We start from the raw sequence: 55,756 nt of genomic DNA, 5'->3' as shown, positions 1-55,756 counted from the left end.
ACGCTGGGGCGGCCGTTCAGCCTGTCCAGCGAAACGTAGGTGAGAAAGCAGACGTTGGTGATGCGCCGGCGCCCCGTCTCGATCTGCTCGGCCTCCACCGTCACCATCACCTCCATGGACGTGCGGCCCACGTACACCAGCCGGCCGTGCGCCTCTACGTAGTCGCTGGCGTAGATGGGCTCGCGGAACTCTACCCGGTCCACCATCACGGTGACCACCGGCGTCCGCGCGTGCCGCCGGGCCACCACGCCGCCGCATTTGTCCACCAGCGCCAGGATCTCGCCGCCGAACACGTTGCCGTGATGGTTCAGCTGGTCCGGCATCATGCTCTCGGAGAGCGTAGAGGCCGACTCGCGCGGCGTTTTTCCCTGCGGCGCTTCGGTGTCGCTCATGGGGCGGAGACGGGGGCGTGGGATGAAGGGGGCGATCTGCCGCATCCAACCTAGCCGGGTGCCCCGAGGCGAGACAATCCAGCCGCTCCGAATGAGTCTGCCGTGGCACTGGTCACCCCGCTCACTTTCATGTAATACACGCGCACTACAGGCCAGCTGCGGCACCCGTTTACTCTGTCCACTGGCGGGGTTGCGACGGTGTGTATATCGTGTGTTTTCCGCCTAACCATGACACACCTTCCATGCGCGGGAGAACGTCGATGAGGAAGCCCCACCCGGACACCAGGCGCCGCATTTCACGGCCGTGGGTTGTGCCTCCCGGGCTGCTGCTGCTGAACGAGCCGTTCGAGGGTTTCAACGTCCTGGACGAGTGCCGAAGCGAGCTGGGCGTGCTGCTCTGGCAGTCGCTGCGCGACGTGGATCTGTGGTCGCTGGCGCGGCCCGAGGCGCGTTCCGGGCTGTTCTCACCAGGTTCGCTGCGCAAACGCTCGGAGCGCATCGAAAGCGAAATCGAATCCACCCACCCCGCGCGCCCGCTGCTGGAGGCGATGACGCGGCTGCTGGCGGCGCCGGACCGGGTGTCGGAGATGGAGGTCTCGGAGGTGTGCGAGGACATCTCCCGGTGGGCCAGCGACGCGGGGCTGCCGCGCACGGCGCTGGCCTTTGCCCAGCGCGCCGCCCTGGCCGCGCCCGACGAGGCGGGGCCGGCGTACCTGGTGGGCCTCGTCTCCCGCCGGGCCGCGGACTACCGGCGCGCGGAAACGTGGCTGCGGCGCACGCTGGCCCTCAGCCGGCTGAACCGCGACTGGCGGTACTACGGGCTGGCGCACCTGGCGCTGGCCAACCTGCACATGCAGCGCGGCGACGCGCCCCGCGCCCGCGTGCGGCTGCTGCGTGCGCTGCGGGCGTCGCGGCGTTACGGGCTGTGGTCGGTGCGGTCGATGGTGCTGCACGACCTGTTCTGCATCACCGCCACGGGCGAGCACGCGGAGCATGCGGAGATGTACGCGCGCGCGGCCTTCCGCAGCTACGGACGGCGCCACCCCCGGCTCCCCGTGCTGGCGCACGACGTGGCGCGGTACTGGATGGCGCGCGGGCACCACGCGCGGGCGTTCGACACCTTTCGCGCGGTGCTGCCCCACCTTACGCGCGCCTCGGACCGGCTGGTGGCGTGGGCCAACCTGGCGCAGGCCGCGGGCGGCGCGGGGGATACGGCGGCGTTCGACGAGGCGTGGTCGCGGGTGTGGCGGATGGTGGACAGCGGCAGCGACCTGGAGCGCGTGGCCGAGGCGCTGATCAACGTGGCGGTGGGGGCGGCGGCGCTGGGGCACTGGGTGCGGCAGGAGATGGCGGCCAGCTACGCGCTGCAGGTGGCCCGGCGCCGCAGCGAGGCGCAGCAGCGGCTCAAGGCCGAGGAACTGCTGGAGTCCGCCCGCAAGGCCGGGATGGGGCGGCGCGCGCCGGAGCCCCCGGACCCCGTGCCGGAGTTCTCCGAGGCCTCCGGCCAGCTGGCGCAGGAGCTGGTGGCGGCGCTTTCGGAAGCGTGGGAGGGTTGAAGGCCGCACCGGGGGCGGACGGTCCGCCCCCGGTGCCCCGGCTCATCCGCCGCTGCCGATGAACCCGCCCCAGCGGCCGCCGCTGCCGGTGTCCGACTGCGCCGCGCCGCCGGCGGGGTCCTGCGGCGGGGGCGCGCCTTCGTTCATCCGCGGGCCCGCGGCGTCCGCGCCCGTGATCTCGCCCGAGCGCGCGCAGGCGCCGGCCACCGCGCACGCAAACGCCGCAAGCAGCAGTCCCTTCATCCATCCACGCATACCGTTTCTCCTGTCCCTGGGTGGAGTGCCGGCGGCGCAGGTGCCGCCGGTCCCCTCCAAGGTAGGGCAGGTTGTTTACTTCGTATACTTGGCGTCGTGAAAATGGGGATTTCCTCCCGGTCGTGCGGATGGGCGGCGGCGGCGGATACCGGGTGGTGAAGCGCTCTTTCGTGTAAGTGGAGCGGGACTGATGCGCTTTGTCGCGGATTTGCGAACGTGCGATGGCCGCTTTGTCCACACGCTGATTTTTCTGGAAACTTCGCTGGGGTGGGCATCGATGGAACCGGCATCCGGTGAGGCGAGATCCGCATTCCGCCCCCGCCGCGGGCCCGGTGCTTGGCCGATCCTCCGGTGCAGCGGACGGAAGCTGGCGCGGCGCTTGCCGCTGGCGGAGTGCGGCGTGCACCGGGCCCGCCGCATCGCATCCAGTGGAACCGACCGAATGAGGCTGCTCGCTCCCATATGCGCGGCGCTCCTGGCACTGGGGGCCGCCGCGCCCGCGCACGCCCAGCGCGACACCATCCGCTTTGGCCCGCGCGACACCCTGCGCGTGCCGTCCGTCCCGTTCGATACGCTGGCGCCGGTGGCGTTCGACACGCCGGCGGCGGACAGCGTGTTCGACGCGCCGGACACGCGTGCGCTGGTGACGCGGGTGATGCAGAGCGGCAGCAGCATCCCCGCGGGGCTGTCCGACTACCGCGCCGACATGGGCGCCACCATCTACCTTTCCCTGCGCGCGGACACGGCGCAGGGCGGCGAGCTGCCGGTGACGGTGGACGAGTTCGCGGGCGAGGTGCGCTGGGAGCGCGGCGGCGACGTGCAGCAGCTGGTGCAGGGGCACCGCGTGCGGATGCTGGCCCCCGCGCCGTACACCATCGGCTCCATGATCGAGGCGCCCTGGGTGGTGCCGCACCTGTACGGCAACACCATCACCGTCTTTTCCCTGAGCGCCAGCCCCACGGCGCGGGCCCAGATCGCCCGCGCGGTGCATCCGTTCTCGTTCCGGGGGATCGACTTTTACCACTACCGCGCCGGCAACCCGGTCCGCGTCTCCACGTCGGAGGGGGTGGTCTCGCTGCTGCCCATCGTCGTCCGGCCCCGTCCGGGAAAGCTGGAAGAGGCGAACGAGCAGCGGCTGGTGGCGGGGACGTTCTGGGTGGACGTGGACCGCGCCGCCATCGCCCGCGCCCGCTTTGGCTTCGTGGAGCGCGGCGGGCGGTTCGTGGTGACGGAGACGGGGCTGTTCTTTGAGCTGGAGAGCGCGCTGGTGGGCGGGCAGTACTGGATCCCCCATCGCCAGCGCCGCGAGATGCAGGTGTCGTCGCCGCTGCTGGGTGGCACGGTGGCGGTGCGCGCGGTGACCACGCTCTCTGGCTTTGAGCTCAACACGGGGTGGGATGCGCCGCAGCCCGGCGTGCGGCTGGTGCGGCGGCTGGAGGACGGCGCGTTTGACCGGCTTCCGCCCGTGGCTGAGGAGCAGGCGCCGGACATCGGCGACTTTGCGGACCTGGTCGGCGTGGTGCGGCCGCCGGAGCGCACGGGAGGGATGCAGGCGTCGCTGCGCTACGAGCGCGGCGACCACCTGTTCCGCTTCAACCGGGTGGAGGGCGCGTTCGTGGGCCTGGCCATGCGGTTTGAGCCGGCGAACCCCGAGCGGCGCGACTGGGACGTCTACACGCACCTGGGCTGGGCCTTCGCCGAATCCACCGCCCGCGGCGAGCTGGCGTACCGCTGGCACCCGGGAAACGCGAACGATCCCGGCCCGCGGTGGGGCGCCACGGTGGGCGGTTACCGCCGGCTGCGCGACATGACGTCGTTCCGCCCGCCGATCCAGTGGGAGCTGGGATACGCGCTGGGCGCCGCGCTGGGCGGCTACGACGTGCGCGACTACTACGACGCCACCGGCGCCGAGGCGTTCGCCACCCGCCGCAGCGGCGCCTGGACGGCGCGCCTGGGGGCGCGGGCAGAGGTGCACGACTCGGTGAGCCGCAACACGGACAGCTACCTGTTCGGCAACGCGCAGGACTTTCCCGACGTGGCGCCGGCGGAGCCGGGGACGCACGCGGCGGTGGAGGGGACGCTGCGCTACGCCCGCGGCACCGGCGCGTTTGGCGTGGGCGGCGGGGTGATCGCGCAGCTTTCGGCGGACCAGGGTTTCGGCGAGTTTGGGGTGACGCGCGCGACGGCGCTGCTGTCGACGCGGTTCCCCTCGAAGTACGTGACGCTGATCGCGCGCGGCGACGCGGGGACGGTGCTGGGCCAGGCGCCGCCGCAGTTTCTTTTCCGCTTTGGCGGCATCGAGGGGCTGCGCGGGTACGCGCGCAACGAGTTTGGCGGCAGCACGGCTGTGCTGGGCCGGGCGCGGCTCCTGCTGCACCTGCCGCCCTACGGGCAGGAGCCGCTGTTCCGTGCCGGCTTTTTCCTCTTCCCCCCGCTGCGGCCCGCGCTCGCGCTTTCCGGCGACGCCGGCTGGGCTGGGGTGAGCAGCGACTCGCGCGCCTCGCTCGCGCGGCTGGGCGCGGTGGAGACGGACGGCGTGCGCTCTTCGTACGGCGTGGGGCTTAGCCTGTTCGAGGACGCGGTGTCGGTGGAGTACGTGTGGCCCGGCGACGGCGGCGAGGGACGGTGGTACGCCGGCTTCGTCACCTACTTCTGAACACGATGGCCCTTGCCGCGCGCGCCCGCGGGTGAGAGGATGCAGGCGCGCGATCGAACCAACCACAACGACCGGACCGGAGCGGACATGTCTTCCATCAACCGACCCCTCGCGGGACCCGTGCTGGCCTTTGACCTGGCGGAGCAGATCGCCGCGTTGCGCTCGGAAGAGCCGTATCAGCGCAGTGGCCGCGCCGGGCGCACGCTGGCCAAGAGCGGCCGCTTTCGCCTGGTGCTCACGGCCATGTCCACCGGCAACGAGATCGGCACGCACCAGGCCGACAGCCCCATGACGCTGCAGGTGGTGCAGGGCGCGCTCACCTTTCGCAGCAGCGGGCAGGAGTACACGATGACGGCGGGCCAGGTGCTGTTCTTTGGCCCCGGCGAGGCGCACGACATCCGCGCCACGGAAGACAGCGCGCTGCTGCTCACACTCTCCGCCGTGGGCGACGACTACCGGCCCGAGGAGTCGGCGAACTCGTAGGGAGTGCGGGAGTGCGGGAGCGGGATCGGCTGATTCGGACGGGCCGCCGTGCCGATCGGCCGATGATCACTCCGTGCGATTGTGGGGCTTGACGGCGGGGTGGGACGGGACTAGATTATAGTCCACAAGGCAGTGTTTTTGGTATATGCGGCTGACGACAAGAGCCCCTGGGCTCTGCCAACCTTCGGGTTGGCTAGTCAGCCGCACTGCTTTGCCCCCTGGTATCCTTCTCAGTAGTACATCGTCGTTCCGGACCGGAAGACGTCGAACTCGCTTCTGACCTTGTCCTGGATCAGCGCGTACGATCGGTCGTCTCCCTTCTCCCACTTTCGGCTCAACGCCCAGCAGCAGTAGTCCGCCACCTGAAGGCAGGGCTCGCTGTGCGCGTTCCACGAAGCGGTGCGAAAGCTCGTCGTCGGGCTCACCTGCCGGATGACGTCCTTTACGGCGTCGTGCATCAGCGCGCGCTTCTTCTTTACGCCCAGCGACGCGCCTACGACGAACAACTCGTCACGGGCGCGGACAATCCGCGGCGCCACGTGCTTCATGTGCAGCCACCAGGCGAGCTTGTAGAAGCGGTCTTCGGTGGACCGCGTGTGCGGGTTGGCCTTGGCCTTTTCCAGGATGGTGGCGTCGACGCGAAACTCGTGTGCCCGCAGCACGTCGAACACGCGGTCGCGTACGGCCTGCGTGTCCGTCGTGGCGTGGAACTCGGAATCGGTGCCCAGTCCTTCCTCCCACGCAATCTCGCGGCGTAGGCGCAGCAGCGCGTCACCCACCTGAAAGCTGGGGCAGGCGATGGTCGTCAGGATGAAGTACCGCGACGCGCCCTGCTTTCTGGAGAAGTCGAAGTTGCCGCTCTCGTCCGCAAAAACGCTGATGCGAGGCATGGGCACCAGGCAAGAAGCAGGTTGTTACGTCATCAAGGGGGCGGCCAAGTTAACGGAGAGTGCAGAGGAGTGGTAGTGCCCGAAACGCCAGAAATGACGAGCGGCGATGCCGGTGCCACATCCTGTTCGCGCGGCGTCGGCAGATGGATGTCCTCTCGTGTTTTTTCGAGAAATTCAACGAGGCAGAGGCCGGCAGCTCCGCCGTCGGACAGCATCTTCTTCGCCCACCCATCCCGCGTCGCGGCGTCCTGACGCGCAGTCGAGGGCGTTCGTCCCGTCAGAGTGGCGGCGGGTCGAGGCGTTCGATGGATTGATCGAGTTCACCCATGCCCGACTCTCATTCCGATCTCATGACTACACAGCTTTACACGCGCGCCGCGATGGTCGTGGCGCTGCTCGCCGCGACCGCGTGCGCATCCGCACCGCAGGCGGGAGCGGGGGCCGATCGAAAGGCGGCGCTGGACGGGCTTCTGGCGGCGGACCGGGCGTTCGCGTCGGCCAGCGCCTGGACGGACCTGGTGTCCGGCATCTCCGCCATGTTCGCGGCGGACGTGGTGATGCCGCTGCCCAACGGCACCTTTGCCGAGAGCGCGGAGGCCGCGACGGCCGCGATGCGCGAGAACCCCGCGAACGCCACCGCGCGCGCGGAGTGGGCGCCGGTGCGCGGCGGGATCTCGGCGGACGGGCAGCACGGATTTACCTTTGGCTACATGACGGTGCGGCAGGCGGACGGGACGTCGACCCCAGCCAAGTACCTGGCGTACTGGGTGCGGCAGCCGGCGGGTTGGCGCGTGGCCGTCTACCGCCGCGCCCGGCGGCCGGAGGGCGAGGTCTCGACCGCCCTGCTGCCGCCGGCGCTCCCGGACCGCTTGGTGCCGCCCTCCGCCAATCGCGCGGCGGTCGAGGCGCACCGCGCCAGCCTGGACGCCGCCGAGCGTGCCTTTAGCGACGAATCGCAGACCATCGGGCTGGGGGCGGCGTTCGCGAAGTGGGGAAGCGACGACGCGATGAACATCGGGCGCGGCGCCACCTTTACGCTGGGGGCGACCGCCATTGGCGCGGCGATCGGAGAAGGTTCGCCGGGGCCCAGCCAGGTGTCGTGGGCGCCGGACCGCGTGATTATCGCGTCCAGCGGCGACCTGGGCGTGACGATCGGCCGCATCCGCCAGAACACACCGCCCGCGGATGCTTCCGCGCCGTCGTCGTTCCCCTTCTTCACCATCTGGCGCCGTCCCACGCCCACCTCACCCTGGCGCTACGTCGCGGAGTAATCCGCATCGTGAGACCGAGGGGGTGTCGCGAGTCAGGGCCAGTTCCACGTAAGGTCGACGCCCTCGTACTCGAACGCGGCCTGGTGCAGGGCATCATCCACCGATTCGTGCCAGGTGTCGGTGACGGTATTCCAGTCCGCGTCGCAGCCAAAGAGGTAGAACCCGCCGTCCGAGCCGCGGCAGATGGCGAGGCCCGCCGCCGTCCCCACCAGCTCGCCGTCCACGATGTGGCGGCAGTTGCCGGTGGGGCGATGGCGCTCGTCGATGCGCGTGTGTGCCACGACGGGCATGCCTTCGAGGAACAGCGGGACGGCGGTGGGCGACGTCATCCGCCAGCCGCGGAGGGCGGGATGCCGATCAGGTAGGTGACGGGGACTGGGCTGCGGCCTTTTGCCTCGCCGATCTCCCACGTGTATCCCGTGGCGTCGAGCGAATCGGCCATGGCGCGCAGCTCGCGCGGCGTGTAGGTGCGCAGGCAGGAGACGATCCCATCGAACAGCACGAGCAGGGGGACCAGCGGGATCAGATACGTGAAGAGCAGGCGCGACCAGCGGAACGGGCGGATGAACGGCGTGACGAGCAGCACCAGCACGGGTGAAAAGGCGGTCGCCAGGATGGAGGGCGCGGTGCGCTGCGTTGCCTCGAACACGCCGATCCCCTGTCCCCCGCGAACGGCGTCGGCCCGGATGGCGCGCGCGGTCTCTGGCCGAAAGTGGTGAAAGGCGGTGAACAGGGTGCGAAAGCCGGTAAGCTCGGCGGGGAGGGCGGTGGCGTCCACGGGATGTGGATGAAACGCCAGGCGGCCGCCGGTGCGCTCGCGGGCGGCTTCGAACGCTTCAAGGTTGGGATAGCGGTCGGTAAGGCGCACGTCTACCGGCGCCTGCGGCGTGTCGAGGCGCGAAAGCAGGCCCGGCCACGGCCCGCCGCCGCCGGAGCACAGGTCCACCACCTGGCGCGTGCCCGTGCGCTCCAGCGCGGACTGCAGGTGTGGGACGGCCGGAAGGTAAGTGTCGGTCGCGACGATCATGAGCTGGAGAAAGTCCGTGGCGGCGTCGCGCAGGACGGCCGGGCACCACGGCTGGTCCTCGATCTCCAGGAGATGCAGTCGGCGCATGGCGGATCGGCGGCGGGTCCGGGTGGGTTTGCTGCTGCGGAGCGGGAAGGATGGGAACCAGGCGCGGCCGGCGCCACCGACGGGAAGGGTACCGCGTCAGCAGGGCTGGGAGATGCGCTCCAGCGCGTCGTCGGCGGGGGAGCGGGCGAGGCGGGTATAGCGCGCAAAGAAGGCGGCGGCTTCGTCGATGTGCTGCGCGGCGAAGAAGCCGGGAAGCGCGGCGGCGCCGGCGAGCGCCAGCTCAGCCAGCTCGTGTGCGACGGAGGCGATGCCGATGTCGGAAAGGGCGTCGCGGCCGGCGGCGTGCAGCAGCGACGGGTCCGGCGGGCCCAGCAGCGCCGCGGCGGCGCGCAGGGTGGGCGGATGGTACACGATGCCGCCCAGCAGCACCAGCGGCGCGGCGTACCACTCCGGCGCCACGGCGTCCGCGGCGCGCACCTCGGCGTAGCCCTTGGGGCGCACCTCGGGAAAGAGCGTGGTCAGGTGCGTACGCCAGTCGTCCAGGCTGGCGCAGCCGTGCGCGTTCCACTCGGCAAAGGGGCGGAATCGCTCATCATCCCCCAGCAGGATGGCGGGGGCGGCTAGGGCAAAGTCCAGGTATTCGTTGACCGGATCGTCGCAGGCAAAGCTGCCGGTGCGGCCGCCGTCCAGCTGGCGCCAGATGCGCGCGCGGTAGCTGCGGTGGCCCGTGGGCTCGCCGCGGTAGACGGGGGAGTTGGCGAAGATGGCGGTGACGTACGGCGCCATGGCGTTCAGCACGCGCCACGCGGCCAGCGGCTCCGCGCCAAAGTCCAGGCTCACCTGCATGGCGGCGGTCTGCCGCATCATCCGCGTGCCGCCGGTGCCAAACACCTCCATGAAGCGCGTCTGCCGCACGTAACGCCGCCCCGGCAGCTGCATCGGCACGTCCTCGATCGCGCCGCGCGGCTCCACGCCTACAGATAGCAGCTCGATTCCCTCGTCCCGCGCGGCGTCCATTAGCGGAAGCACGGTTCCGCGCAGGCTGGCGATCAGTGAGGTGGCGGAGGGGAACGCGGCGGCGCTCAGCTCGATCTGTCCGCCGGGCTCGTAGCTGATGGTGCCGCCGTCGGGAAGCGCGAACTGCGGCACGCCGTACGGCGACGCCTGCTCCGTCCACCCGTGCCGCGCGCCAAAGCGCCGCAGCAGCGGCAGCGTCGACACGCCGTCCTCGGAGACGATCGTCACCTGCGCGCCGGTGTCCGCGGCGACGGGGATCAGCTCCACCTCCGCGCCGATGCGAAGCGGGCCGGGCGTACGCCCCAGCGCGAACGCGTGCGTCCGCAGGTCGTCGAGCAGATCTGCGCGGGCCAGCATGGCGGTCAACGCGGCGCGGCGAGGGTGATGGCGTACAGGCCGTCGTCGTCCGTCATCCACCGCTCGATGGCGAGGCCGGCGGCGGCGAACATGGCCTCCACGCTGGCGCGATCATGCTTGGCGCTGATCTCGGTGCGGATGGTTTCACCCGCGGCAAAGTGGAAGACGCCGGCGCCGGGGATGGAGACCGAGTGGTCGCGCGGCGAAACCAGGTGCATCTCGATCCAGTGCGCCTCGCGGTTGTAGAACGCGCGGTGCTCCCAGGCGTCCACGTGAAAGTCCGCGCCCGTCATCGCGTTCAGCGCGCGCAGCATGTTGCGGTTGAACTCCGCGGTCACACCCTGCGCGTCGTTGTACGCGGCTTCGATACGCGCGGGGTCCTTGCGCAGGTCCACGCCCATCAGGAACCGATCGGTCTCCGTCATCCGCCCCCGCACGCGGCGCAGCAGCTCCACGGCGTCATCCGGGGCGAAGTTGCCGATGGTGCTGCCCAGGAACGCGTGCAGCGTGGGGTACGGCAGCCCCGCGGGGAGCGCGAACGCGTCGGTGATGTCGGCGACAAGGGAGACGACGTCGATGGACGGGTACGCGGCGCCGATGCGGGCGGCGGTCTGGTCCAGGAACTCCGCGCTGACGTCCACCGGCACGTAGACGGCGGATTCGGTCGTCGCCGCGATGGCATCGAGCACGATGCGCGTCTTTTCCGCGCTGCCGGCGCCCAGCTCCACCAGCGCGCGCGGGGCCAGCGAGCCGATCCACTCCGGCATCCACCGTTCCAGCAGCGACCGTTCGGTCCGCGTGAGGTAGTATTCCGGAAGGCGCGTGATCTCTTCAAAGAGCTGCGATCCCCGCTCATCGTAAAAGAACTTGGGCGACAGCTCCTTTTGCGGGCGCGACAATCCTTCCGCCACCTCGCGCAGGACGGCGGCGCTGGCGATGGGGGCTCGCTCCACCACGTCAGTCATCGCGCGCGATCCGGAAGCCGCTGAAGATCTGGCGGCGGATGGGGTAGTCCCAGTTGCGGAAGGTGTTGCGGATGGCGCCCGGGCGCGTGGCCCACGATCCGCCGCGCAGCACCTTGTAGTCCGGTCCGAAGAAGATCTCGCTGTACTCCGGATACGGGAACGTCTGGTAACCGGGCCAGGGAAGAAAGTCCGACGAGGTCCACTCCCACACGTCGCCGATCATCCCGTACGCGCCCACGGGCGAGACGTTGCGCGGGTACGCCCCCACCTGCGCGGTGGTGAACGACAGCTGGTCCAGGTTGGCGTCCAGCGGCGTGGGTGCCTGGTCGCCCCAGGGGTACAGGCGCTTCGTCTGCGTCGCGGGGTCCCACGAGGCGGCGGCTTCCCACTCCTGCTCGGTGGGAAGGCGAGCGCCGGCCCAGTTGCAGTACGCCTGGGCCTCGTACCAGCAGACGTGGCAGACGGGGCGGCCGGGATCCACCGGCGTCTCGGCATCCATCGACCGCGTCCACCAGTCGCCGTCGCGCAGCTCCCAGAACTGCGGGGCGACCAGGCCGGCCTCTTCCTTGTGCTTCCACCCCGCCTCGGACCAGAGGGCGCGGTTTTCGTATCCCCCGTCGTGGATGAACTGCGCGTACTCAAAGTTGGTCACCGGCGCCGCGCCGATGCGGAACGGCTTAAGCTCCACGGCGTGACGCGGGCGCTCGTTGTCGTACGCGGCGGTGCGATCGTCCGTGCCGATCTCAACCGTGCCGCCGGGGAAGCTCACCATCCCCTCCGAATCCGCATCGACGGGGCGTCCGGCGGGGGGGACGATGGCGCGCGGGGCGCGGTAGCGGGCGCCGTTCTCGTCCTTGAGCTGCAGCGCCTGCAGGATCGTTTCGTTGTGCTGGTATTCGTGCTGCGCGACCATGCGGTACACGTAGCCGCCGTCCAGCAGCCGCGGGTCGGCGCTGCCGGTATCGCCGGTCATGATGCGGTCCAGCACCATCCGCCGCTCGCCGGCCATGTGGTGCAGCGTGTCGGCCAGGCGCGGCAGGGCCAGCTGCCCGCGGACGGCGCGCGGGTTCTCGAAGGGGTTGAAGATGCCCGGCATCTCGCCGAACTGCACCGGGCCCTCCAGGTTGCGCACCAGCCACAGCTCCTCGAAGTGGGCGATGTGGCCCATGTCCCACACCACCGGGCTCATCAGCCGGTTGTGCTGGTTCATCAGCTCGTCTTCGGGGACGGGGGAGATGAGCAGCAGCGTGCGCTCGCGGGCATCGGCCAGCAGCGCCGCGACTTCGCCGGGCGTGAGGGAACCGTCGTGGGGCTGGGCCATGCTGCCTTTGTGTAAGGGGCTGAGGTGGCGCGCGCGGAAGGGCGTGATGTAAGCTATGCGGATGCGTCTCACCGCGCCAAGAGCCGCGGGCGCTGTTACGCAAGCTGGATACCCGCAGAAGGTTTGTAGAAGATCGTGGGATTCCGTGCGCGGGTGGGTGGGGAAGGAGGCTGGGGCAGGGATTGGCAAAGGAGCGGCAAGGACTGGCGAGAGGGTGGGCAAGGCTTGGCAAGGGCGAATAAATTCGCGGCAACGACTACACGAAATCCGCCTTCGCGGATTGGCGGGTTCGTGTTAACGCACCGTGCCGTGCGCGTGGAGGGTACCGGATGTGCCTCGGCGCGATGCCGCGGGCTTGGGAGAGCGATTGAAATCGCGGCAACGAGGGCACGCTGTCCGCCTTCGCGGACATGGCGGCACGGGGGTGTGCGGTGTTCCAGGCGGTGGCGCGTCCGCAGCCGGGGCGGGATTCCGAGGTTCGTTCCTCATCAACAGGTTTGGCTGGATGCTCGCTGATCCTTCTGTGGTTCCTGATCCGGTGCTCGTGGCCGAGGGCGTGGTGAAGCGCTACGGCGGCGTGGCGGCGCTGGAGGGGGTGTCGCTGCGGGCGGCGGCGGGGGAGTGCGTGGCGCTGGTGGGGGAGAGCGGATCGGGAAAGACGACGTTGTTGCGCTGCTTCAACCGCATGACGGAGCCGGATGGGGGGCGGGTGATGGTCGAGGGGGCGGACGTGGCATCCACCGACGCGGTGGAGCTGCGGCGGCGGATTGGGTACGTGCAGCAGGACGGCGGACTGCTGCCGCACTGGACGGTGCTGCGCAATGCGTCGCTGGTCCCATGGCTGCGCGGCGACGCGGACGCGGAGGCAAAGGGCGCGGCGGCGCTCCGATGGGTGGGGCTGGACGCGGCGGAGTTCGGCGGGCGGTGGCCGCGGGAGCTTTCCGGCGGGCAGCGGCAGCGCGTGGCGATCGCGCGGGCGCTGGCGGCGCGGCCGGGGATCGTGCTGCTGGACGAGCCGTTCGGCGCGCTGGACGCCATCACCCGCGCGGAACTGCAGGACGCGTTCGGCACGCTGCGGCGGGAGCTGGGGATCACCGCCATCCTGGTCACGCACGACCTGCACGAAGCCGCACTGCTGGCGGACCGCATCGCCGTGCTGCGCCGCGGCCGCATCGAACAAATCGCATCCCCCGAAGCGCTGGTGCGCGCGCCGGAGACGGAGTACGTCGCCGGGCTCATCGCGCGGTCGCGACTGGGGGCGGGATGATGCGGTGGATTCTGGGGCTCGCGGCGCTGTTCGCCATCATCCCCTGCCGCATGCAGGCGCAGGGGGCGGATGAGCGGCCGGTGGTGATCGCGTCCAAGCCGTTCGCGGAGAGCTACCTGCTCGCGGAGATGTTCGCGCAGGTGCTGGAGGGCGCGGGGATCGCGGTGGACCGGCGGCCCGGGCTGGGGGCGACGGAGATCGCGTTCGGGGCGCTGCGGACGGGGGCGATCGACGTCTATCCGGAGTACACGGGGACGGGGCTGCTGGCGATCCTGAACGAGCCGCCGCAATCCGACCCCGCCGCCGTGTTTGGCCGCGTGTCGCGCGAGTTCGGCCGGCGGTGGGGGGTGCGCTGGCTGCCGCCGCTGGGATTCGAGAACACGTACGCCATCGCGGTGCGCAAGGAGACGGCGGACCGCTATCAGCTGCGGACGCTGACGGACCTGGCGCGCGCGGCGCCGCGGCTGCGGGCGGGGTTCACGCCGGACTTCATCGGGCGCGAGGATGGGCTGGAGGGGCTGCGCGCCACATATGGGCTGGCGCCGCGCTCCACTCGGCCGCTGGTGCAGGCGGTAAAGTACCGCGCGCTGGCCGAAGGGGCGGTGGACGTGATTGACGGATACAGCACGGACGGGCTGATCGACCGCTACGGGCTGGTGGTGCTGGAGGACGACCGCGGCTTTTTTCCGCCGTACGAGGCGGTGGCGCTGGTGAGCGCACGGCTGCAGCGCGAGCGGCCGGAGGCGGTGGCGGCGCTCACGCGGCTGAGCGGGCGGCTGGACGTGCGGACCCTGCGCGCGATGAACCGCCGCGTGGAGGTGGACGGCGAGCCGGTGGCGCGGGTGGCGGCGGACGCGTTGCGGGAGCTTGGGCTGGCCGGCGCGGTGGACCACGGGGACGCGGCGCCGGCGGCGCGCAGGGGGTCGCTGGGCGCGTACCTGTGGGAGCGGCGCGGCGCGCTGGCGGGGCTGGCCGGTCGCCACCTGCTGCTGGTCGCGCTGTCGCTGCTGGCGGCGGCGGCGGTGGCGGTGCCGCTGGGGGTGATGCTGGGGCGGGCGCGCGCCGGTGCGGCGGAGGGGACGGTGCGTGCGGTGGGCGTGCTGCAGACCATCCCCGGCATCGCGCTGCTGGCGTTCATGATCCCACTGCTGGGGATCGGGATGATGCCAGCGCTGGCGGCGCTCTTTTTGTACTCGCTGTACCCCATCGTCCGGAACACCTACACCGGTGTGCGCGACGCCAGCCCCGAGGCCACGGAGGCGGCGCGGGCGCTGGGGATGAGCGACGCGCAGGTGCTGCGGCACGTGCGGCTGCCGCTGGCGGCGCCCAGCATCATGGCCGGCGTGCGCACGTCGGCCGTCATCGCGGTGGGGACGGCGACGCTGGCGGCGTTCATCGGCGCGGGAGGGCTGGGCGATCCCATCGTGGCGGGGCTGGCGCTGAGCGACACACGGATGATCCTGTCCGGCGCCATCCCCGCCGCCCTGCTCGCGCTGCTGGTGGACGCGGCGCTGGCGCTTGCGGAGCGGCGGGTGCGGCCGCGCGGGGTGTAGCAGCCGTTGGCGCGACAATCCATCGGCGTAAGGCGGCGGGCCATCGCGGGCCCGCCCCTTTGCGCGTAACAAAAAGATTGGCCTCACACGGAGTTAACGGAGTCAACGGAGTTTGTTTTCTGCTGTTCCGCCGGCTTCTATGTGAGGTCATGTCTTTTCGCGATCGAGGGAGGGATGTTCAACACAAACGTCCCCGGATGCGTCTTGTACGAACGACTGCGGAGCGGCGGGGGCGGGGACACGGACGCGAATGGGGGCGGGATGCAGGACTGGGTGGTGGACGTGGTGCGGCAGATGGGGCCGCTTGGGGTGGCGCTGCTGATGTTCCTGGAGAACGTGTTTCCTCCGCTTCCGTCGGAGGTGATCATGCCGCTGGCGGGATACCTGTCCGCCAGCGGCCAGGCGCCGTTCTGGGTGATGGTGGCCGCAGGCAGCGTGGGGTCGCTGGCGGGGGCGGGGTTCTGGTACTGGGTTGGCCGCGCGGTCACGCACGACCGGCTGTGCGCGTGGGTCGCGGCGCACGGCATCTGGCTGGCGATGGAGCCGGGCGACGTGGAGCGCGCGACGGACTGGTTCGCGCGGCACGGGCGCTGGAGCGTGTTCTTTGGGCGGCTGGTGCCGGTGGTGCGCACGCTGATCTCCGTGCCCGCGGGGCTCACGCGGATGCCGGCGGCGCCGTTCTTTGCGCTCTCCGCGCTGGGCACCACGCTCTGGACCTTTGTGCTGGCGTACGCGGGGCGGCTGCTGGGGAGCCAGTTTCAGCAGGTGGAGCAGTGGATCGGGCCGGTAAGCTCCGGCATCGTGGTGCTGGCGGTGGTCGCGTACTTCTACCGCGTGGCGCGCATTCTCCACGGCCGCCGGCGCGCGGGCGGCGCCGGGTAGCGTCATCTCGAAAAAGACTGCGTCCGGACGATCGCTGTCATTCTGAGGAAGGCGCCCACCACGAGCCCGCGGTCACGCTCAGCAGCCTGTGCGCCGACCGAAGAATCTCTTTCGGAAACGGACGGGGCCGGCGCCAGGGCCGGGTTGTAGCCGACAGGAGGTGCGCCCATCGTAAAGATTCTTCGGTCGGCGCACAGGCAATCGTGCGGATCGGACGGTGCCGGGCGGGCGCCTTCCTCAGAATGACATCGGGCCGCTGGATTTCTAACGACACCGGCCGCCGTGCTTTTGATGAAACCGGCGCATCGCTCCGGTGATCTTTCTCCGGCTTACGTGAGGAACGCCGCCGCCAATCCGAGCGCCGCGGCGATCAGGACGGCGGAGCCGACCAGTTTCATCCGCGCATTCGACGGCGGCGCGGGTTCGTCGGACGGCCAGGTGGCGGGGGCGTGGGTGGACAGGTGGTCAGCGGCGGCGCGCATCACCCGGGCAAGACCAGGGTCGATGATCAGCCGCGGCGCGTCGTCCAGCGTGGCCCACCGCCGCTCGCGCTGGTGCGACTCGCGCCAGGACGACATCTCCTTGGTCACGCGCATCAGGTACACGGCCACCAGCGGGCCGTCGTCCGTGCCGCCGTGCCGGTATTGATCGAACGGCGTCTGCTCGATCTCCCCCCGCACGCCGCCTTCCTCGACGGCTTCCTGCGCCGCGGACCCCGGGACGCCGAGCTTTGCCTCCACCTTTCCCTTGGGGATGATCCACCCCTCGCCCCCGCGCGGCGTGACCAGCAGCACTTCAACCAGGCCGCCGTTCATGCGATAGGGCAGGGCGGCGCACTGTGCCGGGTGATTATCCATGGATCCACGATCGCTCAAACCAACACCCTTTTCATGCATGACCTCGGTGGATACTCCGCGCGTCGGGAGGGCGAGGAGCAAGCCGTGTTCGCGACGCGAAGGGTAATGTAACGAAAGCGGCGCGTCTCCGAATGGAAACGCGCCGCCGTCTTGAGCGCTGGGCCAGCCGGACAGGCGGTCCTGGATCAGAACGGCATCCCGAAGCTGGCGTACCACGTGGTTTCTTCCCCGCGCGCCACGTAGATGGCCAGCACGGCGGGGGGCGTGGCGAACCACACGCCGCCACCCGTGGCCGTGTGCCATCCACCCGGCGACTCGCCGTCGTGGATGACGCGTCCGGCGTCCGCCAGCAGCGAAACGCCCAGCCGCCCCCGCACCAGCAGCTCGGCGGGAAGCAGCGGCACGCGCAGCTCCGCGCCGCCGGCGACAGCCGCGTCGCCCGCGAAGCGGTCGTGGGCGTGGCCGCGCAGCGTGGACCAGCCGCCCAGCGTGGCGGCCTGGTGGAACGGATAGCCGCCCCACGCCGCCTGCGCCGCGGCGCGGAGGGCGAGCACCGGCGCGCCGGGCGCGGGAAGGCGCAGGTAGGTGGATGCCGATCCCGACGCCAGGCCGAACGCCCGGTCCGCGCTCCACACGGCGGGATACGCGGACGCGGAAAGCTCCGCCCGCGCGCCGGAGCGGGGAAAGAGCGTGTTGTCTCGCGTGTCCAGCACCACGCCGGCGCGCGCGCCCACCTGGCCGAACGCCTCGCTTCCCAGCGGCCGTGCGGTGGCCAGCGGCGACCCCGCGTCCACCTCGGGGTCCGTGTACCGCGCCACCGGCCCCGCGGAGAACTCGACGGCGTTCGACAGCGGCGCGTGCCACGCGGCCGACAGCTCCACCTGCCGCAGCCAGGCCAGGGACGCGCCGCTGGCGCCGCCCGGCGCGGCGTTGCCGTATCCGCCGAAGCGGGCCCGCGCCAGCGTGGTGCCCGTGGCCGCGATCTCCATCCACCGCGACGACGCTTCGGGGCGCAGCTCGCCGCGGTACGCCAGCTCCAGGCGCCCGTGCACCGGCGAGGTGGCCGCGCGCAGGGCGTGCCGCGCGGCGAAGGGGTGGCGGCGATAGCCGTAGCGCGTGAAGACCGGCCCGCCCCCCAGCAGCGCGCCCACGTCCGAGCGCCACGCCACGTACGGCGCGAACCCCGTGCGGCGGCTGCCGAAATCGCGCTCCGCGACGGGGAGCAGCCCCGGCTCCGCTTCCGGCGCGGACCACGCGCGCGTCTCCACCCGCGTGCGCGCGCCGGGGACCACGCGACGGGTGCCGGCGGTGTCGTAGAAGACCACGGCGGCGCGGGATTGGTCGACCAGCACGTCATCCCCCGCGCCGGCCAGGATGCGCAGCACGATGGGCCCGGCGCCGCCCCGCACGGTCGTGCTGTCCCCGCCGCCGTGCAGGTGCAGCCGCACCTCGCCGGTCTCGGCGGGGTGGAAGACGCGCTCGTAAGCGGGGACGTACGCGCCTGACTCCAGGCGGGAGTGAATGCGCAGCGCCAGGCGCCCGTCGGGCAGGTGCTCGGCGTCCACGCGGTCGGCGCGGTCGGTGGCGTGCACCTCCGGCGCCTGCGCCACCAGCCGATAAAAGGCGTCCGCCGCCTCGCCCAGCCGGTCGCGGCGCACGCGGAGGGTGAGGGCCAGCGCGTCCGCGTTCAGCGGGCGGTATTCGGCGGGCATGCGCAGCACGGCGTCGCCGATCACGCGGTCGGTGAGCGCGGCCCGCAGCTCTGCCGCGACGGAATCCCACGTGGCGCGCGACAGGCCGGACAGAAGCTCGCGGTCCTGCCCCAGCGAGTTGGCGGTGAGCCCTTCTACCGGCGGATAGCGCTCGCCAAAGCGCACCAGCCGCGGCAGCCGCGCGCGGGCGATGGCGGGGAGCACGCCGTCGTGGTCAACGAAGGCGTAGTCGCGGTCCTCGGGAACCGGGACCCAGCGGTGCGCGCCGGCCTGGTCGTAGCGCGCCCACCGCCACTGCCCCTCGTGGCGGTCCCAGTCGCCCAGCAGCATGTCCAGCAGCCGTGCGCGCAGGTAGCCGCGCGCGTCCAGCCGGTGCTCCGTGCCGGCGCGCAGGTCCTCCAGCAGGTCCTCGGTGTCCGACACCTTGGGCGAGCCGGCGAACAGCGGCTCGCCGTCGTCCCCCTCGTCGGCGTGCACCTCCATGGTCCCCAGCAGCCCGGCGTAGTCCGCGCGAAACTCGCCCAGCGCGGGGTCGTCGGGCATCACCACCAGGCGCGGACCGGGGTTCAGCACGCCGGCCGCGTCCATCAGCGCCGTGGCCACCAGCGGGCCGGCGGGGTGCTGGGCGCGGGTCAGGTCCTGGCGCAGGTCGTCCAGCAGCGTTTCGCGGGCGTACTCCGGCAGCGCGGGGGTGAGCTCCTTGTCGACGGAGCGGAAGTTGTACTCGCGCCCGTCCGCGCCCTTGAAGCGCAGCGCCATGGTCTGCACGTTGCCGCCGCGCCGCAGCGGGGTAAGCCCGCCCGCGAACCGGGCCAGGTCCAGCACCTCCACCCGCACGGGGGCGACCCACAGGTCGCGGTAGCGCGTCCCCATCAGCCACCCGCGCAGTCCCCCGACGGCGTACCGCTCCCCCGCGGCCACCGTCGCCGAGTCCGCCGCGGCAGGCGCCCCGACGTCTTCGATGGCGGGGGCCTGGGCCGCCGCGGGCGCCGCCGCCAGCGCGAACACAAGCGCGGCGGCCCCCGGGCACAACGCCCGCGCGCTCACGGAAAGGTGCAGCGCAGGCGGGCGAAGGTGGCGGGTGACTTCTTCTTGCCGCCCTCGCTCGTCACCACCAGCGACCCGTCCGGCGCAAAGCCGATCCCCTCGCCCTGCGCTTCGTCCAGCCCCTCCAGATCCACGGCGCGCGGGTTCAGCGCGCCGCTGCCGGTCAGCTCCGCGGCGGGGTAGATGGAGGCGGACTTCAGCGTGCGCATCACCACCCATCGCCCGTCCGCGCTGGCGTCGGCGCTGGTGATGCGCAGCGGGCGATCCACCTTGCCGGGGGAAAGCTCGCGCACGCGCTCCAGCGTGGTTTCCGCGCCGGATCCGGCGGAGGCCGGCGCCCGATAGAGGGCGATGGGGCCGGATTCGCCCTTGGTGACCACGTGGATGGCCCCGTTCAGGACGAACAGGGCTTCCGCGTCGTGCGATCCGTCGGGGTAGCGCAGGCGGATGGCCTGTGCGGCGGCGGAGGCGGTGGCGCCCGGGGCCGGCTCGGGGACGCGGTAGACGGTGATGGAGGGCCGCTCGGCGTCGTTGTCGCCGATGTCGGCCACGAACAGGCAGTCGCCGCCGGAGGGGCAGGGCGCCAGCGCGACGTCTTCCCAGTCCTCGACCGACGCGCCGGTGACGCGGACGCGCCCGGCCGTGCGCCCCTCCGCGTCCACCGCGTACAGCAGCGGGTCGCCGGAGTCGTTGTGGGTCCAGAAGATCCCCGCGTGCGCGCGGCTCACGGCGGCGCCGCTGCTCTCGTGGATCTCCTGGTCCAGGGGCCGCGGGGGACCGGCGGCGGTGCACACCTCGCCGCCGGACGGAACAGCCTCCTTTTGCGCCAGCGCCACCTGGCGCGGCGAATCGGCCGCCGCCTCGCGCGCGTCGTTGCGCATGGCCGCCACGGCGCGCCGCTCGCCCGGCGAGATGGCGTACGCCAGCGCGCCGATCCCCAGGATGGCGCCGAAGATCAGCGCCGCAAACTTGTAAAGCCCCGTCGCCCGCATCATCCCCACTCCTGCATTGGTTTCCCGCGATGGGGGGCACGAAGGCCCCCCATGTCCGATCGATCTCTCCGGCCCCCGCACGGGCGGGCCGGAGCCGTTCAGCGGCGGAAGGCCAGCGTCTGGCCGCCGTGCAGCCGCACGGTCAGCGCGCCGCCCTCCACCGTCCCCGTCGCCAGCTCGTCCACGTCGATGTCCACGGCGCCGGGGGCGTCGTCGGCGTCGGGGCGATCCGTGTCATCGGGCGTGAAGGTGACGGCGGCGCCGGCCAGGGTGTAGCGGCCGCGCTCCGACTCGCGGTCCTCCTTCGCCGCCTGCCCCTCGCACAGCTCCCGCTCCACGGTGTCCAGCGTCCACACGCCCTCCGCCAGCGTGAGCGTGGCCGACAGCAGCTCGTCGCGGCAGGCGCCGTCGGTCTCCACCACCAGCGGCAGCGCGCGCCCGTCCACCTGGGCCAGCGTGTACGCGCCCGGCACGGCCGTGCGGTCCTGCGCGCCCGACCGCTCCACGGCCAGCCCCACGGCCGCCGCGCCCATCGCCGCCACCAGCATCGTCTTGCCCTTGATCATGGTCTTTCCCCTGCGTTTATCTGGTATCCGTCCACGGGCGGACCTTCCGCCCGTCAGTCGCTCTCCGCCGGCATGCGCGCTCTGAGCTGGCGCACGCGCCGGTCGAACTCGGCGTGCCGCTCCGCCGGCAGCACCGCCCGCATCTCGCCGTAGGACTGGTCCACGACGAGCTGGATCTCCGGCACCCGGCTTTCCCAGTACGCCTCCAGCCGGTCCTCGCGGCGCTCGCGGATCTGTTCGATCCGCTCCCGCTGCGCCTCCGTCAGCTCCATCCCGGCGAACAGCCGGTCCTCGGACGGGGCCGCGTCCTCGTCCAGAAAGTCGAACCAGTCCAGCCCCATCGCTTCTTCCACGGCCATCCCGCCCAGCGCGCCCACCGAAAAGGTGGCGGCCAGCAGCAGCATGCCCACGGCGCGCGCCCGGTTCTTCACCGTGCGGCTCCCGTGCGGATGGCCCGCAGCAGCTCCGCGCCGGAGGGTGCGCGCCCCTCCTGCGCCCAGACGGTGGAAACGTCCACCAGCCCGCGCAGCGTTTCCTGGTGCGATTCGCGGCGCTCCAAGGCCACCTCCACCGGCACCAGCAGCAGCACGGTGGCGGCGGCGATGGCCAGCAGCGGGCGCCGCCACCCGGCGATCAGCGCCAGCGGGTCGGGCCGGGCGCGGTTCAGCAGCACGCCGTCCACGCGCGTCATGGTGGCCTCCATCACCGCGCGCCAGCGGCCGGGGTCGCGGGCGGGGTCCAGCGCGGACAGGTTCACACGCTCGTCGTCCATCATTCCTCGCCTTCCTCCAGTTCCGGCAGCAGGGTGCGCATCCTTCTCCGCGCGTGGTGCAGGTGAGACCGAACGGTCCCGGGCGGCAGCCCCATCCGCTCCGCGATTTCGCGGTGCGTCCATCCCTCCAGGTCGTGCAGCAGCAGCACCTCGCGCCGTTCCTCCGTCAGCTCGTCCATGGCGGCCAGCAGCCGCGTCCGCTCGTCGTCCCGCTCGGCCTCCCGCTGCGGCGAGACCGCCCCGGATTCGATCTCCATCCCTTCCAGCGAGAGCACTGGCCGGGCGCGGGCCCGCAGGTGGTCGTGGCCGCGGTTGCGGGCGATCTGCATCAGCCAGGGGCCAAACCGCTCCGGGTTGCGGCAGTCGTCGATGCGCTGGATGGCGTTGACGAAGGCGTCCTGGCACACGTCGTCGGCGTCGGCCTCGTCGCGGGTGACGGCCAGGGCCACGGCGCGGCATGCGCGCAGCCACCGCTGGGCCAGCGCCTCCGCCGCGGCGCGCTCCCCGCGCCGCACCCTCGCCACCAGCTGGGCATCGGTTTCGCCGGTCATTCTCCTTCCAGACGGAGGTGGGGGGGAAAGTGTTGAGGTGGGATGGAGGAAGTGCGAAAGTGCGTGAGTGCGTGAGTGCGTGAGTGGATCTGCTTCGGACGGTGCGGTGCCAGGGGCGCGCCCCCTCCGGGCTCGCACCACTCGCCCACCTCCCCCAAAAAAAGACTGGGGCGGGTTGGGGGATCCGGAGAGATTCTGGATCGGCGACGTGCATCGAACTGGCGCCCGACGGGGTGCCCCTCCCCCAACCCCTCCCCGTTCGTTCCTCACGGAGAGGGGAGTAGATGCCGATGGATCGGAACTCGGCGAACGGCACCGAACTGCGTCCGCTGGCGTCCCCCCTCTCCCGGCCTCTCCCCCCCGAACTGCAGGGGGGAGAGGAGAACTTCGATCGCGCTTCGGAAGCTGTCGCTACAACCAACCTCCCCCAGGGTTTTTTGGGGGAGGTGCGAGCATAAGCGAGCGGAGGGGGCGCTGCCCTCGCTCGGCACGATCGGAACCGCCCCGAAGCCCGGGCCGTGTATCCCCCCTCCCGCGCAGTTTGCGGGAGGGGGTGGCGCGCTCTCGGGCGCCGCCGGGGGAGGGTCCCGTCCCAAACGACCGTTCCCGCGAGGTCGGTGTACACGGTAGCTTCAACCATCCCTCGACACCAATCCGCCCCGCCCGGACGCGCGCATGCTGAACGCGGTTCCCGTTGACGCCCCCGAGATTGACCTGACCCAGCTGGAACGCCTGATCGGCGCGGTGGAAACCGTCTTTCGCGGCAAGCGCGAGACGGTTCGGCTGTCGCTGGCGGCGCTGCTTGCGCGCGGGCACCTGCTGTTCGAGGACATCCCCGGCGTGGGCAAGACCACGCTGGCCCGCGCGCTGACGGCCGCGCTGGGGCTGGAGTTTCGCCGCATCCAGTTCACCAGCGACCTGCTTCCGTCGGACGTGCTGGGCGTCTCGGTCTACAACCCCCGCACGCACGAGTTCGAGACGCGGCCCGGGCCCATGTTCACCAACGTGGTGCTGGCGGACGAGATCAACCGCGCGCCGCCGCGCACGCAGAGCGGGCTGCTGGAAGCCATGCAGGAGGGCCGCGTGACCATCGACGAGCGCAGCTTTGAACTGCCTCGCCCGTTCCTGGTGATGGCCACGCAGAACCCGCTGGAGCAGCACGGCACCTATCCGCTCCCCGAAAGCCAGCTCGACCGCTTCATGATGCGCCTGTCCATCGGCTACCCCGACGCGGACGAGGAGCGCAACGTAATCCTGCAGTCCGCCGGGGGAAGTGACGCCATCGACCGCATCCGTCCCGTGCTGGACCCCGCGTCCGTCCTGGTGCTGCAGGAGCGGGTGGATACGGTGCACGCGGACGCGTCCATCGTGGATTACCTGATGGCGATCATCGCGGCCACGCGCTCCGAACCGCGCTTCCGCGCGGGCGCCAGCACCCGCGGCGCCATCGCGCTGCTGCGGGCGGCGCGCGGGTATGCGCTGGTGGACGGCCGCGAGTTCCTGGTGCCCGACGACGTGCGGCGCCTGGCCGTCCCCGTGCTCGCCCACCGCCTGCTCCCCGCCGGCGCCTCCGCCGCCACTGGCGAAGCGTACGCCGAAGCCGTGTCGGTGCTGGAGGAGCTACTGGGGCGGATCGCGGTGCCGGTGTAGGGGCCCTCCCCCGGCGGGCCCTCCCCCGGCGGCGCCTGAGAGCGCGCCACCCCCTCCCGCAAACTGCGCGGGAGGGGGGATACACGGCGCGGGTGGCTGGGCGCTTCGGATGAGGTGGCGTGAGGGGCGGCGCCCCCTCCGGGCGGGCACCACCCGCCCACCTTCCCCGAAACTGCCGGGGGAGGTTGGGTGTGGGGCAGCCTGCGGTGAGCTTTGGACGGTTGGGCGCGAGAGGGTGGGCCGCCCCCCTCCCCGACCCTCCCCCGCAAACTGCGCGGGGGAGGGAGGTGCGACGCACCTTCCGAAGCGCGATCGAAGTTCTCCTCTCCCCCCTGCAGTTCGGGGGGGAGAGGCCGGGAGAGGGGGGGCGCCAGCGGACGCAGTTCGATGCCGTTCGCCGAGTTTCGATCCATCGGCATCTACTCCCCTCTCCGTGAGGAACGAACGGGGAGGGGCCGGGGGAGGGGCACCCCGTCGGGCGCCAGTTCGATGCCCTTCGACGACATCCAGATCCTGCGGCTACACCACTCTCGCACTTGCGTCCCATCCGTGAACTCCCGCACTAACGCACCCCCGCACTCACGCGCTTCGGCCGTCCGCCGCCGCGTCCGACGCTGGATGCGGCCGCCGCGACGGCTGCGGTTTTCGCGTGCGGGGTGGTTCTTCAGCGGCGGGTCGGTGCTGCTGGGCGTGGCGGCCATCGGCACGGGGAACAACCTGCTTTTTCTGATGCTGGGCGCCATGCTGGGCTTCATCACCCTCAGCGGCTGGCTGAGCGAGCAGATGCTGCGGCGGCTGGAGGTGCGGCGCCGGGCCGCGCGCGCCACGGCCGGCGCCCCGTCGCGCATCGTCTACGAGGTGCGCAACGGCAACCGGCGGCTTCCCGCGTACTCCGTAGAGGCGGGCGAGGCGCGGTCGGCGGCGCGCGGGTGGATCCCGGTCATCGAGCCGGGGCAGGGCGGGACGGCGCGCGCCGAGCAGGTGTGGGAAACGCGCGGCGTGTATCCGCTGGAGACGGTGACGCTGTCGACCTCCTTTCCCTTTGGCCTGTTCATCAAGGAGCGCGACGTGGACGTGCCGGGCGAAGTGGTCGTCTGGCCGCGCACGGACCGGCCGGTGCGCGAGCCACGCCCCGCGGGCGAACGCGCGCGCCGCACGGGCGAGGTCTTCGCCGGCTCCGCGGGGGCGCGCGGCGAGTACCGCGGCCTGCGCCCGTACCGCGCCGGCGACGACCCGCGCGACGTGCACTGGCGCACCACGGCGCGCGTGGGCCACCCGGTGGTGCGCGAGTACGAGCGCGACCGGTCGCGCGCGCTCTGGCTGTGCCTGGACCTGCGCGCGGCGGAGGACGAGATGGCGGAAACCGCGGTGGAGATTGTGGCGGGAGTGGCCGCCGCCGCCGTGCGGCGCGGGGACGCGTTCGGGCTGGCGACGCAGGACACACGGGTGCGGCCGGGCGCCGGGGCCGCGCAGCTGGAGCGGGTGCTGGACGTGCTGGCCCGCGCACGGTTCCGCCCGGACGCGCCGCGCCTGGAGCCGCCCGTGGCCCCGGGCGAGTGCGTGCTGGTGACGGCGGGCGGGCCGGGCACAGGGTGGGGCGACGTGTTCGCCGCGGCGGGAGGGGGACGATGAGCACGGCCCTGCTGCACCGCCGGCTGTCGGCGGCCATGGCGCTCAGCGCGCTGATGGCGCTGATGGCGGGCGCCGGCGCGTCCCCCGCGCTGCTGCTGACGGCGGCGGCGCTGGGGGTGGCCACCTTCCGGCTTCCGCCGCCGGAGTGGAGCGTGTGGATCGAGCGCGCGTCGCGGCTCATCATCGTGGGCCTGTGCGCGTGGATGCTGTACGTCGCATTTGCCCTGGGCGAGGACTTCATGCCCGCGGTGATGGCGATGCTCCTTTTCCTCCTCGCCGCGGAAAGCCTGCGCGCCGTGGACGCGAAGAACGACGCGCGGCTCTATCTCCTCTCCTTTGCCCTGCTGCTGGCGGCGACGGCGTACTATCCGGGGCTGGGGTTCGCGGCGTCGTTCGTCGCCTTTGTCATCCTCTCCACGCTAGCGCTGATGGTGGGATATCTGCGCCGCCAGTCGGAGCGGTTCGGGATGCCCGGGGTGCGGCTGGGGCGGCGGATGATGATGACCATCGCCGCGTTCTCGGGCGTCACGCTGCTGGTGAGCGCGTCGCTTTTCGTCCTGTTTCCCCGCCTTCCGCGCCAGTGGAACGTGCAGGGACGCCGCGGCGGGGGCGACATGATGGTGGGCTTCAGCGACCAGGTGCGGCTGGGGCAGCACGGCGGCCGCATCGTGCCCAACCCCGAGGTGGCGTTCCGGGTGGAGTTCCCCGACGGCACGCCGCCGGAGACGGGCAACCTGTACTGGCGCGGCCGCTCGTTCGACCACTTTGACGGCGAGGAGTGGACGCGCACGCGCGGCGTGGTGGCGCCGCTTCTTCCCGCGTACGCGTACGGGCGGCGCTGGGGCGGGCCGTTTCGCCGCGTGCGCATTTTTGGCGGCCCACCGGACGCCAGCGTGCTGTTTGGCAACCACCCGCTGGTGAACGTGGAGGCCCGCTCCGCCATCCGCGTGTTCCAGGACTACACCGGCGACATCCGCTTTTCGGGATCGGACGCGCCCGTCTACACCACCACCTCCGCCAGCCCGCGGCCCACGGAGAACGCGCTGCAGGCCAGCGACCGGCCCGACAACGCGCTCGCACGTCCGTATCTGCAGCTTCCGGCCGGCCTGGACCCCCGCATCCGGCGGCTGGCGGACTCGCTGACGGCGGGAAAGGAGACGCGGATCGACCGGGTGCGGGCGATCGACGCCCACTTTGACCGCGGGTTCAGCTACACGCTGGACCTGCCGCGCACGGCGCGCGACGCCACGGTGGAGGGCTTTCTATTCCGCCGCCGGGCCGGGCACTGCGAGTACTACAGCACGGCGATGGTGGTGCTGCTGCGCGCGGCCGGCATCCCCGCGCGCAACGTGACGGGGTTCCTGGGCGGGGAGTGGAACAGCTTCGGCGACTACCTGGCGGTGACGGGAAACGACGCCCACTCGTGGGTGGAGGTGTGGATGGGGCAGGTGGGATGGGTCCCGTTCGATCCCACGCCGGCGGGGCGCGCGGACCTGGTGCAGGCGGGGGCGCAGGACGGATGGCTGTGGAGCGCTACGCTGTGGTTTGACGGGATGGAATACCAGTGGTTCAAGTGGGTGCTGGACTACAACCGGGAAAAGCAGCTGGGGCTCTTCAGCCGCGTGGGCGACCTGTTTTCGCGCGACGACCGGCGCGGCGGGGCGGCGGGGGGCACGGGCGGCGCCGGGCGCGGCGTGGCGGTGGTGATTGCGCTGGCGGTGCTGGGCGGGCTGCTGGGGTCCGCCCGCCGCTGGCGCCGCGCGCCGCTGACGGAGGAAACGCGCACCTACCTGGCCGTCCGCCGCGCGTACGCCCGCGCGGGGCTGGGGGGGAGCGGAGGGCCGCTGGACTTCGCGGAGCGCCTGGCCCGCGACGGTGCGCCGGGCGCCGGGCCCGCGGCGGAGCTGGTGGGCCTGTACGTCACCGCCCGCTTTGGCCGCATCGACCTCGGCGACGTGGGCCGTACCCGCATGCGCCGCCTGCTGGACGACGCCCGCGCCGAGCTGCGCGCGGCGAAGCGAAAGCCGGTGCGGCTGGCGTAACACTGAGTCCCGATATCCCGATAAACAACATCGGAAGGTACAGAGGGACAGAGAACAGCCAGAGGAACAGAGGTGATCCGCATGCCCTCCTCCGTTCCTCTGGCTTTTGTCTGTTCCTCTGTACCCTGACCTCTGTTTTCGATCAGCCGTCGCGGGCGCCGGGGACCGGCTGCGTGGTGGAGGACGACCGTCCGCGGCCCGTGTGCGGATCGGGAAGCTGCAGCGTCTCGGCGGCCACGGCGGCCATGTCGCCCCGCACGCCGTAGGTTCCGAACGCGTAGCGGATGATGGCCAGCGCCAGCTCCCGCTCGCCGACGACCGCGCGGCCTACGCCGGTGCGCTCCAGGTGCGCCCGCTCTTCGTCGCTGTGGGTGCGCACCACCGCGTCGATGTCGGGGTTCACCTTGCGCGCGTGGTCCAGGATGAGCCGCGCCTGGAACGCGTCCGGCGCCGACACCACCAGCAGCCGCGCGCGCTCCAGGTGCGCGTGCTCCAGAATCCCCGGCCGGCTGGCGTCGCCGAACAGCGCGGGAAGCCCGCGCGCCCGCAGCGCCTCAACCTCTTCGCGGTTCTGCTCTACCACCACGTACGGAATCCCCTGCTGCTCCAGCGCGTGCGCCACCGGGGCACCCACCCGGCCGTGGCCGATCAGCACCGCGTGGTCGCGCAGCGCCTCCTCGTCCACTCCCTCCGGCAGCTCGGCCAGCACGCCCGCCGGCCGCTCCAGCCACTCCGCCAGCCGCGGGGTAGCGCGCACCCACCGCTCCAGCCCCGTGGCCGCGGCAAAGATCAGGGGGTTGGCGGTGATGGAAAGCAGCGCGCCCGCCAGGATCAGGCTGTTTCCCTCCTCCGGCAGCAGGTCCAGCGTCATCCCCAGCCCGGCCAGAATGAATGAGAACTCGCCGATCTGCGCCAGGCTGGCCGCCACGATCAGCGCCGTGCGCGCGGGATAGCGGAACGCCAGCACAATCCCCAGCGCGGCGATGGACTTGCCGACGATGATGATGAGCACCACCCCCAGCACCTGCAGCGGCTGCCGCACCAGCACCGCCGGATCGAACAGCATCCCCACGGAAACGAAGAAGAGCACCGCGAAGGCGTCCTGGAAGGGAAGCGCGTCCGCCGACGCCTGGTGGCTCAGGTCCGACTCGCTGATCACCACCCCCGCGAAGAACGCCCCCAGCGCGAACGACACGCCAAAGAGCGCGGCCGCGCCAAACGCGATCCCCATCGCCACCGCCAGCACGCTGAGCGTAAACAGCTCGCGCGAGCCCGTGCGCGCCACCCTGGCCAGCATCCACGGCACCGCCCGCCGTCCCACGACGAACATCAGCGCCAGGAACGCGATCACCTTGCCCAGCGTCAGCGCCACGGCGGCCGCCACGCTCCCGCCGCCTTCCGCCGGCGTGCCCCCCAGCGTCCCCGACAGCGCCGGCAGCAGCACCAGCGCCAGCACCATCGCCAGGTCTTCCACGATCAGCCAGCCAATGGCGATGCGCCCCTCCGCCGAATCCACCAGCCCGCGCTGCTCCAGCGCCCGCAGCAGCACCACCGTGCTGGCGACGGAAAGGGAAAGGCCAAACACCAGCCCCTGGCCCCACGTCCATCCCCAGAAGTACGACAGGCCCGCCCCCATCACCGTGGCCGCGGTGATCTGCACCACCGCGCCGGGAAGCGAGATCTTTCGCACCGCCAGCAGGTCGCCCAGCGAAAAGTGCAGCCCCACGCCAAACATCAGCAGAATCACGCCGATCTCCGCCAGCTGCGACGCCAGCGCCGGGTCGCCCACGAACCCCGGCGTGAACGGGCCCACCGCCACGCCGGCCAGCAGGTACCCCACCAGCGGCGGCAGGCGCAGCCGGTTGGCCGCAAAGCCCAGCACGAACGCCAGCCCAAACCCCATGGCGATCAGCGTGATCAGTCCCGTATCATGATGCATCCCGTACTCCCCCCCTGGTGGACCGGCCCCGCACCGGCAAATCGCCTTTCTCCCCGCACCGCGAACCCGGCCGCGAAATCGGGTGGATGATGCTACTTACGGATTCGCGCGGCCCAAGGCAACCCGCGACGCCGCGCCCCCGCGGTCGCCACGCCCCAAATCCGCCACCCGTGAACAGGAAAGATCCGCCCGGCCACCGGGCTTACCAACGGTGCCGCAATGACTTCGGCTGTTTGCCCGCGAGCGGTGCGCGGACGCCGTAATGATGCAGCTAAGTGGTTGATGTACCGAACAAATCCCGGCAGACCCCCGCAATCCGCATTGCTCCTATATATTCTTCGCGCGGGCAGTAAACAGGCGAGCACGATACTGGCATAGGCGTCCCGGCAGCGGACCCGAACGCGTCACGTTGGTAGCGCGTTTTTGGGGCCGGCAATCATGGTCACCCCCGGAGAGACGAGATGGACCAGAAGCCTTTCGAGGTGGAAATCACCTTCCGCCAAACGCTTCGCTACGCCGTGCAGGCAACCAACCGCAAGGTTGCCGAGCAGCAGGCCATGCAGCGGTGGAAAGTGGGAGACGAGGCGTACGTGGTGGGCAGCGACTGCTGCGAGGTGCTTGAGATTACGAGCAACCCCGTGCCCTGCGACGACCGGTGCGTAAAGGACGCCCACGAGGCGTACCGCTACCTGCGCGACCGCGAGCTGGTCATCGAGGCGCTGGACGAAGACGCCTTCAACCCCACCGTGCACGACGCCGTCTCGGCCGAAGAAGTGGCCATCCACGTCGGATGGAAGCGCAAAGAGAACGGAAACCCCGACGTACCCCGCGCCGCCCGCGCGCTCGATCGCCTGTGCAACGAGCGGCGGGTGGTCTGTTTTACGCGAAGCCGCGTGCGCGCCGGTGAAAAGGGCGAGATCCGGCTGTATTGCACGCCCCAGCACCTTGCCATGCTTTCGTCGCTCATCATGGACGAAGAGCTGGCCGGAACCGCGGCCTGACCGCCGATCGGCTTCCCTTTGTCTTGAACCGAGCACCACGGCGCGGGCTCGCGGGAACCATCCCGCGGGCCCGCGTCCGCATCCTCCGTCCCCATCGTTCCGCCCCATGCCCACCGCCCGCGCCGGCCGTCCGCGGTCGCTCCTTCGCCGCCTGCTGGTCTTTGCCCTGGTCGCCGCCGCGCTGATCGGCGCCGCGGCGGTCTACCTGGAGTGGAAGGGAAACGCGCCGGAAGAGATCGCCGAGCTGGTGAGCGAGGGCGGCGAAAAGGTGCTTCGCCAGCCGCTGCACCCCGCCCGCGGCGCCCCGCGCGTGATCGTCTTTGCGCTGGACGGCGTGGGCGACGGCGAACTGCACCGCGCCATCGCCAGCGGCGGGATGCCGCGCGTGGCCGCGCTGCTGGGGCGCGAAACGGAGCCGCGGCTGTACGAGCACGGCTGGGCAGCGCCGGGGGTGCTTAGCATCCTTCCCTCCACCACCTACGCGGCGTGGGCCTCCGTCTTTACGGGCCAGCCCGCCGCGCGCACCGGCGTTCCCGGCAACGAGTGGTTCGCGCGCGAGGAGATGCGCTTCTACGCCCCCGCGCCCGTCACCGTGACGGAGCACGAGCACGCGCTGGAGGTCTACAGCGACCAGCTGATGGGCCGCGTTCTGCGCGCGCCCACCGTGTACGAGCGCGCCGGCGTGCGCGCGTACGTGTCGCTGCAGGCGTACCACCGCGGCGCCGACCTGCTCACCGTGCCCATGCCCTCCGCCTACGCGCAGATGATTACGGCGGCGGCCAGGGGAGCGGTGGACGAGGAGACGGTGAGCCAGGAGGTGTACGAAGAGCTGGACGACGAAGCGGTGGAAAGCCTGGTGGAAAGCATTGGCCGCCATGGCCCGGCTGACCTGCAGACGGTCTACTTTCCCGGCGTGGACCTGTACACGCACGTGGCGCAGGACCCCATCCGCGACCAGACCCGCTACCTGCGTGATGTCATCGATCCCGCCGTGGGCGAGGTGCTGGACGCGTACCGCAAGGCGGGCGCGCTGGAGGGAACGTGGGTGATGTTCGTCGCGGACCACGGCCACACCCCCGTGCTGCCGGACGACCTGCACGCGCTGGGGACGGATGGGGACGACGAGCCGCCCGCGGTGCTGCGGCAGTCAGGCTTCCGCGTGCGCCCGTTCACGCTCGAGGTGGATCCGGAGGAGCAGGACTTTCAGGCCGCAGTGGCCTACCAGGGCGCCTTCGCCTACGTCTACCTGGCCGACCGCTCCACCTGCGCACGGGCCGGCACCCGCTGCGACTGGAACCGCGCCCCGCGTCTGGCGGAAGACGTGCTTCCCGTCGCGCGCGCCTTTTACGAAGCGTCACGCACCGGCGCCGGCGTCCCCGCGCTGCGCGGCGCCATCGACCTGGTCTTCGCGCGCCAGCCGGCCCCGCCGGGGCAGGACGCGCGGCCGTTCCAGGTGTGGGATGGGCAGCGCCTCGTCCCCGTCGCGGAGTACCTGGCCGCGCATCCGCGCCCGGAGCTGCTGGAGTTGGCGCGGCGGCTGGAGGGGCTGGGTGCCGGGCCGTACGGCCACCGCGCGGGCGACGTGCTGCTGCTGGCGCGAACGGGGACGGAGCTGCCGATCGAACAGCGCTTCTACTTTTCCAGCCGCTACCACTCCTGGCACGGCAGCCCCACCAAGCAGGACAGCGAGATCCCGCTCCTGGTCGTGCAGGCCGCGACGTCGGGCGCCGACATCCGCGCCCGCGTGCAGCGCGCCGCCGGCCCCCGCGTGGACCAGCTGAGCATCACGCCCGTCATTCTGGATCTGCTCGGTTCACGATAGCTCCCAACCGCATTTCACGCGGAGGCGCGGAGGAACTGATTGAGCCGCGGAGAACCGTCTCTTCGTTTCTCCGCGGCTTGCTTCTCTCCTCCGCGCCTCCGCGTGACATGCAGTAGAAGCCGGCTTGGGGATGATGTATGCCGATGCGGAAGAGGGGTTTGGGTTAATCCAACGTTCATCCAGCCCTCTTGAAGCGGAACGGGGTTTGCGAGATATTGATTGCGTGTGGGGAGTAGCCCGCCGGCGCGGACGGGGCAGCAATGCCCTGGGCCACCGCCGGACCGGCCAGCCGTCATGACGGGGCGCAAGCCCCCGGCGGCCGGAGGAAATACCGGGGCGAGACCACTGCGGACGCGTACGCGCGCTGCAGGGTCTCGCCTTTTTGCGTGCCCCTGCCCCGCGCGAACGGACCTTCACGGAAGGACGGCGGATGACGGTTCTGGCAATCCTGGCGGTGCTCGCGGTGATCGCGGCGGGTGGATGGCGGCTTACGCGCATGGCCCTGCGTTATGGCCACCTGCTGATGCTGCGCGCCCCCGGCGGCGCCACCACGCTGTACGAGCGCGGCTCGGACGGCCGGTACGCCTGGCTTCCCGCCGTGCAGCTTCCCGCCGCGCTGCGCCGCTTCGTGTGCGGTGTGCCGGCGGAGGAGCGGGTTCGCGCGCGCGGTCCGCGGAACGGGGAACGCTAAAGGAGAACGAGGAGGATGGGAGCGATGGGCAACATCAAGGTGTTCGCGCTGATGGCGGGGATGACGGCCCTGTTCGGCGCGGTAGGGGCGATGATCGGCGGGCAGGGCGGGATGATCATGGCGCTGGTGTTCGCCGCCCTGATGAACGTGGTGATGTACTGGGCGTCGGCGGGGATGGTGCTCAAGATGTACCGCGCGCAAAAGATCACGCGCGAGCAGGCGCCGGAGCTGTATGACATGGTGGACCGCCTGCGCCAGCGCGCGGGGTTGCCCATGCCCACGCTGGCCATTGCGCCGCACGCGCAGCCCAACGCGTTCGCCACCGGGCGCGACTACGACCACGCCGTGGTGTGCGTGACGGAGGGGCTGCTGGACCTGGTGACGCGCGACGAGCTGGAAGGCGTGATCGCGCACGAGCTGGCGCACATCAAGACCCGCGACATGCTGCTGCAGACGGTCACGGCCACGCTGGCCGGCGCCATCAGCAACCTGGCCAACTTCGGCCTGTTCTTCGGCAGCCAGGACGAGGACAGCAACCCGGCGGCGGCCATCGGCATGGCCATCCTGGCGCCGATCGCGGCGATGATCATCCAGATGGCCATCAGCCGCCAGCGCGAGTTCAAGGCCGACGCCGTGGGCGCGCAGATCAGCGGCCGCCCCATCGGCCTGGCCAACGCGCTGCGGCGGCTGGAGGCGGGCGCCCGCGCCGTGCCCATGCACGTGAGCCCCGCCGCCGCGCCGCTGGCGCAGGTGAACCCGCTGGCCGCGCACGGCGGCGGCATGCGCAAGCTGTTCAGCACCCACCCGCCCACCGAGGAGCGCGTCGCCCGCCTCGAGGCGCTGCAGAGTGAGATGCGGATGGCGGCGTAATCGATGACGGGGAGGGTGTCGCAAGGCACCCTCCCCGTTTTCGTGAATCCCGCCGCCCGCGCAGGGCTGGGCCCATGATTCGCGGCTCTGACGACGTACATACCGTACCCCGAAGAACACCAGGTGTCACGCGGAGACGCGGAGACCGCGGAGGCGCGGAGAGTTTCTTCCGTTTCTCCGCGCCTCCGCGTCTCCGCGTGAGCGCTGTTCGTTTGGAACGGAGGGTGAAGTGGGAATGGCGGCGGCGGGGAGGGCGGGCGGGCCCTTGGGTGTCGATCGATATCCATCAACCAAAACGGGAGGGATGGATGGCGTCAGCGGCGAGTGAGCACGGCGGGCGCACGGCGCTCATCACGGGCGGATCCGGCGGCATCGGGGCGGAGCTGGCGCGGCTGTTCGCGCGCGACGGATGGGACCTGGTGCTGGTGGCGCGCAGCCGCGACGGGCTGGAGAAGGTGGGGCGCGAGCTGGCGCAGAAGCACGGCATCCGCTACCATGCGCTGCCCATCGACCTGGCCGATCCCGCCGCGCCGCAGGCCATCCACGACGCGGTGCAGGCGCTGGGCATCCACGTGGACGCGCTGGTGAACAACGCCGGCTTTGGGCTGATGGGCTCCTTTGTCGATACCGGCGGCGAGGCGCCCACGGAGCTGCGGCGCGAGCTGGAGATGCTGCAGGTGAACATCGTCGCGCTCACGCACCTCTCGAAGCTCTTCCTTCCCGCGATGGTGAAGCGGGGGCGCGGCTACGTGATGAACGTGGCGTCGACGGCGGCGTTCCAGCCGGGGCCGCTGATGGCCGTGTACTACGCCAGCAAGGCGTACGTGCTCAGCTTTTCCGAGGCGCTGTCGGTGGAGCTGGCCGGTACCGGGGTCACGGTCACCGCGCTTTGCCCGGGCGCCACGCGCACCGAGTTCCAGACGGCCGCCAACATGGAGGATTCGCGGCTGTTCCGCGGCGGCCACGTGATGACGGCGGCGGAGGTGGCAAAGGCGGGATACAACGCCATGCGCGCCGGAAAGTCGTCCATCATCACCGGCACCGCGAACCGTGTGATGGCGGCGGGCACGCGCTTCATCCCGCGCGCGATGGCCGCGCGGCTGGCGAAGATGGCGCAGTCGCGGGTGTAGCGCCGAGCGCCAGATCCGCAAAAGATGGAAGGTACAGAGGATCGGAGAAGAGCCAGAGGAACAGAGGCGGTTCACGTTCCGCCCTGTTCCTCTGGTTTTTCCCCGTTCCTCTGTACCCAATGCTTGCCGTGATGCGCTCAGACGCGCGTGACGCCCTCGGTCCCCAGCCGGCGGATGATCTCGCCTTTTACGGTGGCGAAGTCCTCGTCGGACAGGACGGGGGTGAGGGCGGCGGTGGGGAGCGGCTTGTCCAGCTCGACCCACGACACGCATCCCTCGTAGCGAAGCGTGTCGGGAAGATTCACGGGCTCCGGCAGCCGGTGGGCGCGCAGGATGAGCGCGTGGACGAACGGGCGGTCGCGGTAGGCGAATCGCGCGTGCGCGGCGGGGGGCGCCAGCGGATGCATCCCCTCCAGCCGGTCCAGCACCTCCGTGTTCTCCACGCGATACACGTCGTCCACCACGGCGTAGACGCGGAACGGGACGGTGCCGCGCGGCGGCGGGGCCAGCGCGTCCAGCAGGGGGTGCAGGTGCTCCGCCAGGTCCGCCGGGTTCTGGTGCCAGCCGGTGGGAAAGATCCAGAACTCGCGGTGATCCACGCCAAAGTCGCCCTGCTTTTCGTGGATGCCGCCTTTGCGGATCAGGAGGGCAATCTGCCCGGTGGCCAGCGCCTCGTCTGCCACCGCCCACTCCTTGAGGGCGACGCGGCTATGCTCCCGCATCGCCCGTCGTGAACGGCAGGCTCACCACGCGCGCCGCCGGCCCGTCCGCCGCGCCGATCCGCACCTCTCCGCCGGGCCCGATCTCCCGCCGCACGTATCCCATCGCCACCGTCTGCCCCAGCAGCGGGCTGAACGCGGCGCTCGCCGTCCAGCCGACTTCCTTTCCCGTGTCCGGGTTCACCAGCGGCGCGCGCGTGGCGGGCGCGGGCGCATCCCCCAGCAGCAGCCCCCGCAGGTGCCGGTTCACGTGCCCGCGGTGGGCAATGCGGACGATGACCTCCTGCCCCGTGTAGCAGCCTTTGTGGAACGAGATGGCCCGCTGCATCAACCCGGACGACTCGTACGCTTCCGTCGGAATCGTCTCTTCCGTCAGCTCCCTTCCGTAGCGCGGCCGCCCCGCCTCGATGCGCAGCGTCTCCAGCACGCCGAAGCCCACCGGCCGCGCCCCCGCGGCGTGCAGCGCCGTCCACAGCTCCGCCGCGCTCTCCGCGGGGAGAAAGACGTCGAACCCTTCTTCGCCGCCCGCCTCGCGCGTGGCCGCCACCAGCACCCGCGCCCCGCCGAAGTCCGGCTCCACGAACGCGTCCTCCGCCAGCGCGGGGATCTCCGCACCCAGCGCTGCGGAAAGCAGCTCGCGCGCGCGGGGGCCGTAGACGCCCAGCTCCGCCACCTCGTCCGTGGCGTCGGCCCAGCGGGCGAACAGGGGCGGCACCATCTTCTTCAGGTGTTCGCGCGTCCCCTCCAGCGCCTCGCGCGCCACGGACACCAGCACCTCGCCGTCCGCGCGGCGAAACACGCGCACGTCGGCGATCATCCGCCCCCTGGCGGTGAGCATGGCCGCGTAGACGCCGCGTCCCGGCTCGGCCTTGAGCAGCTCGTTGGTGATCAGGCCGTGCATCATCCGCGCGGGGTCCTTGCCCCACAGGCGAAAGCGCGCCCGGTCCGCGCGCTCCGCCACGCCGGCGGACGCGCGGACGGCGCCGTACTCCGCCGCGCCGTCGCCGTAGTGGCGGGCCACCTGGTGCCCCGCCACCTCGCCAAACGCGGCGCCCGCCTGCTCCAGCAGCGGCCGCAGCGCGCCAGGCGCCGGGGCCGCCGTCGTCGTGTCGCTCATCGATCAGTCCCTCGTGACGGATGCGCGGCGGTCAGCCGCCGGCGCCCTGCCGGCACAGCTCCAGCAGGCGGGCGTCGGCGCCCTCCAGTTCCGTCACCAGGCGGCGCACCTCGGCGGTGGAGGCCGCGTTGGGCAGGTCTACCTTGACCTCCTGCCCCTCGCCGCGCGGCAGGTAGACCAGCGTCACCTTCCACCCCTCCACGCCGGTGGCCTTTCGCGCCACCAGGTCCACGCTGTACTCGGTGCCGTCGCACTCCAGCCGGTTCGCCAGCCGGTGCTCCTTCCACGAGGAGCTGCGGGATAGTGCCATGTGCCTCTGCGTCGCTGACAGCCGCTCGATCTTCATCCCATCCACAGCCCCGAAAGTAACGCTTCGGAGAGTGTGGGGCTACGGCATCCATCACCAGACTGGGCCTCACACGGAGTTAACGGAGTCAACGGAGTTCTACGAGGCGGGCGGAAACCAGGTGCCACAATCCCATCCCACGGCGTTGAGGGTTGGAAAAGGATGAGAACCACGCACGAAAGCCTCCCTCCGTTAACTCCGTTGACTCCGTGTGAGACCCTTTCTTTTTGTGAGCTGGAGGTACACGCAAAGCGGGGCGGCTCCGGTGTGGAGCCGCCCCGCCGCGCCGTCGCTCAGCCGACCCGTCTGATCAGGTTCGCGCGTTGGAGAGCGAGGTGCCGTACTTGCCGTTGATCGCGTCGGCAAAGGCGCCGGCCAGGACGCGGTGCGCCTCCGTGGACGGGTGCACGCCGTCGAACGACATCAGCGAGCCGAAGAAGTTGGGCGCCGCCGTGGCCCCGGTCACCGGGCACGAGGTGGCGATCGCCGCCTGGATCGCCGCCGGAGTGGTGGCCGTGGGCAGGTCCTGGCACTTGCGCAGCCGCTGGTGCAGCCGGACCTGCTGGCCGCCGATCGTGACCGTCGTCTCCTCGGCCAGGTACGGCTGCAGGATGGCGTTGGGGTCCACGTACAGCCAGCCGTTGGCCGCGGCCGCCGCCGCAATGGCCGCGTTGAACGCCGCCACCCGCTGCGAGACGATCACCTGCTCCTGCGTGTCCAGCAGGTACGCGCCGCGGCGCGGGTCACCCGCCGGGTACGCGTTGGGGTCGCAGTTGATCTCGGTGAAGGCCGCCTCGCCCACGATCTGGAACGACACCATGTTGGCCGCCAGCGGATTGGGCGTGCCCAGGGGCGTCAGCGGCGCGCAGTTCAGGTTCACCGGCTTGCCCTGAAAGCTGCCCCCCGTGGCCTGCGCGGCCAGGTAGAAGTACGCGCCCGGCTGCAGGATGGGCGCGGCGGCAATGGCGTTCACCACGCCCACCAGCATCACACCCTGCGGGCCGGCGGCCTTGATGGAATCCACCAGCGTGTTGAGCTGCGACTGAAAGACCGACAGCTGCGTGAGCGAGCTGTCGGCGCCCGCGGCGCGCGGGCCCAGAATGCCGCCCACCGTGGCCTCCAGCGCGTCGTTGTTGCCGATCCACACCGAAACAAAGGTGGGACGCGCCTCGATCATGGCGCGCACCTGCGTGCGCGGGCCCACCAGCAGCGTGTTGAGCGAGGCCAGCTGGCCGCTGGGAAACACGTACAGGTCGCGCAGGCGCTCGCCCGGCACGGCCACGTTGTTGGTGATGCGCGGGTTGTTGATGCGCGTGCAGCTGTCGGCCGTGCCCAGGCGGCCGGTGCTGCCCAGCGGCGCCAGGAACGGGCGCGGGCAGCCGGGGCGCGCGATCAGCGGCGACTCGAAGGGGGTGCCGGCGCGCTGCGCCAGCAGCACCGGATAGGCGCGCGTCTGCAGGCTGTCGTTGATCCCGCCGGACTGAAAGCCGGCGGTGATGGAGTTGCCCAGCGCCACGTAGCGGGTGAACAGCGTGCCGCCGTTGGGCGTGGGGTTCACGGAGAGGATTTCGTCCCCGTCACCCACGCACGCGCCGAGCAGCACCGTGGCCGCCAGCGCGGCGGCCCGCAGCGCGTTCCCCAGCGATCTCTTCTTCATGCGGTAGTTCTCCTTGTGCATTTCCGTTCAGAGCCCGTGCGGGGAACGCGTTACCGGCCCCGGCCGCCGAAGCGGTAGGCCAGCGTGAAGTTGAACACCATGCCCGTGGCCTCGTAGATGCCGGCACGCGGACCGCCGGGGATCAGGGCGCCGGCGCGGTCGGGCTGGTTGATGTACTGGAACGAGAAGTCGGTCGACAGGGCACGCGTGACGCGGTAGCCCAGGCCCAGCGTGTAGTAGTTGCGCTCGCCCTCGGGAAGGAACGGCGTGGCGCGCGGGCTGGCGGCCTCGTTGTAGCGGAAGCCGGCGCGCAGGTTGAGCGCGTCGTTGGCCGCAAAGTCGGCGGCCAGGCGGAAGGTGTTGGTGCTGCTGTACCCCAGCTCCAGCGTCTGGTCGTCCGTCGTCTCGAAGTCGACCGGGAAGGCGTCGAAGCTGCTCCAGTAGGTGCGCTGAAAGTCGCCCAGCAGGTTGAGCCGGCTGCTGGCGCGGTACGCCAGGCCCACCACCAGCTGCGCCGGAAACTCGATGGTGCTCTGCACGCCCTGGTCGGCCGGCAGGCTGGCGCCGATCAGCGCGTCCACGCCGGCGTTGCCGGTGGGCACCTGCACAAAGGCCGCGTCGCCCTCGATGTCCACCTCGGCACTGGCCAGGTAGCGCACGCCCAGCGAGGTGCGCGGGTCCAGCCGCAGCAGCGCGCCCAGGTGGTAGGTAAGGCCGTTGCCGTCACCCTCGAGCGTCACGTCGGCGATCTCGGTGTTGCCCAGTCCCAGGTTGGCCGGGCCAAACTGGCGGCGGTGCACCTCGATGCTCCCCATCACGTAGTCCACGCCCACGCCTACGCTAAAGCGGTCGGGGACCACCTGGTACGCCACGGTGGGCTGGATGTACAGGCCGCGCAGCGTGTTGTCGTAGCCGGTAAAACGGCCCTCGAAGTTGGTGTCGCCGCAGTTGGGCGTGGTGGCCTCGCACACGGGCCACTCCAGCCCCAGGCCGTACGGAGCCAGCGCGCCAATGCCCACCGCCAGCCGGTCGCTCGCGCGGTAGTTGATGAACGCCTGCGGAACGGGGATGGTCTCTTCCGGACGCTCCACCGAGGTGGTGCCGTCGGCGGGCACCATTCCCTGGTCGTAGCGGAAGGTGCTTCCGGCGCGCACGAACGCCACGCCCGCGCTTACCACGCTGGGCGACTGGGCCAGCCCCGCGGGGCTGAAGTACACGGCCGATCCGTCGTCGCACGGCATCGCCACGCCGGCTCCCACACGGCCCGCCATGCACGCGCTCTGCTGGTCCACGCTGGAACCCTGCGCGTGCAGCGGCGTGCCCGCGGCGGCGCACGCAACGGCGGCGGCGCCGGCGATTGCCAGACTTCGTCTCATGCGAGTCTCCTTTGGAGGTCGTGGTGCTGCCGGGCAGGCGCCCGGAGAATGGTCGTTGTTTTTCGGGATCGGTCGGTCGGTACGATCACACCGGGGTCCGCGACGCGTGACGATACAGTGCCGCGCGTGCACCGTCAAGCCGAAAATCCTTGCCGCGCAAAGCAAAACGTACTGAGCCGGGCTCAGTTACTTTCCCCGTGAAAGCAGCGCCACCACCAGCGTCCCCGCCGCGTTAAGCACCGCCACGGTGTTGGCCGCGATGAAGATGCCGTTGCGCAGGCGCACGCTGTACACCAGAAACAGCGTGCTGGCCAGTGCCTGCATGCCAAAGAACACCGGGTCCACGTCCCCCGCCCCCTGGGTGAGCGCGGTCACGAAGGTGTAGGTAAGCGAGGCGGCGAGCGCCATGCACGCCACCCATCCCACGATCTTGACCCAGCCCCTGTCCGCCGCGCGCCGCTTTGGTGGCATCTGCCTGCCCGGTTGAGAAAGATGTGTTTAGGGGCGGGGGACGATGCACGCCGTGGGCCGCGGCGTCGCGGTGGAGGTGACAGGGTGAGCGGGTGAACGGGTGTGATGGTGTGATGGTGTGATGGTGTGATGGTGTGATGGTGTGATGGTTCCGGAGCGTAGCTTGGCCTGCGGCGCACGAGCAGCCCCGCCGGGCGAGCTCCGCGAGCCCAGGGCGGGGCTTATGGCCGTACGAGCCGCGGGCTTTGGCCCGTGGTGCCATGCGCGATGTCGTCGATGGTTGCGCGCCGGGTGAGCACCCATCCACGCTCCCACACCCTCCGGCATCTCCCCGGCAAGCCAATCCGCGAAGGCGGATTTCGTGTAGTCGTTGCAGCGAATTCATTCGCCCTTGCCGCCCTGGCACCCCACCTGGCCCTGCTCACCTCGTCCCCCATCATCTACCGCCCCGGCCCAATCACCCGCCCACGCGGTCGAACCGCAGCCCGCGCACGCGTTCGATGCTCACGGTAAACGCCTGCACCCGCCCGTCCGCGCCGCGAATGAATCGGACCAGCGCTCCCTCCGGCGTGGTGAACGCGTCGGCGTAGACGGGCGTGAGCTCCCGGCGCGTGTCCGGGCGGCGGCGCAGCACCAGGCGGCCGTCTTCAACCGCCGTGGTGTAGTTCGCCTCCGCCTCGGTGCTGCGGTACGCGCCGGCGAGTTCCGCCAGCTGCGCGGCCGTGGGCTGCCAGTGCTCGACGGCTTCGTAGATCACCGTGTCGCCGTCGGGGAGCAGCATGCGGAGCGTCCGCGGCTCGCCGGGCATCATCTCCACCTGCCGTGGGCCGGCGCGGAACGTGTTCCGGCTGATCGGCTCCAGCCGCATCCCGCCGCCCAGCGTCAGCGCGCCTTCCGCCATGACGAGCGGCAGCGGCTCGCCCGTGCGGCGGCTGCGGAAGAGGCCGGCCTGGCGCTCCAGCTCCGCCGCCGGAAGGGTGATCGCCGGGGGCGCGGCGGGGTCGCGCAGGTGGGCGCCCAGGAACACCTCCGCGGTGCGGTGGGCCAGCAGGGTAGGGTTGGCCTCGGCCGCGTTGCACAGTACCGCGACCGAAAGCCCCTGCCGCGGGTAGCGCGCCAGGTACGCGCGGTATCCCGCCGTCGATCCGCTGTGCGACACCTCGTCCACGCCGCGGTACGGCGCCACGCGCAGCCCCAGCGCGTACTCGATCTGCCGCCCGCCCGTCAGCCGCCCCTGCGTCTGCAGCTCGTCCCGGACGCCGCCCAGCGCGCCGGAGGTCAGCGCCTCGTTCCATCGCAGCAGGTCGTCTACCGTGGTCAGCAGGCCGCCGTTGCCGTGCACGTTTTCGAACGGCATCTCCAGGTGATACGCGCCGTCGCGATGGTCGTACGCCTGCGCGCGGCCCTTCACCACACGGCTAAAGTCGTCGCGCCACTGCGTGTTCGTCATCCCCAAGGGTTGAAAGATTTCGCGATTCGAGAACCGGGCAAAGCTCGTCCCGCTCACCCGCTCCACCAGAATGGCGAGCAGGTTGTAGCCCGTGTTGCTGTACAGGTACTCGGCGCCGGGAGCAAAGTTGAGCGCGCGCTGGCGGCTCACGATGTCCAGCACGTGCGCGTGCGTGTGGATGCGTGTGCCCCGCGGCCAGCCGGCGATGTCCTGCACGCTTCCCCAGTCGCGCAGGCCGCTGGTGTGGTTCAGCAGGTGGCGGATGGTAATTGGGGTGCCATAGTCCGGCACCTCGGGGATGTAGCGCCGCACGTCGTCATCCAGCGACAGCTTGCCCTGCCGCGCCAGCAGCACCACCGCCGCGGCCGTGAACTGCTTGCTTACGGAGCCCGCCTCGAACACCGTCTCGGGCGTGTTGGGCACCTCGTGCTCCAGGTCCGCCAGCCCGTACGCCCGCCGCACCACCGGCCGCCCGTTCTCCGCCACCCCCACCGCGCACCCCGGCGCCCCCGCCGCTCGCCACGTCGCGAACACCGAGTCCACCCGCACCACCGGGTCCGTCTGTGCGCTGGCGGCGTTCGGGAGGATGATGAGCACGGCGAGCAGGCTGGTGGCGCGCATGGGCTGGGGCGGTAGAGGATAGATGGTGGGGGATTGCGTGGATCGTAGCGGATGGATGAGACTGCGGCAACGACGGGCCCTCTCCCCCGCCAGGCCTTTCGCTCGTTCCTCGCGACGGCTGGCGACCCCTCCCCCAACTTCGGGGGAGGGGTGGTTGTTGAGCGGAGAGCGATGCGTTGTGGACGGTGACGCGGGATGGTGAGCCGCCCCCCATCCTCGACCCTTCCCCCCACAAACTGCGTGAGTGACGGGAGAATCCGATCCGGTTTCCTCAGACCGCGGCCGGGTCTGTGTTACGCATCTCGCCGCGGACGTTCGGTCCGCGTCGCCCCTCTCCCGCGCAGTTTGCGGGAGAGGGGCCGGCGAGGAACGAGCCGGGGTGAGGGCCCCCGAGGGTCGCGCCGAACATCCTCCATCTGCATCCCCATCAACATCTTATCCCATCATCCCACCTTCGTCGTACATCTAAGTGAAAGAAAACCCTTGCACCTCACGTAGCGTGAGGGTTTAGCATTGTCGCCGTGGCCACGAGGACGCGGTACCAAGGAGCGAAGATGCGGACCTGGAAGGTGGGTGAGCTGGCGAAGCAGACGGGGCTGACCGTGCGCACACTGCACCACTACGACCAGATCGGGCTGCTTTCGCCGTCGCACCGGACGGCGGCGGGGCACCGGCTGTACGTAGAGGACGACGTGGCGCGGCTGCAGCAGGTGGCTTCGCTACGGAACCTGGGGTTTCCCCTGGAGGAGATCCGCGACGTGCTGAACGACAGGCGCATGTCGCCCCTGCAGGTGGTGCAGCTTCACGCCGACCGTGTGCGCCAGCAGGTGCGGTCGCAGCAGCGGCTGGTGGAGCGGCTGGACGCGCTGGCCAAAGGGCTGCAAATGGCGGAGACCGTCTCCGCCGATCAACTGATCCAGACCATCGAGGAGATCACGATGTTCGAGAAATACTACACGCCCGAGCAGATGGACTACCTTGCGCAGCGCCGTGAGCAGGTGGGCGAGGGGCGCATTGCGGAGGTGGAGGCGGAATGGCCGCGCCTGATGGACCAGGTGCGCGCCGAGATGGAGGCCGGCACCGACCCGTGCGACCCGCGCGTGCAGGAGCTGGCGCGCCGCTGGAAGGGACTGGTCGAGGAGTTTACCGGCGGCAACGAGGGCATCCGGCAGAGCCTGGGCAACCTGTACCAGAACGAGAGCACGGTGCACGGCATGGACGTGGCCGGCATGCGCCCGCTGATGGAGTACGTGGGGCGGGCGTGGGGCTGCCCGCAGGCGTGAACGGGTGAACGGGTGAACGGGTGAACGGGTGAACGGGTGAACGGGTGAACGGGTGAACGGGTGAACGGGTGAACGGGTGAACGGGTGAACGGGTAGCTCGTCTCGCCAGCGCAGCCGCCCGCGCGATTCGATCGCGCGGGCGGCTGTTGCTGCCTACATCTTTTCTCCCGCGCCGTCAGCGGGGAGGTGGTCCGTAGCTCTCGCAGCCGATTCCATCACCGTCGTCGTCCAGACGGTGCGGGTCGGGGCCAGTCACCCGCACACGATGGCGTATGTTGTCGCAGTCCACGTCCTTGTCATCCAAAGGGGGATATTCGCCCAAGCCGTCGTCGTATGTAGCCGGTCCGGACGGCGGTGCCGGCGGGGGTACATTCATCGGCGGCTCCACCGGGGGAAGCTGTGGGTTGGGAAACGGCGTAACCGGCGGCGGCATGGGTGCCGGATCAACTGGCGGCGGCATGGGTGCCGGCGGCGCGGGCGCATGAATCTCAACTTTGAACGATTCGATGCCGCGTCCCAATCCCACCAGGAACCCGAGCAGGAGGGCACCCGCGAGTGCGGCTGGAATCCACTTCTTTTTTACCATCTTCCGGTGCGCCGTGGATGTGTTCGCTTCCTCCTTCCGGGAGATGATCCGCATCTGCCCGGATAGATTCGGGGGACATGCGACCGCGGTTTTCACGGGATCCGTCGATCAGCGGTGTTCGATCGGCCATCCACAACGCAGCCGCCCGCGCGACGAAGGTGTCGCGCGGGCGGCTGTTCAGCATCCCCGATCGGGGGCTACCAGTACAGGAAGCGCTGCATCACGTCGGCGTAGGCGCCGCCGGAGCTGCCATCCATGTGCCCGTCGTAGTTGTCTTGCCATCCCAGGAACTTCTTCCAGGTCCAGTAGCACTCCTGGCGGCCGCCAAACAGGTACACCCGGCTCGGAACGCAGTCGTGGATGATGGCACCCGGGTACCAGCGCTCGGCGCCGGAGGAGTAGTCGTACCCGCGGCCGTGGTTGCCCAGGTTGGCGTTGGGAAGCACCTCTACCTCGTACGCCGCGCTGCCCTTGATGAAGACGTTGGCGTCGCAGCTGTCCGTCCACGCGGCGCCGGCGTCGCATGAAGAGCGAGAGCGGTAGTTGGCGTGCTTGTTCACCGCGACCCAGATCTTGGGACGGCCGCGGGTGGAGCCGGCGTACTCCAGGCTTGGATGCGTGATGTCGGCGCTGGAATCGGTGATCGCCCCCCAGTGCGCCGAAAGGAACGCCGAAGCCACGCCCCACTTGCCGTATCCCAGGTACTGCACGCGCAGAACGATGAACTCCGAGTCGCCCTGGTGCTTGTAGTTGGGGCCCCAATCGTAGTAGTACGAGAGGGCGTAGACGATCTGGTGATACGACGAGTACATGGTGGACGGGTACATGGCCCAGTAGGGCTCTCGCCTTCGGTCCCGGTCGGCCGGGTCGTACGTCAGGTACGGGCGCATGGCGTAGGCAACCTCGTACTCGCACTTGTCCGAAAGGCCGTCGGCGTCGGAGTCCACGTTCACGGTAAGGTCGCGACAGCTCCACCAGTCAAAGTTGCTGGGCGTGGGCTCGCCCCCCGGGTTGTACGGCGCCGACACCTGGCACCGCGAGTCGGCGGGGTTCTCGTAGCAGATGCAGCTAAGCTCGTTGGGCGGGCACGCCTGGATGCCGATTTCGCCATCTCCGCCTCCCGGCAGGCTGCCGCCGTACGTTTCTTCGCGGGTGCTGACCGTAAGGCGCGTCTTGCGCGGGGCGCGGGCTCGCGCCGCCTCGGCGTTGGCGCCGAACGCGGCGTCGGAGCGCAGCAGGGCGATCACGGGGAACCCCGGCGGCGTGTTCATGGGGATGGTGACCTCGTTCCCTTGGCCGTCAAACCCGCGCGCGTCGCCCAGGCTCACCCACGCGTCGCGGCCGCGCGCGCTGGCGGTAACCACCACGTTGGGCGTTCCCCGCCACGAGATGCGGTCCAGCCGTACGGGAAGGGTGAGCGCCAGGTCCGAAGTGCGGGCCGCCAGCGCCAGCAGCTCGCCGGGGCGCCTGCCGGCGGCCTGCGCCGCGGCGTCCAGCAGCGGCCGGCCGCGCGGCCCGGCAAGGTAGCTTGCCGCGTGGATCTGGTGGTCCGGAAAGGGGCTGTCGCGAAAGTCCTCCAGCAGCTGCCTGGAGAGCGTCTCGTCGCGCAGCGCGAGGGCCAGTGCGCGCGCGAGAGGGTCAAGGGCAAGGCTGTCCCGGGCGGGCGCGCGCGCAAGCTGCGCGTCGCCTGCGGGAGCGGGGCCCCGCGGAGCGAGGTTGTTGTCGCACGCGCCCAGCGCGAGCAGCAGCCCGGCCAGGGGCATGATGAAGCGGTTTCGGAAACGCATGGGGAAGCCTGGAGCAGGGGTTTCCGTCGCCGGGCGGCGGGGGGGAATGCCGCCCGGCAGCGCATCTCGCCCGGAGGATACAGGGGAGGAAGGGTGAGGGGCCGGTGGCCACCCGACGGCGGTTTCCGGGAATCAGATGACGGGGGAGAAGGGCTACCCAACTAACGCCTCTCGCGCGTAAAAGGTCAAGCGCTGTGCGGTATCCATACGCATGAAGTCTGAATGGGAGCGGCACATCTGGATGCAGCTCGCCCGCGCGACGAAGGCGTTGTGCGGGCGGCTGTCCTGCATAAGCGGCATGCTGTGCGCCGTGCGCGATGCGAGTTTACGGGAGATGCCGCACTGGCGCAGGACTCACAGGAAACATAGATAATGGATGAGAATCTTTTTGCTTCAGTGAGTGCAGGTGAGCATTTACAGAGACGGAGGATGAATATGCCAAGAACAATGGTCATAGCTCTCATGTTGACGCTGCTTGCGCCCGGGTTTCGTCTCGTGGCACAGGATCTCCCCTCTCCTGAGCGCATTGTTCAGGATTCGCTCGACCGTTCCGAGCCGGACGACCGCTTCGATTTGGTGAAAGCTCAATTGGAGGGCAGCTACTTCATGATCCTCAGCGGATGGGGAGAGCTTCAGCGCAACCTGTTCTTTGAGGGGAATATCGCACCTCATTTTGCCGCTGCCTGGAAAACTGGTAGTGTCGTATTTACACCAAAGCTCATCCTCCGGATGGAAAATGATTCCACTGGCTCGGCACCTGTCAGGACTCCAAGCTACATGCCTCGGCTGGCAATGTACCTCTGGGGCAGCCCCATTCCTCAAACTGAGAATAGTTTTCAGTTCGTCTCGTTTCTCATCAGCCACCACTCAAACGGACAATCAGGTCCCTTCTACGACAGCATTACCGGGTTGCACAACCTCGAGGATGGCAGCTTCTCCACAAACTTTGTCGAAGTGGGATTTCACAGTGTTGGAGATGGTACAATATTCGACCGCCTTCTCGGATTTACGAGCGGTGGAACCTCATGGGAAAAGATTGCGTTCAGAGCCCACATCCCAGTGAATGAGGATCCGGAATTACGATCTCCTGAGGGTGACGATCAATACGGGCGTTACCGGCTGATCTATTCGCAGTCCGCTCGCGCAACCCTCTTTCGCAGAATCATCCCATTCGATACGAAGAGCAACACCGAGATCTCATATGTACTGGACCGCCACTTTCGCTCGGAGCCGCTCCTTACGAGGAATCGATTGAACGTTTCCTACAGTCTTCTCCTGACTCCTAGGATGAACGAAGATTTTGGAGTTTATCTGAATTACTATCGTGGGCAGGATTATTACAATATTTGGTATGATAAGCGGATTGATGTGTTCCGGCTTGGAATTAGCACCAATTCCGTAACCACAATCTTCCGTCCGAGATGATCGACACCCTCGCCAGTGCGCGGCCCGTGGCGGCCGTACAGGAGCCGGCGGTGGCCGCGAGGCCGGAGCGGCTGCTGTCGCTGGACGTGTTTCGCGGACTGACGGTGGCGGCCATGCTCCTGGTGAACAACCCGGGAACGTGGAGCGCCGTCTACGACCCGCTGGAGCACGCGGCGTGGCACGGGTGGACGCCCACGGACCTGATCTTTCCGTTCTTTCTGTTCATCGTGGGCGTCTCGATGGCGTTCTCCATCCTGCCGCGGCTGGAGCGGGGCGAGGCGCCGGGGCGGCTGTTCGGCAGGGCGGCAAAGCGAGGGGCGATCCTGATCGGACTGGGGCTGCTGCTGGCGGCGTTTCCGTACTACAACCTGGACCTGGCGCACCTGCGCATTCCCGGCGTGCTGCAGCGGATCGGGCTGGCGTTCACGCTGGCCGCGGCCGTGGTGCTGTTCACCCGGCCGCGCGTGCAGGCGGCGGTGACGGCGGCGCTGCTGCTGGGCTACTGGGCGGCGATGATGCTGGTGCCCGTCCCCGGCGGGCGCGCGGGCGACCTGAGCAAGGACGGCAGCCTGGCGGCGTACGTGGACCGTGCCGTCCTGGGCACCAACCACCTGTGGGCGTCGGCGAAGACGTGGGACCCGGAAGGGCTGCTGAGCACGCTCCCCGCCGTGGCGACGGTGCTGCTGGGGGTGTTCGCGGGGCGGTGGATGCGGTCGGATCGATCAGCCGCCGATCGGCTGGTGGGGCTGTTCCTGGCCGGGAACGCGGCGCTGGTGGCCGGGCTGATCTGGGACGCGGCGTTCGCCATCAACAAGAACCTGTGGACCAGCTCGTACGTGATGTTTACGGCGGGGCTGGCGCTGCACACGCTGGCGGTGTGCTACTGGCTGGTGGACGTGCGCGGGCGGCGCCGCTGGGCCATGCCGTTCGCCTGGTTCGGGATGAACGCCATCTTCGCGTTCTTTCTTTCCGGCGTGATGGGGCGGCTGCTGTACCTGGTAAAGGTCGATGGGCGAGCGATCAAGGAGGTGATCTTCACCGCCGCGTTCGACTCCTGGCTCCCCACGCACGACGCGTCGCTGGCGTTTGCCCTCTGCTTTGTCGCGCTGTGGACGGCGCTCGTCTGGGCGATGCACCGGCGCGGGTGGTACTGGAAGGTGTGATATCGGGCTGGGATTCGGTGTGCACTGAAGCAGAAGATCGCACGCGGAGGCACGGAGGAAAACGGAGAGCCGCGGAGGACGCATCGAAGCGCCTCCGCGGCTCATCTGTTCCTCCGCGTCTCCGCGTGATGCTTGTCAGCGGACTCTCCCACGCACGACACGATTCGAGGTGAGGCGACGAGCTCCGGCTGGCGTCGGCAAACCTCGCGGGCACAGGTGGCGCGATCCGCGGCTACGGCTCCACGATCAGTCTGCCGCGGTGGGCTTCGGCGTGGGGGACGCAGGCGAACTCGTAGGTTCCGGGCGCCAGGTCCACGCGCAACTGCCACGACTGGCCGGGTTCTGTGAGATAGGGACTTTCCGGGGGAAGCCGGACGCCCGGCTTGTCGCGGTTGAAGGAGGCGAACGAGACGTTGTGGTGGCTGTCCCCGTCCGCCATGCTGAAGCGGAGCAGGTCGCCCCGCCGCGCGCGCACCACTGTCGGCGCGAACTGGCCGGATGCACCGTTCTCCAGCGTCCGGATCTCCACGCCGATGACGCGCTGGGTATCCGTCTCCACCACTACCTGGTTGTCGCCCGGCTCCACCCGCGACGGCTCCAGCGGCGCCGGCGGCCGCGTCCCCGGAAGCTGCGAGCCGGCGGGTACCGGCGCGGGCTGCGTCTGCGGGTACGGGCACTTCGCGCAGCCGGCGATCGAGAGCGCCAGCGCGGCGGCGGGGAACAGGCGGAGGATGGGCGCGTGTTTCATGGCGCAGGCTGCGAGTAGATCACCCCGTTCTTCATCACCAGCACGGGGCGCTCCAGTGCGTGGATGTCGCGCGTGGGGTCGCCGGGGACGGCGACGACGTCGGCCAGCAGCCCGGCGCGCAGGGCGCCGATGCGGTTCTCCCACCCCATGAGCTTCGCCGCGTTGCTGGTGCCGGCAACGATGGCTTCCATGGGCGTCATTCCGCCCCACTCCACCATCAGTCCGAACTCCTGGGCGTTGGCGCCGTGCGCGCCCACGCCTGCGTCCGTCCCCAGCGCAATGCGCACGCCCGCGCGCCGGGCAATGCGGGTGGCGTTGCGCATGGCCGCCGCCGCCTGGCGTGCCTTTTCGCCGCGCAGCCCCGTCAGCCGTCCGCTCTCCGCCGCCTGCTCCACCGCGCGCCCCGCCATGAGCGTGGGGACCAGAAAGGTGCCACGGGCCGCCATCAGCCGCGCGCCTTCCTCGTCCAGAAACGAGCCGTGCTCGATGGAGGCCACACCGGCGCGCACCGCCACCTTGATCCCCTCGGCGCCGTGCGCGTGCGCCGCCACCCGCCGCTCCAGCACGCGCGCCTCTTCCACCAGCGCGTTCATCTCCTCCGCGGAATACTGCAGCACGCCCACCGCGTCGCCCTCGGAAAGCACGCCGCCGGTCGCGCAGGTCTTGATGACGTCGGCGCCGTACTTGGACTGGTAGCGCACGGCCGCGCGAATCTGGTCTGGCCCGTCGGCGATCCCTTCGCGGTAGTCGCCGTCGAACAGTCCGGGGCGAAAGCCGTTCTCGTCGCAGTGCCCGCCCGTGGTGCCGATGCTGTTGCCCGCCGCCTGGATGCGCGGGCCCGGAACGTAGCCCTGGTCGATGGCCTGCCGCAGCGCCACGTCGTCAAAGTTGGGCGAACCCAGGTTGCGGATCGTCGTGAAGCCGGCCATCAGCGTGGCGCGCGCGTTGGCCGTCGCCAGGATGGGCCCAAAGCCGGGGTAGTCGCGCACCGCGGCCTCGTCGCTCCCCGGATCGCCCAGCGCGCGGCCGACGATGTGGGTGTGCGTGTCGATGAACCCCGGCAGCAGCGTCGCGTCGCCCAGGTCGATCACCCGCGCCCCCGCCGGCACCTGCACGCTCCCCGCCGCCCCCGCCGCCACGATGCGGTCGTCCGTGACCACCACCACGCCGTTCTGCACCACCGCCGCGCCCGTTCCGTCGATCAGCCGCGCCGCGCGCAGCACCACGGTGCCGTTCCCCGCCGTGGGGAGCGTGGGCTGCGCGGCCAGCGGCGCGGCGAAAGCGGCCAGCAGCGCGGCGGCGGCGGCCGGGTGGAGCAGCGTGCGGATCATGCGGGCGTCTCTCGGGATGCGGTGAATGCGAGTGTGTCGTGATGGGATGGCGGCCGATGCGCCAATGTTGCACCGCCGGATTCCGTGCGCCAGCCGACATCGGAAAAGAGTGGGCCTCACACGGAGTCAACGGAGTTTTCTCGTGCCTCGGCGGACGGTTCGCGTCGCGGGCATGATTGCCTGGTACGCCGTGCTGCGGATGCCTGAGTCGACAAGACCGACGTCGCGAAGGGAGGCGCGCGGACCCGCGGATGAGGTAATTCTCTCGTCATCATCCCCCACATCAACCTGAATGACTATGAGGAGCCTGAGGGAAGGCACGACAAAAACTCCGTTGACTCCGTTAACTCCGTGTGAGGCCCATCCCTGAAAGCCAGCCGGAACGCAGAAGCGGGAGTGGACGCCCCGCATCCACTCCCGCATCCCCGCACTTCGATCCTACGCCACCGCCGCCTGCTCCTCCTCGGCCTCGTCCGCCTCGTCCGCCTTCTCCGTCTCATCCGGCGCGGGTGGGGCGAGCAGGTGGTCCAGCGGCACGTGCTCCTCGCGCATTCCTTTGCGGCGCGGCTCGGCGATCCACGTGGCCACGCGCTGGATGAAGCGCCACACGCCGCCGCCCGTGGGGCGCTGGTAGCCGGGCTCGCCCGGGTCCGTGCCCATGCGCGCGAACACCTGGGTGAGCCACTCCGGCCCGTGCCCGCCCACCTCCAGCTCCGGCAGCCAGCACTCCAGCTCTCCGTAGGGCACCAGGAACACCCCGTACTCCGAGAGCGACGCCAGCAGCGTATCGGCCAGGGCGCGCGCCTCGCCGCGCAGCCGCTGAATGCCGCCGGCCTTGTAGTCGGCGTTGTTGATCTGCTGGTGCAGCCGGCGGCGCTGCTCCTCCCACGGCTCCCAGAAGACTTCGGGGACGAACGCGGAGCGTAGCAGGTCGCGAAAATCCTCGCGCCCCTTGAGCAGGTCCAGGTCCAGCACCGCCGCCGCGGGAAGCCCCATCTCGCGCAGCGGGCGGATGATGCGCCGCACCGTCTGCTTGTTCTGCGCGTTGAGAAAAACCACGCCGTCCGCGCCGCCCGCCCGGTGCGCCAGCAGCCGCTCGTTGACCTCGGCGTAGAACACGCGGTCCGCGTCCGCCTCGCACACCACCGCGCCCTCGTGAAACAGCGCGCCCAGCACGCCCGTGGAGCGCAGCAGCGGGTCGCGCATCATCGTCGACAGCTTGTGCGCCGAAAGCAGCCGCGCGCCCGCCACGTTCTTTCGCCACGTAAGCCGGACGATGTTCACCGCCTGCCCGCTGGTAATGCACCCCATCACAAAGTCGGGCGAGTGCGTGGCGGCCAGCACGTTGGCGCCGCGCTCCGCCGCCAGCTGCGTAAGGCGCTTGCCCAGCTTGCGCACCAGGGGCGGATGCAGAAACGCCTCGGGCTCATCCACCAGCATGATGCGGTAGTCGGCGCTCAGCAGCGCGGCCGTAAGCCCGGTGAACGCGCGGATGCCGTCGCTCATCTGGTCGATGTCGGCGGCGCGGCCGTGAAAGGCGCGCGAGCGGTCGGTGATGGACTGCTCTTCGTCATCGTCCATGGGCGCCCGCTCCGCCATCCGCACGCGCAGGTGCGTCCCTTCGGTGGGGTCGATGACAAAGTACAGCCCGAACGCGTCGTGCGTGATCTCGCGGATGCGCTCGCGGGCCTCGTCGTCGCGAAACAGCGCGCCCAGGTAGTTGGAGGGATGCTCCTCGGGGTCGTCCGCGGCCTGGGGATGCATGAGCGCCAGGCGCGTCTGCCCGTCCAGCCGCAGGGTGAACAGGGCCAGAAAGTCGCGGCACAGGCGGTCCAGGTCTTCGTCGGACGGATCGTCCGCGTAGGCCAGGGCCTGCAGCAGCGCGTAAAGGTCCACCACCTGCTCCACCACGGGCTCGGCCACGTCGGTGGCGCGCCGGCGCCAGTGGTCGCCGGAGTGGCGCAGGCGCAGCACGCGCACCGAGCCTTCCGTGTCGCCGTCACCCACGGCGCGGGAGAGCACCATGTCCTCCACCTCGTCGTCCGGCGGCAGCAGAAGCTCCAGCCGCCGCACGATGTGGCGCAGCGAGTCGCCGCCGGTCTCGATGAAGTCCTCGATCTCGCGAAGCGCCAGACTCTTGCCCGAGTTGTTGGGCCCCACGAACACGGTCATGGGACCGGGCGTGAAGCGCAGCGGCTCGTCGCCTTCGCCGGCGCCAAAGCCCAGGGCTACCGTCTTGAGCATCGCGTCCGGATGGTCAGGCGGGCGGTCCGGAACGGCCGCCCGCCGGGGACAGTGTGCAAGGTACGCCTATGGAACAACTTCCGCCGCCAGCCCGATTTGTACCGCCTTTTGGCAAACGCGAGAAGTGCGCCAGGGACGTGACATTTGCGTGACGTGGCGCCTCCGCTTGGATTTACGCACACGAGTGGACGGTGTGCGCGGTGTGTAAACTCCGTGGGTGGATCCGATGTACAAGCTTTGTGCGAGGGAGACGTTCGTCCCGCGTGCGGCCCTCCAGCGGCGCCCCCTCCGCTCGCCGAGGCTCGCACCTCCCCCAAAAACCCCAGCTGCACCTGGTCGTGCGCGCGGCACACGACCGGAAAGTGGAAGATGAAGAAGCCCAGTACCTGCACGCGGCCGCGCAGGCTGCTCCGGTGCTGTCAAAAACCCCTGGGGGAGGTTAACGGCGGATTGTGCTCCGCAGCAGACCCTGTGCACCGGGCGAGGGCCCCCTCCCCCCGCTCCCTGTCCCCGCTCCGCGGGGGAGGGGGAGAACTGATTCCGGAATTCGCGCGGAGGACACCGATTCCCGGACCGGGAGTCGGTAAGGGCCGCCCCCGCGCCGGAGCGAATGAAGAATTCGCCGCTGGAACTTCGCGAAGTCCGCCTGCGCGGACTGCACGGTCGCATCCCCAGTCCACCCGCGCGAGTCCGGCGCATCCTTCGGCACTCGACCGCGACGGACCCGTCGGCGAAGGCCGACATCACGTTTTCGGTGCCGCGATTTCAATCGCCGGGGGCTCGGGTCCAGCGCATCCGCCGTATCCCGGTGCGGCGACGTTTCCGCGGCGGATACGCACGCGACGAGGCCCGCCTTTCTCGCGGAAAGGCGGGCCCCGTCATCGTACCCTCGTACCCCCGCACCTTCGTACCGCGGCTCAGGTGCGGAAGCCGCTCACCAGCTCGCGCATGCGCTCGGCGGAGTGCAGCAGCTCGGCGGTGGAGGCGGACATCTCCTGCGTGGCGGCGGACTGCTCCTCGGCCGCGGCGCTCACCTCTTCGGCGCTGGCGGCGTGCGACTCGCTGGTGCCCGACACCTCGGCCAGCGACGCCTCCACACCCTCCATGGCCGCCGCGTTGCGGGCGGCGGCCTCTTCCACCTGGTCGGCGGCCAGGCGCACGCCGTCCACCGCGGCCAGGATCTGCTCCAGCGCGCTGTCGGCGCCGCGCGACACCTCTTCCACGTCGCCCACCTTGCCCGTGCCGCGGCCCATGGAGGTGACCACCTCCTCGATGCGGCTGCGGATGCCGGACACGTTGCCCGCCACCTCGTTGGCAGCGCGGGCGCTGCCCTCGGCCAGCTTGCGCACCTCCTCGGCCACCACCGCGAAGCCGCGGCCGTGCTCGCCCGCGCGCGCCGCCTCGATGGCCGCGTTCAGCGCCAGCAGGTTGGTCTGCCGCGCGATTCCGGTGATGGTTTCCACGAAGCGGTCAATCTGCGCCGACGCCTGCTCCAGTTCAGTAACCTGCGAGGCAGATTCGGTCACCACCTCGCGGATTTCCAGCAGCCGCTGCAGCGCGGTGGATACCTCGCTGCGGCTCTGGGCGGCCACCAGGTAGATCTGCTCGGAAAGCGATGTCACCATCTGCGACGCGTTGACGATTTCGTCGGAGCGGCGTCCCATTTCCTCCAGCGCGTCACGCGTGGCCTGCAGCCCCTGCGACTGCGTTTCGGCGCCGCTGGCAATGCCCACCATGGCCGTGGCCACCTCGCCGCTGGACGCCGCCACCTCTTCGCTGATGCTGGACAGGTCCGACGCGAAGTTGCTGATGCGCTGCGCCGTACCCGCCGTTTCGCCCACGATGGTGCGCAGCTGCCCGGCCATGTGCTCAAAGGTGGCGGCCAGCGCGGCAAACTCCTCGGGCATGTCGTCGGTGTGGCCGCCCATGTTCAGCCGCAGGTCGCCCTCGCCCAGCTGCTGCGCTGCGCCGCCCAGCGTGGCCAGCGGCTTCTGAATCATCCGCAGCGCCAGGGCAATGAGCCCCGCCGTTGCCAGCCCGGCCAGAATGGCCGTCAGCGCCAGCCCCGCCTGCCACTGGCGCACGTTGTTGCGCAGGTCGTCGGCCGCGTCCGTCACCTTCTGCGTCTGCGCGGCGCTGATGGCGCGGATGTTTTCTTCCAGCTGCTCGGTGCGCGGCCGCACGGCCGACACGCGGCGCAGGGCGCCCGCGCGGTCGC

Annotated in this window: 47 protein-coding genes (1 of these 47 cut by a window edge); 18 read left to right on the top strand and 29 right to left on the bottom strand. The window is 70.5% G+C overall.

Annotated elements, in window-relative coordinates; genetic code table 11:
* Positions 1-392, bottom strand: partial view of an acyl-CoA thioesterase gene (locus tag ACOJUJ_RS09055; protein WP_420126538.1) — the 5' portion only. It extends 103 nt beyond the left edge of the window; 392 of the gene's 495 nt are visible here — the first part of the coding sequence; it begins with the start codon at positions 390-392; its stop codon lies off the left edge, out of view.
* 260 nt (positions 393-652) lie between these two features.
* Between ACOJUJ_RS09055 and ACOJUJ_RS09050 the strand changes: the two genes are divergently transcribed.
* Positions 653-1,948, top strand: a complete 1,296-nt coding sequence (locus ACOJUJ_RS09050) for a hypothetical protein (protein ID WP_420126537.1) — start codon at positions 653-655, stop codon at positions 1,946-1,948.
* 42 nt (positions 1,949-1,990) lie between these two features.
* Here the strand turns inward: ACOJUJ_RS09050 and ACOJUJ_RS09045 are convergent, their stop codons facing one another.
* A complete protein-coding gene (locus ACOJUJ_RS09045; protein ID WP_420126536.1) occupies positions 1,991-2,191 on the bottom strand; it encodes a hypothetical protein in 201 nt (66 codons plus the stop codon).
* Positions 2,192-2,645: 454 nt separating this feature from the next.
* On the opposite strand from ACOJUJ_RS09045, the gene ACOJUJ_RS09040 reads away from it, so the two are divergent.
* Entirely contained in the window at positions 2,646-4,859 is a 2,214-nt protein-coding gene (locus ACOJUJ_RS09040; RefSeq protein ID WP_420126535.1) for a hypothetical protein, read from the top strand.
* Between the two features lie 87 nt (positions 4,860-4,946).
* Positions 4,947-5,342 carry a cupin domain-containing protein gene (locus ACOJUJ_RS09035; protein ID WP_420126534.1) on the top strand — a complete coding sequence of 132 codons (396 nt, stop codon included), beginning with the start codon at positions 4,947-4,949 and terminating at the stop codon, positions 5,340-5,342.
* A 230-nt stretch (positions 5,343-5,572) separates the two neighbouring features.
* On the opposite strand, the gene ACOJUJ_RS09030 is transcribed toward ACOJUJ_RS09035, so the two are convergent.
* Positions 5,573-6,232 (bottom strand): DUF3800 domain-containing protein, encoded by a 660-nt coding sequence (locus ACOJUJ_RS09030; protein ID WP_420126533.1) that lies wholly within the window; start codon positions 6,230-6,232, stop codon positions 5,573-5,575.
* A gap of 350 nt (positions 6,233-6,582) precedes the next feature.
* Here ACOJUJ_RS09030 and ACOJUJ_RS09025 point away from each other — a divergent pair, with 350 nt between their 5' ends.
* Complete coding sequence (locus tag ACOJUJ_RS09025) at positions 6,583-7,503, top strand: DUF4440 domain-containing protein (protein WP_420126532.1); 921 nt, start codon at positions 6,583-6,585, stop codon at positions 7,501-7,503.
* 32 nt (positions 7,504-7,535) lie between these two features.
* Here ACOJUJ_RS09025 and ACOJUJ_RS09020 read toward each other — a convergent pair whose 3' ends face one another.
* The 5 genes from ACOJUJ_RS09020 to egtB all read right to left on the bottom strand — a co-directional run bounded on the left by ACOJUJ_RS09020 (position 7,536) and on the right by egtB (position 12,238).
* Positions 7,536-7,832: a hypothetical protein gene (locus ACOJUJ_RS09020; RefSeq protein WP_420126531.1), complete on the bottom strand. Its 297-nt coding sequence runs from the start codon at positions 7,830-7,832 to the stop codon at positions 7,536-7,538.
* Positions 7,829-8,617 (bottom strand): class I SAM-dependent methyltransferase, encoded by a 789-nt coding sequence (locus ACOJUJ_RS09015; RefSeq protein WP_420126530.1) that lies wholly within the window; start codon positions 8,615-8,617, stop codon positions 7,829-7,831. The genes ACOJUJ_RS09020 and ACOJUJ_RS09015 overlap by 4 nt, the downstream gene beginning before the upstream one ends.
* 96 nt (positions 8,618-8,713) lie before the next feature.
* A complete protein-coding gene (locus ACOJUJ_RS09010; RefSeq protein WP_420126529.1) occupies positions 8,714-9,952 on the bottom strand; it encodes a glutamate-cysteine ligase family protein in 1,239 nt (412 codons plus the stop codon).
* Positions 9,953-9,957: 5 nt separating this feature from the next.
* Complete coding sequence (gene egtD / locus ACOJUJ_RS09005) at positions 9,958-10,917, bottom strand: L-histidine N(alpha)-methyltransferase (protein ID WP_420126528.1); 960 nt, start codon at positions 10,915-10,917, stop codon at positions 9,958-9,960.
* Positions 10,910-12,238, bottom strand: a complete 1,329-nt coding sequence (gene egtB / locus ACOJUJ_RS09000; RefSeq protein WP_420126527.1) for an ergothioneine biosynthesis protein EgtB — start codon at positions 12,236-12,238, stop codon at positions 10,910-10,912. The genes egtD and egtB overlap by 8 nt, the downstream gene beginning before the upstream one ends.
* Before the next feature lie 523 nt (positions 12,239-12,761).
* Between egtB and ACOJUJ_RS08995 the strand changes: the two genes are divergently transcribed.
* From ACOJUJ_RS08995 to ACOJUJ_RS08985, 3 genes are all read left to right on the top strand, one after another.
* On the top strand, positions 12,762-13,505 hold the full coding sequence (locus ACOJUJ_RS08995; RefSeq protein WP_420126526.1) for an ATP-binding cassette domain-containing protein: 744 nt from the start codon (positions 12,762-12,764) through the stop codon (positions 13,503-13,505).
* Entirely contained in the window at positions 13,502-15,058 is a 1,557-nt protein-coding gene (locus ACOJUJ_RS08990; protein ID WP_420126525.1) for a glycine betaine ABC transporter substrate-binding protein, read from the top strand. Before ACOJUJ_RS08995 ends, ACOJUJ_RS08990 begins: the two co-directional genes overlap by 4 nt.
* 204 nt (positions 15,059-15,262) lie before the next feature.
* Positions 15,263-15,940, top strand: coding sequence for a DedA family protein (locus ACOJUJ_RS08985; protein ID WP_420126524.1), 678 nt, complete (start codon positions 15,263-15,265; stop codon positions 15,938-15,940).
* Between the two features lie 329 nt (positions 15,941-16,269).
* On the opposite strand, the gene ACOJUJ_RS08980 is transcribed toward ACOJUJ_RS08985, so the two are convergent.
* From ACOJUJ_RS08980 to ACOJUJ_RS08950, 7 genes are all read right to left on the bottom strand, one after another.
* Positions 16,270-16,797 carry an NUDIX hydrolase gene (locus tag ACOJUJ_RS08980; RefSeq protein ID WP_420126523.1) on the bottom strand — a complete coding sequence of 176 codons (528 nt, stop codon included), beginning with the start codon at positions 16,795-16,797 and terminating at the stop codon, positions 16,270-16,272.
* 185 nt (positions 16,798-16,982) lie between these two features.
* On the bottom strand, positions 16,983-19,556 hold the full coding sequence (locus tag ACOJUJ_RS08975; protein ID WP_420126522.1) for a BamA/TamA family outer membrane protein: 2,574 nt from the start codon (positions 19,554-19,556) through the stop codon (positions 16,983-16,985).
* A complete protein-coding gene (locus tag ACOJUJ_RS08970) occupies positions 19,553-20,551 on the bottom strand; it encodes a hypothetical protein (protein ID WP_420126521.1) in 999 nt (332 codons plus the stop codon). The genes ACOJUJ_RS08975 and ACOJUJ_RS08970 overlap by 4 nt, the downstream gene beginning before the upstream one ends.
* 95 nt (positions 20,552-20,646) lie before the next feature.
* Positions 20,647-21,114, bottom strand: coding sequence for a hypothetical protein (locus ACOJUJ_RS08965; protein ID WP_420126520.1), 468 nt, complete (start codon positions 21,112-21,114; stop codon positions 20,647-20,649).
* A 53-nt stretch (positions 21,115-21,167) separates the two neighbouring features.
* Positions 21,168-21,545 carry a hypothetical protein gene (locus tag ACOJUJ_RS08960; RefSeq protein ID WP_420126519.1) on the bottom strand — a complete coding sequence of 126 codons (378 nt, stop codon included), beginning with the start codon at positions 21,543-21,545 and terminating at the stop codon, positions 21,168-21,170.
* Entirely contained in the window at positions 21,542-21,886 is a 345-nt protein-coding gene (locus ACOJUJ_RS08955; protein WP_420126518.1) for a hypothetical protein, read from the bottom strand. Before ACOJUJ_RS08955 ends, ACOJUJ_RS08960 begins: the two co-directional genes overlap by 4 nt.
* Entirely contained in the window at positions 21,886-22,437 is a 552-nt protein-coding gene (locus ACOJUJ_RS08950; RefSeq protein ID WP_420126517.1) for an RNA polymerase sigma factor, read from the bottom strand. The genes ACOJUJ_RS08955 and ACOJUJ_RS08950 overlap by 1 nt, the downstream gene beginning before the upstream one ends.
* A 675-nt stretch (positions 22,438-23,112) precedes the next feature.
* Between ACOJUJ_RS08950 and ACOJUJ_RS08945 the strand changes: the two genes are divergently transcribed.
* The 3 genes from ACOJUJ_RS08945 to ACOJUJ_RS08935 all read left to right on the top strand — a co-directional run bounded on the left by ACOJUJ_RS08945 (position 23,113) and on the right by ACOJUJ_RS08935 (position 27,761).
* A complete protein-coding gene (locus ACOJUJ_RS08945; RefSeq protein ID WP_420126516.1) occupies positions 23,113-24,087 on the top strand; it encodes an AAA family ATPase in 975 nt (324 codons plus the stop codon).
* Between the two features lie 618 nt (positions 24,088-24,705).
* On the top strand, positions 24,706-25,719 hold the full coding sequence (locus ACOJUJ_RS08940; RefSeq protein ID WP_420126515.1) for a DUF58 domain-containing protein: 1,014 nt from the start codon (positions 24,706-24,708) through the stop codon (positions 25,717-25,719).
* The gene (locus ACOJUJ_RS08935; protein ID WP_420126514.1) at positions 25,716-27,761 is read left to right on the top strand and encodes a transglutaminase TgpA family protein; all 2,046 of its coding nucleotides are present in this window, start codon (positions 25,716-25,718) and stop codon (positions 27,759-27,761) included. The genes ACOJUJ_RS08940 and ACOJUJ_RS08935 overlap by 4 nt, the downstream gene beginning before the upstream one ends.
* 142 nt (positions 27,762-27,903) lie before the next feature.
* Here ACOJUJ_RS08935 and ybaL read toward each other — a convergent pair whose 3' ends face one another.
* Positions 27,904-29,700, bottom strand: a complete 1,797-nt coding sequence (gene ybaL, locus ACOJUJ_RS08930; RefSeq protein WP_420126513.1) for a YbaL family putative K(+) efflux transporter — start codon at positions 29,698-29,700, stop codon at positions 27,904-27,906.
* A gap of 461 nt (positions 29,701-30,161) precedes the next feature.
* On the opposite strand from ybaL, the gene ACOJUJ_RS08925 reads away from it, so the two are divergent.
* From ACOJUJ_RS08925 to ACOJUJ_RS08905, 5 genes are all read left to right on the top strand, one after another.
* Complete coding sequence (locus tag ACOJUJ_RS08925) at positions 30,162-30,701, top strand: hypothetical protein (RefSeq protein ID WP_420126512.1); 540 nt, start codon at positions 30,162-30,164, stop codon at positions 30,699-30,701.
* Positions 30,702-30,807: 106 nt separating this feature from the next.
* Positions 30,808-32,523, top strand: a complete 1,716-nt coding sequence (locus ACOJUJ_RS08920; protein WP_420126511.1) for an alkaline phosphatase family protein — start codon at positions 30,808-30,810, stop codon at positions 32,521-32,523.
* Positions 32,524-32,953: 430 nt separating this feature from the next.
* Positions 32,954-33,214: a hypothetical protein gene (locus ACOJUJ_RS08915; RefSeq protein WP_420126510.1), complete on the top strand. Its 261-nt coding sequence runs from the start codon at positions 32,954-32,956 to the stop codon at positions 33,212-33,214.
* Between the two features lie 24 nt (positions 33,215-33,238).
* Positions 33,239-34,084, top strand: a complete 846-nt coding sequence (locus tag ACOJUJ_RS08910) for a zinc metalloprotease HtpX (RefSeq protein WP_420126509.1) — start codon at positions 33,239-33,241, stop codon at positions 34,082-34,084.
* Positions 34,085-34,392: 308 nt separating this feature from the next.
* Positions 34,393-35,214, top strand: a complete 822-nt coding sequence (locus ACOJUJ_RS08905; RefSeq protein ID WP_420126508.1) for an SDR family NAD(P)-dependent oxidoreductase — start codon at positions 34,393-34,395, stop codon at positions 35,212-35,214.
* A 137-nt stretch (positions 35,215-35,351) separates the two neighbouring features.
* Here the strand turns inward: ACOJUJ_RS08905 and ACOJUJ_RS08900 are convergent, their stop codons facing one another.
* From ACOJUJ_RS08900 to ACOJUJ_RS08870, 7 genes are all read right to left on the bottom strand, one after another.
* Complete coding sequence (locus ACOJUJ_RS08900; RefSeq protein ID WP_420126507.1) at positions 35,352-35,936, bottom strand: DUF1802 family protein; 585 nt, start codon at positions 35,934-35,936, stop codon at positions 35,352-35,354.
* Positions 35,923-37,050, bottom strand: a complete 1,128-nt coding sequence (locus tag ACOJUJ_RS08895; protein WP_420126506.1) for an aminomethyltransferase family protein — start codon at positions 37,048-37,050, stop codon at positions 35,923-35,925. The genes ACOJUJ_RS08900 and ACOJUJ_RS08895 overlap by 14 nt, the downstream gene beginning before the upstream one ends.
* Before the next feature lie 31 nt (positions 37,051-37,081).
* Positions 37,082-37,360 (bottom strand): hypothetical protein, encoded by a 279-nt coding sequence (locus ACOJUJ_RS08890; RefSeq protein WP_420126505.1) that lies wholly within the window; start codon positions 37,358-37,360, stop codon positions 37,082-37,084.
* A gap of 346 nt (positions 37,361-37,706) precedes the next feature.
* A complete protein-coding gene (locus tag ACOJUJ_RS08885; RefSeq protein WP_420126504.1) occupies positions 37,707-39,053 on the bottom strand; it encodes an SGNH/GDSL hydrolase family protein in 1,347 nt (448 codons plus the stop codon).
* A gap of 50 nt (positions 39,054-39,103) precedes the next feature.
* A complete protein-coding gene (locus tag ACOJUJ_RS08880; protein WP_420126503.1) occupies positions 39,104-40,429 on the bottom strand; it encodes an OmpP1/FadL family transporter in 1,326 nt (441 codons plus the stop codon).
* Positions 40,430-40,615: 186 nt separating this feature from the next.
* Positions 40,616-40,900 (bottom strand): hypothetical protein, encoded by a 285-nt coding sequence (locus ACOJUJ_RS08875; protein WP_420126502.1) that lies wholly within the window; start codon positions 40,898-40,900, stop codon positions 40,616-40,618.
* Between the two features lie 457 nt (positions 40,901-41,357).
* Positions 41,358-42,971, bottom strand: coding sequence for a serine hydrolase domain-containing protein (locus ACOJUJ_RS08870; protein WP_420126501.1), 1,614 nt, complete (start codon positions 42,969-42,971; stop codon positions 41,358-41,360).
* A 554-nt stretch (positions 42,972-43,525) separates the two neighbouring features.
* Between ACOJUJ_RS08870 and ACOJUJ_RS08865 the strand changes: the two genes are divergently transcribed.
* Positions 43,526-44,254, top strand: coding sequence for a MerR family transcriptional regulator (locus ACOJUJ_RS08865; RefSeq protein WP_420126500.1), 729 nt, complete (start codon positions 43,526-43,528; stop codon positions 44,252-44,254).
* 175 nt (positions 44,255-44,429) lie between these two features.
* Here the strand turns inward: ACOJUJ_RS08865 and ACOJUJ_RS08860 are convergent, their stop codons facing one another.
* Together ACOJUJ_RS08860 and ACOJUJ_RS08855 are read right to left on the bottom strand one after the other, a co-directional pair.
* Complete coding sequence (locus ACOJUJ_RS08860; protein WP_420126499.1) at positions 44,430-44,894, bottom strand: hypothetical protein; 465 nt, start codon at positions 44,892-44,894, stop codon at positions 44,430-44,432.
* A 143-nt stretch (positions 44,895-45,037) separates the two neighbouring features.
* Positions 45,038-46,627 carry a hypothetical protein gene (locus ACOJUJ_RS08855; RefSeq protein ID WP_420126498.1) on the bottom strand — a complete coding sequence of 530 codons (1,590 nt, stop codon included), beginning with the start codon at positions 46,625-46,627 and terminating at the stop codon, positions 45,038-45,040.
* A 372-nt stretch (positions 46,628-46,999) separates the two neighbouring features.
* On the opposite strand from ACOJUJ_RS08855, the gene ACOJUJ_RS08850 reads away from it, so the two are divergent.
* Together ACOJUJ_RS08850 and ACOJUJ_RS08845 are read left to right on the top strand one after the other, a co-directional pair.
* Complete coding sequence (locus ACOJUJ_RS08850) at positions 47,000-48,052, top strand: hypothetical protein (RefSeq protein ID WP_420126497.1); 1,053 nt, start codon at positions 47,000-47,002, stop codon at positions 48,050-48,052.
* On the top strand, positions 48,049-49,215 hold the full coding sequence (locus ACOJUJ_RS08845) for an acyltransferase family protein (RefSeq protein ID WP_420126496.1): 1,167 nt from the start codon (positions 48,049-48,051) through the stop codon (positions 49,213-49,215). Before ACOJUJ_RS08850 ends, ACOJUJ_RS08845 begins: the two co-directional genes overlap by 4 nt.
* A 232-nt stretch (positions 49,216-49,447) precedes the next feature.
* Here the strand turns inward: ACOJUJ_RS08845 and ACOJUJ_RS08840 are convergent, their stop codons facing one another.
* The 4 genes from ACOJUJ_RS08840 to ACOJUJ_RS08825 all read right to left on the bottom strand — a co-directional run.
* A complete protein-coding gene (locus ACOJUJ_RS08840) occupies positions 49,448-49,963 on the bottom strand; it encodes a cupredoxin domain-containing protein (protein ID WP_420126495.1) in 516 nt (171 codons plus the stop codon).
* A complete protein-coding gene (locus ACOJUJ_RS08835; protein WP_420126494.1) occupies positions 49,960-51,294 on the bottom strand; it encodes an amidohydrolase family protein in 1,335 nt (444 codons plus the stop codon). Before ACOJUJ_RS08835 ends, ACOJUJ_RS08840 begins: the two co-directional genes overlap by 4 nt.
* Before the next feature lie 438 nt (positions 51,295-51,732).
* The gene (locus ACOJUJ_RS08830; RefSeq protein ID WP_420126493.1) at positions 51,733-53,538 is read right to left on the bottom strand and encodes an ATP-dependent nuclease; all 1,806 of its coding nucleotides are present in this window, start codon (positions 53,536-53,538) and stop codon (positions 51,733-51,735) included.
* A gap of 917 nt (positions 53,539-54,455) precedes the next feature.
* Positions 54,456-55,756: methyl-accepting chemotaxis protein (locus ACOJUJ_RS08825; RefSeq protein WP_420126492.1), on the bottom strand; the 1,301-nt coding region annotated here is incomplete at its 5' end.

The organism is Longimicrobium sp., assembly GCF_048594345.1.
GTDB lineage: Bacteria > Gemmatimonadota > Gemmatimonadetes > Longimicrobiales > Longimicrobiaceae > Longimicrobium.
This window is presented reverse-complemented; position numbering and strand designations above follow the sequence as displayed.

What these genes read in the sequence shown, in the direction of transcription:
- ACOJUJ_RS08970 (WP_420126521.1), bottom strand. Translation starts at nt 20,551, where the DNA reads ATGATGCGGGCGACGGGGCTTTACAAGTTTGCGGCGCTGATCTTCGGC.
- ACOJUJ_RS08900 (WP_420126507.1), bottom strand. Translation starts at nt 35,936, where the DNA reads ATGCGGGAGCATAGCCGCGTCGCCCTCAAGGAGTGGGCGGTGGCAGAC.
- ACOJUJ_RS08865 (WP_420126500.1), top strand. Translation starts at nt 43,526, where the DNA reads ATGCGGACCTGGAAGGTGGGTGAGCTGGCGAAGCAGACGGGGCTGACC.
- ACOJUJ_RS08835 (WP_420126494.1), bottom strand. Translation starts at nt 51,294, where the DNA reads ATGATCCGCACGCTGCTCCACCCGGCCGCCGCCGCCGCGCTGCTGGCC.
- ACOJUJ_RS08915 (WP_420126510.1), top strand. Translation starts at nt 32,954, where the DNA reads ATGACGGTTCTGGCAATCCTGGCGGTGCTCGCGGTGATCGCGGCGGGT.
- ACOJUJ_RS08880 (WP_420126503.1), bottom strand. Translation starts at nt 40,429, where the DNA reads ATGAGACGAAGTCTGGCAATCGCCGGCGCCGCCGCCGTTGCGTGCGCC.
- egtD (WP_420126528.1), bottom strand. Translation starts at nt 10,917, where the DNA reads ATGACTGACGTGGTGGAGCGAGCCCCCATCGCCAGCGCCGCCGTCCTG.
- ACOJUJ_RS08830 (WP_420126493.1), bottom strand. Translation starts at nt 53,538, where the DNA reads ATGCTCAAGACGGTAGCCCTGGGCTTTGGCGCCGGCGAAGGCGACGAG.
- ybaL (WP_420126513.1), bottom strand. Translation starts at nt 29,700, where the DNA reads ATGCATCATGATACGGGACTGATCACGCTGATCGCCATGGGGTTTGGG.
- ACOJUJ_RS08940 (WP_420126515.1), top strand. Translation starts at nt 24,706, where the DNA reads ATGCGGCCGCCGCGACGGCTGCGGTTTTCGCGTGCGGGGTGGTTCTTC.
- ACOJUJ_RS08910 (WP_420126509.1), top strand. Translation starts at nt 33,239, where the DNA reads ATGGGCAACATCAAGGTGTTCGCGCTGATGGCGGGGATGACGGCCCTG.
- ACOJUJ_RS08945 (WP_420126516.1), top strand. Translation starts at nt 23,113, where the DNA reads ATGCTGAACGCGGTTCCCGTTGACGCCCCCGAGATTGACCTGACCCAG.
- egtB (WP_420126527.1), bottom strand. Translation starts at nt 12,238, where the DNA reads ATGGCCCAGCCCCACGACGGTTCCCTCACGCCCGGCGAAGTCGCGGCG.
- ACOJUJ_RS09010 (WP_420126529.1), bottom strand. Translation starts at nt 9,952, where the DNA reads ATGCTGGCCCGCGCAGATCTGCTCGACGACCTGCGGACGCACGCGTTC.
- ACOJUJ_RS08950 (WP_420126517.1), bottom strand. Translation starts at nt 22,437, where the DNA reads ATGACCGGCGAAACCGATGCCCAGCTGGTGGCGAGGGTGCGGCGCGGG.
- ACOJUJ_RS08905 (WP_420126508.1), top strand. Translation starts at nt 34,393, where the DNA reads ATGGCGTCAGCGGCGAGTGAGCACGGCGGGCGCACGGCGCTCATCACG.
- ACOJUJ_RS09030 (WP_420126533.1), bottom strand. Translation starts at nt 6,232, where the DNA reads ATGCCTCGCATCAGCGTTTTTGCGGACGAGAGCGGCAACTTCGACTTC.
- ACOJUJ_RS09035 (WP_420126534.1), top strand. Translation starts at nt 4,947, where the DNA reads ATGTCTTCCATCAACCGACCCCTCGCGGGACCCGTGCTGGCCTTTGAC.
- ACOJUJ_RS08875 (WP_420126502.1), bottom strand. Translation starts at nt 40,900, where the DNA reads ATGCCACCAAAGCGGCGCGCGGCGGACAGGGGCTGGGTCAAGATCGTG.
- ACOJUJ_RS08990 (WP_420126525.1), top strand. Translation starts at nt 13,502, where the DNA reads ATGATGCGGTGGATTCTGGGGCTCGCGGCGCTGTTCGCCATCATCCCC.
- ACOJUJ_RS09050 (WP_420126537.1), top strand. Translation starts at nt 653, where the DNA reads ATGAGGAAGCCCCACCCGGACACCAGGCGCCGCATTTCACGGCCGTGG.
- ACOJUJ_RS09020 (WP_420126531.1), bottom strand. Translation starts at nt 7,832, where the DNA reads ATGACGTCGCCCACCGCCGTCCCGCTGTTCCTCGAAGGCATGCCCGTC.
- ACOJUJ_RS08935 (WP_420126514.1), top strand. Translation starts at nt 25,716, where the DNA reads ATGAGCACGGCCCTGCTGCACCGCCGGCTGTCGGCGGCCATGGCGCTC.
- ACOJUJ_RS08925 (WP_420126512.1), top strand. Translation starts at nt 30,162, where the DNA reads ATGGACCAGAAGCCTTTCGAGGTGGAAATCACCTTCCGCCAAACGCTT.
- ACOJUJ_RS08920 (WP_420126511.1), top strand. Translation starts at nt 30,808, where the DNA reads ATGCCCACCGCCCGCGCCGGCCGTCCGCGGTCGCTCCTTCGCCGCCTG.
- ACOJUJ_RS08895 (WP_420126506.1), bottom strand. Translation starts at nt 37,050, where the DNA reads ATGAGCGACACGACGACGGCGGCCCCGGCGCCTGGCGCGCTGCGGCCG.
- ACOJUJ_RS09015 (WP_420126530.1), bottom strand. Translation starts at nt 8,617, where the DNA reads ATGCGCCGACTGCATCTCCTGGAGATCGAGGACCAGCCGTGGTGCCCG.
- ACOJUJ_RS08965 (WP_420126520.1), bottom strand. Translation starts at nt 21,114, where the DNA reads ATGATCAAGGGCAAGACGATGCTGGTGGCGGCGATGGGCGCGGCGGCC.
- ACOJUJ_RS08980 (WP_420126523.1), bottom strand. Translation starts at nt 16,797, where the DNA reads ATGGATAATCACCCGGCACAGTGCGCCGCCCTGCCCTATCGCATGAAC.
- ACOJUJ_RS09040 (WP_420126535.1), top strand. Translation starts at nt 2,646, where the DNA reads ATGAGGCTGCTCGCTCCCATATGCGCGGCGCTCCTGGCACTGGGGGCC.
- ACOJUJ_RS08890 (WP_420126505.1), bottom strand. Translation starts at nt 37,360, where the DNA reads ATGGCACTATCCCGCAGCTCCTCGTGGAAGGAGCACCGGCTGGCGAAC.
- ACOJUJ_RS08850 (WP_420126497.1), top strand. Translation starts at nt 47,000, where the DNA reads ATGGATGAGAATCTTTTTGCTTCAGTGAGTGCAGGTGAGCATTTACAG.
- ACOJUJ_RS08870 (WP_420126501.1), bottom strand. Translation starts at nt 42,971, where the DNA reads ATGCGCGCCACCAGCCTGCTCGCCGTGCTCATCATCCTCCCGAACGCC.
- ACOJUJ_RS08840 (WP_420126495.1), bottom strand. Translation starts at nt 49,963, where the DNA reads ATGAAACACGCGCCCATCCTCCGCCTGTTCCCCGCCGCCGCGCTGGCG.
- ACOJUJ_RS09045 (WP_420126536.1), bottom strand. Translation starts at nt 2,191, where the DNA reads ATGAAGGGACTGCTGCTTGCGGCGTTTGCGTGCGCGGTGGCCGGCGCC.
- ACOJUJ_RS09025 (WP_420126532.1), top strand. Translation starts at nt 6,583, where the DNA reads ATGACTACACAGCTTTACACGCGCGCCGCGATGGTCGTGGCGCTGCTC.
- ACOJUJ_RS08860 (WP_420126499.1), bottom strand. Translation starts at nt 44,894, where the DNA reads ATGCGGATCATCTCCCGGAAGGAGGAAGCGAACACATCCACGGCGCAC.
- ACOJUJ_RS08845 (WP_420126496.1), top strand. Translation starts at nt 48,049, where the DNA reads ATGATCGACACCCTCGCCAGTGCGCGGCCCGTGGCGGCCGTACAGGAG.
- ACOJUJ_RS08885 (WP_420126504.1), bottom strand. Translation starts at nt 39,053, where the DNA reads ATGAAGAAGAGATCGCTGGGGAACGCGCTGCGGGCCGCCGCGCTGGCG.
- ACOJUJ_RS08855 (WP_420126498.1), bottom strand. Translation starts at nt 46,627, where the DNA reads ATGCGTTTCCGAAACCGCTTCATCATGCCCCTGGCCGGGCTGCTGCTC.
- ACOJUJ_RS08955 (WP_420126518.1), bottom strand. Translation starts at nt 21,886, where the DNA reads ATGGACGACGAGCGTGTGAACCTGTCCGCGCTGGACCCCGCCCGCGAC.